The sequence below is a fragment of the Microbispora sp. CSR-4 genome (assembly GCF_008033685.1).
Taxonomy (GTDB): domain Bacteria; phylum Actinomycetota; class Actinomycetes; order Streptosporangiales; family Streptosporangiaceae; genus Microbispora.
This window is the reverse complement of sequence record NZ_VJVX01000003.1, coordinates 172,199-229,869: the sequence shown is the minus strand read 5'-3', so window position 1 is coordinate 229,869 and position 57,671 is coordinate 172,199. Positions and strand designations below refer to the sequence as shown.

49 protein-coding genes are annotated in these 57,671 nt (G+C 71.5%); 18 read left to right on the top strand and 31 right to left on the bottom strand.

All coding sequences use genetic code 11. The features are described from left to right. The first annotated feature begins 144 nt into the window (after positions 1-144). Positions 145-672, top strand: coding sequence for a CGNR zinc finger domain-containing protein (locus FLV34_RS05670; protein ID WP_142647337.1), 528 nt, complete (start codon positions 145-147; stop codon positions 670-672). A gap of 199 nt (positions 673-871) precedes the next feature. Continuing rightward, on the top strand, positions 872-2,311 hold the full coding sequence (locus FLV34_RS05665) for an RNB domain-containing ribonuclease (RefSeq protein ID WP_187280547.1): 1,440 nt from the start codon (positions 872-874) through the stop codon (positions 2,309-2,311). A gap of 23 nt (positions 2,312-2,334) precedes the next feature. On the opposite strand, the gene FLV34_RS05660 is transcribed toward FLV34_RS05665, so the two are convergent. The 7 genes from FLV34_RS05660 to FLV34_RS05635 form a co-directional block, all read right to left on the bottom strand. Then, the gene (locus FLV34_RS05660; RefSeq protein ID WP_147942526.1) at positions 2,335-5,052 is read right to left on the bottom strand and encodes an RNA helicase; all 2,718 of its coding nucleotides are present in this window, start codon (positions 5,050-5,052) and stop codon (positions 2,335-2,337) included. A 79-nt stretch (positions 5,053-5,131) separates the two neighbouring features. After that, positions 5,132-6,016, bottom strand: a complete 885-nt coding sequence (locus FLV34_RS05655; RefSeq protein WP_142647340.1) for a diacylglycerol kinase family protein — start codon at positions 6,014-6,016, stop codon at positions 5,132-5,134. 48 nt (positions 6,017-6,064) lie between these two features. After that, positions 6,065-6,931: a twin-arginine translocase subunit TatC gene (tatC, locus tag FLV34_RS05650; RefSeq protein ID WP_142647341.1), complete on the bottom strand. Its 867-nt coding sequence runs from the start codon at positions 6,929-6,931 to the stop codon at positions 6,065-6,067. A gap of 34 nt (positions 6,932-6,965) precedes the next feature. Then, positions 6,966-7,289: a Sec-independent protein translocase subunit TatA gene (tatA, locus tag FLV34_RS05645; protein ID WP_142647342.1), complete on the bottom strand. Its 324-nt coding sequence runs from the start codon at positions 7,287-7,289 to the stop codon at positions 6,966-6,968. A gap of 112 nt (positions 7,290-7,401) precedes the next feature. After that, a complete protein-coding gene (locus FLV34_RS40220) occupies positions 7,402-7,563 on the bottom strand; it encodes a hypothetical protein (RefSeq protein WP_168065872.1) in 162 nt (53 codons plus the stop codon). Continuing rightward, on the bottom strand, positions 7,560-8,510 hold the full coding sequence (locus FLV34_RS05640) for a YafY family protein (RefSeq protein WP_260617222.1): 951 nt from the start codon (positions 8,508-8,510) through the stop codon (positions 7,560-7,562). Before FLV34_RS05640 ends, FLV34_RS40220 begins: the two co-directional genes overlap by 4 nt. Continuing rightward, complete coding sequence (locus FLV34_RS05635; RefSeq protein ID WP_147942525.1) at positions 8,507-9,448, bottom strand: YafY family protein; 942 nt, start codon at positions 9,446-9,448, stop codon at positions 8,507-8,509. The genes FLV34_RS05640 and FLV34_RS05635 overlap by 4 nt, the downstream gene beginning before the upstream one ends. 39 nt (positions 9,449-9,487) lie before the next feature. Between FLV34_RS05635 and FLV34_RS05630 the strand changes: the two genes are divergently transcribed. After that, entirely contained in the window at positions 9,488-10,555 is a 1,068-nt protein-coding gene (locus FLV34_RS05630; protein ID WP_147942524.1) for a DUF3866 family protein, read from the top strand. Here the strand turns inward: FLV34_RS05630 and FLV34_RS05625 are convergent. Continuing rightward, positions 10,501-10,977 (bottom strand): DUF3291 domain-containing protein, encoded by a 477-nt coding sequence (locus FLV34_RS05625; RefSeq protein ID WP_142618730.1) that lies wholly within the window; start codon positions 10,975-10,977, stop codon positions 10,501-10,503. The genes FLV34_RS05630 and FLV34_RS05625 overlap by 55 nt on opposite strands. A gap of 14 nt (positions 10,978-10,991) precedes the next feature. Beyond that, the gene (locus FLV34_RS05620; RefSeq protein WP_260617223.1) at positions 10,992-11,645 is read right to left on the bottom strand and encodes a metalloregulator ArsR/SmtB family transcription factor; all 654 of its coding nucleotides are present in this window, start codon (positions 11,643-11,645) and stop codon (positions 10,992-10,994) included. Positions 11,646-11,798: 153 nt separating this feature from the next. On the opposite strand from FLV34_RS05620, the gene FLV34_RS05615 reads away from it, so the two are divergent. Beyond that, positions 11,799-12,677 (top strand): chitosanase, encoded by an 879-nt coding sequence (locus tag FLV34_RS05615; RefSeq protein ID WP_312845734.1) that lies wholly within the window; start codon positions 11,799-11,801, stop codon positions 12,675-12,677. Between the two features lie 65 nt (positions 12,678-12,742). Here FLV34_RS05615 and FLV34_RS05610 read toward each other — a convergent pair whose 3' ends face one another. The 5 genes from FLV34_RS05610 to prcB all read right to left on the bottom strand — a co-directional run bounded on the left by FLV34_RS05610 (position 12,743) and on the right by prcB (position 17,899). After that, positions 12,743-13,705, bottom strand: a complete 963-nt coding sequence (locus tag FLV34_RS05610; RefSeq protein ID WP_142647346.1) for an FKBP-type peptidyl-prolyl cis-trans isomerase — start codon at positions 13,703-13,705, stop codon at positions 12,743-12,745. Positions 13,706-13,776: 71 nt separating this feature from the next. After that, a complete protein-coding gene (gene pafA / locus FLV34_RS05605; protein ID WP_030507137.1) occupies positions 13,777-15,135 on the bottom strand; it encodes a Pup--protein ligase in 1,359 nt (452 codons plus the stop codon). A gap of 69 nt (positions 15,136-15,204) precedes the next feature. After that, positions 15,205-15,891, bottom strand: coding sequence for a hypothetical protein (locus tag FLV34_RS05600; RefSeq protein WP_147942523.1), 687 nt, complete (start codon positions 15,889-15,891; stop codon positions 15,205-15,207). Between the two features lie 337 nt (positions 15,892-16,228). Beyond that, positions 16,229-17,062 carry a proteasome subunit alpha gene (gene prcA, locus FLV34_RS05595; protein ID WP_185948964.1) on the bottom strand — a complete coding sequence of 278 codons (834 nt, stop codon included), beginning with the start codon at positions 17,060-17,062 and terminating at the stop codon, positions 16,229-16,231. Positions 17,063-17,083: 21 nt separating this feature from the next. Next, positions 17,084-17,899 (bottom strand): proteasome subunit beta, encoded by an 816-nt coding sequence (prcB, locus tag FLV34_RS05590; protein WP_142647491.1) that lies wholly within the window; start codon positions 17,897-17,899, stop codon positions 17,084-17,086. Between the two features lie 233 nt (positions 17,900-18,132). On the opposite strand from prcB, the gene FLV34_RS05585 reads away from it, so the two are divergent. The 7 genes from FLV34_RS05585 to FLV34_RS05555 all read left to right on the top strand — a co-directional run bounded on the left by FLV34_RS05585 (position 18,133) and on the right by FLV34_RS05555 (position 28,166). Then, positions 18,133-19,512, top strand: coding sequence for an extracellular solute-binding protein (locus tag FLV34_RS05585; protein WP_147942522.1), 1,380 nt, complete (start codon positions 18,133-18,135; stop codon positions 19,510-19,512). 78 nt (positions 19,513-19,590) lie between these two features. Next, positions 19,591-20,502: a carbohydrate ABC transporter permease gene (locus FLV34_RS05580; protein WP_147942521.1), complete on the top strand. Its 912-nt coding sequence runs from the start codon at positions 19,591-19,593 to the stop codon at positions 20,500-20,502. Next, positions 20,499-21,323 (top strand): carbohydrate ABC transporter permease, encoded by an 825-nt coding sequence (locus FLV34_RS05575; protein ID WP_147942520.1) that lies wholly within the window; start codon positions 20,499-20,501, stop codon positions 21,321-21,323. The genes FLV34_RS05580 and FLV34_RS05575 overlap by 4 nt, the downstream gene beginning before the upstream one ends. Beyond that, entirely contained in the window at positions 21,320-22,378 is a 1,059-nt protein-coding gene (locus FLV34_RS05570; RefSeq protein WP_147942519.1) for an ABC transporter ATP-binding protein, read from the top strand. The genes FLV34_RS05575 and FLV34_RS05570 overlap by 4 nt, the downstream gene beginning before the upstream one ends. Next, complete coding sequence (locus tag FLV34_RS05565; protein ID WP_147942518.1) at positions 22,375-23,646, top strand: CehA/McbA family metallohydrolase; 1,272 nt, start codon at positions 22,375-22,377, stop codon at positions 23,644-23,646. Before FLV34_RS05570 ends, FLV34_RS05565 begins: the two co-directional genes overlap by 4 nt. A 67-nt stretch (positions 23,647-23,713) precedes the next feature. Then, a complete protein-coding gene (locus FLV34_RS05560; RefSeq protein WP_261985667.1) occupies positions 23,714-24,925 on the top strand; it encodes a Gfo/Idh/MocA family protein in 1,212 nt (403 codons plus the stop codon). Positions 24,926-24,935: 10 nt separating this feature from the next. After that, on the top strand, positions 24,936-28,166 hold the full coding sequence (locus FLV34_RS05555; RefSeq protein WP_261985666.1) for an alpha-mannosidase: 3,231 nt from the start codon (positions 24,936-24,938) through the stop codon (positions 28,164-28,166). 380 nt (positions 28,167-28,546) lie between these two features. Here FLV34_RS05555 and FLV34_RS05550 read toward each other — a convergent pair whose 3' ends face one another. After that, on the bottom strand, positions 28,547-28,756 hold the full coding sequence (locus FLV34_RS05550; protein ID WP_142647352.1) for a ubiquitin-like protein Pup: 210 nt from the start codon (positions 28,754-28,756) through the stop codon (positions 28,547-28,549). A 305-nt stretch (positions 28,757-29,061) separates the two neighbouring features. On the opposite strand from FLV34_RS05550, the gene FLV34_RS05545 reads away from it, so the two are divergent. Beyond that, on the top strand, positions 29,062-30,285 hold the full coding sequence (locus tag FLV34_RS05545) for a serine/threonine-protein kinase (protein ID WP_187280546.1): 1,224 nt from the start codon (positions 29,062-29,064) through the stop codon (positions 30,283-30,285). A gap of 287 nt (positions 30,286-30,572) precedes the next feature. On the opposite strand, the gene FLV34_RS05540 is transcribed toward FLV34_RS05545, so the two are convergent. From FLV34_RS05540 to FLV34_RS05530, 3 genes are all read right to left on the bottom strand, one after another. Next, positions 30,573-30,947 (bottom strand): PepSY domain-containing protein, encoded by a 375-nt coding sequence (locus FLV34_RS05540; RefSeq protein ID WP_142647354.1) that lies wholly within the window; start codon positions 30,945-30,947, stop codon positions 30,573-30,575. A 90-nt stretch (positions 30,948-31,037) separates the two neighbouring features. Further along, complete coding sequence (locus tag FLV34_RS05535; RefSeq protein WP_147942516.1) at positions 31,038-32,327, bottom strand: HAMP domain-containing sensor histidine kinase; 1,290 nt, start codon at positions 32,325-32,327, stop codon at positions 31,038-31,040. 4 nt (positions 32,328-32,331) lie between these two features. Further along, positions 32,332-33,024 carry a response regulator transcription factor gene (locus FLV34_RS05530; protein WP_147942515.1) on the bottom strand — a complete coding sequence of 231 codons (693 nt, stop codon included), beginning with the start codon at positions 33,022-33,024 and terminating at the stop codon, positions 32,332-32,334. Positions 33,025-33,117: 93 nt separating this feature from the next. On the opposite strand from FLV34_RS05530, the gene FLV34_RS05525 reads away from it, so the two are divergent. Further along, complete coding sequence (locus FLV34_RS05525) at positions 33,118-33,744, top strand: hypothetical protein (RefSeq protein WP_147942514.1); 627 nt, start codon at positions 33,118-33,120, stop codon at positions 33,742-33,744. A gap of 78 nt (positions 33,745-33,822) precedes the next feature. Here the strand turns inward: FLV34_RS05525 and dop are convergent, their stop codons facing one another. The 4 genes from dop to FLV34_RS05505 all read right to left on the bottom strand — a co-directional run bounded on the left by dop (position 33,823) and on the right by FLV34_RS05505 (position 39,801). Continuing rightward, positions 33,823-35,340, bottom strand: a complete 1,518-nt coding sequence (gene dop, locus FLV34_RS05520; RefSeq protein WP_147942513.1) for a depupylase/deamidase Dop — start codon at positions 35,338-35,340, stop codon at positions 33,823-33,825. Positions 35,341-35,415: 75 nt separating this feature from the next. Beyond that, a complete protein-coding gene (locus FLV34_RS05515; protein ID WP_205830158.1) occupies positions 35,416-36,606 on the bottom strand; it encodes an acyltransferase in 1,191 nt (396 codons plus the stop codon). A gap of 362 nt (positions 36,607-36,968) precedes the next feature. Next, on the bottom strand, positions 36,969-38,732 hold the full coding sequence (arc, locus tag FLV34_RS05510; protein ID WP_147942512.1) for a proteasome ATPase: 1,764 nt from the start codon (positions 38,730-38,732) through the stop codon (positions 36,969-36,971). A 205-nt stretch (positions 38,733-38,937) separates the two neighbouring features. Beyond that, positions 38,938-39,801, bottom strand: a complete 864-nt coding sequence (locus FLV34_RS05505) for a tRNA (adenine-N1)-methyltransferase (protein ID WP_142647360.1) — start codon at positions 39,799-39,801, stop codon at positions 38,938-38,940. Positions 39,802-40,207: 406 nt separating this feature from the next. Here FLV34_RS05505 and FLV34_RS05500 point away from each other — a divergent pair, with 406 nt between their 5' ends. Further along, positions 40,208-41,320, top strand: coding sequence for a GNAT family N-acetyltransferase (locus FLV34_RS05500; RefSeq protein WP_142647361.1), 1,113 nt, complete (start codon positions 40,208-40,210; stop codon positions 41,318-41,320). Positions 41,321-41,435: 115 nt separating this feature from the next. Here the strand turns inward: FLV34_RS05500 and FLV34_RS05495 are convergent, their stop codons facing one another. Then, positions 41,436-42,659, bottom strand: coding sequence for an aminotransferase class III-fold pyridoxal phosphate-dependent enzyme (locus tag FLV34_RS05495; RefSeq protein WP_142647362.1), 1,224 nt, complete (start codon positions 42,657-42,659; stop codon positions 41,436-41,438). Positions 42,660-42,716: 57 nt separating this feature from the next. Beyond that, positions 42,717-43,637, bottom strand: a complete 921-nt coding sequence (locus FLV34_RS05490; RefSeq protein ID WP_142647363.1) for a carbohydrate kinase family protein — start codon at positions 43,635-43,637, stop codon at positions 42,717-42,719. Positions 43,638-43,689: 52 nt separating this feature from the next. Here FLV34_RS05490 and FLV34_RS05485 point away from each other — a divergent pair, with 52 nt between their 5' ends. Beyond that, positions 43,690-44,280 (top strand): TetR/AcrR family transcriptional regulator, encoded by a 591-nt coding sequence (locus tag FLV34_RS05485; protein WP_142647364.1) that lies wholly within the window; start codon positions 43,690-43,692, stop codon positions 44,278-44,280. A 372-nt stretch (positions 44,281-44,652) separates the two neighbouring features. Here FLV34_RS05485 and FLV34_RS05480 read toward each other — a convergent pair whose 3' ends face one another. Together FLV34_RS05480 and FLV34_RS05475 are read right to left on the bottom strand one after the other, a co-directional pair. Next, positions 44,653-46,110: an FHA domain-containing protein gene (locus FLV34_RS05480; protein ID WP_147942511.1), complete on the bottom strand. Its 1,458-nt coding sequence runs from the start codon at positions 46,108-46,110 to the stop codon at positions 44,653-44,655. Positions 46,111-46,545: 435 nt separating this feature from the next. Next, positions 46,546-47,715 (bottom strand): site-2 protease family protein, encoded by a 1,170-nt coding sequence (locus FLV34_RS05475; protein ID WP_142647366.1) that lies wholly within the window; start codon positions 47,713-47,715, stop codon positions 46,546-46,548. 160 nt (positions 47,716-47,875) lie between these two features. Here FLV34_RS05475 and FLV34_RS05470 point away from each other — a divergent pair, with 160 nt between their 5' ends. The 3 genes from FLV34_RS05470 to FLV34_RS05460 all read left to right on the top strand — a co-directional run bounded on the left by FLV34_RS05470 (position 47,876) and on the right by FLV34_RS05460 (position 51,077). Continuing rightward, positions 47,876-48,736 (top strand): PD-(D/E)XK nuclease family protein, encoded by an 861-nt coding sequence (locus FLV34_RS05470; RefSeq protein WP_142647367.1) that lies wholly within the window; start codon positions 47,876-47,878, stop codon positions 48,734-48,736. A 360-nt stretch (positions 48,737-49,096) separates the two neighbouring features. After that, positions 49,097-50,296 (top strand): sensor histidine kinase, encoded by a 1,200-nt coding sequence (locus FLV34_RS05465; RefSeq protein ID WP_260617226.1) that lies wholly within the window; start codon positions 49,097-49,099, stop codon positions 50,294-50,296. A 97-nt stretch (positions 50,297-50,393) separates the two neighbouring features. Next, positions 50,394-51,077 (top strand): response regulator transcription factor, encoded by a 684-nt coding sequence (locus FLV34_RS05460; RefSeq protein ID WP_142647368.1) that lies wholly within the window; start codon positions 50,394-50,396, stop codon positions 51,075-51,077. Between the two features lie 315 nt (positions 51,078-51,392). Here the strand turns inward: FLV34_RS05460 and FLV34_RS05455 are convergent, their stop codons facing one another. The 5 genes from FLV34_RS05455 to FLV34_RS05435 form a co-directional block, all read right to left on the bottom strand. Next, the gene (locus tag FLV34_RS05455; RefSeq protein WP_142647369.1) at positions 51,393-52,430 is read right to left on the bottom strand and encodes an ABC transporter ATP-binding protein; all 1,038 of its coding nucleotides are present in this window, start codon (positions 52,428-52,430) and stop codon (positions 51,393-51,395) included. Then, on the bottom strand, positions 52,427-53,452 hold the full coding sequence (locus FLV34_RS05450; RefSeq protein WP_142647370.1) for an ABC transporter ATP-binding protein: 1,026 nt from the start codon (positions 53,450-53,452) through the stop codon (positions 52,427-52,429). Before FLV34_RS05450 ends, FLV34_RS05455 begins: the two co-directional genes overlap by 4 nt. Beyond that, positions 53,449-54,468 (bottom strand): ABC transporter permease, encoded by a 1,020-nt coding sequence (locus FLV34_RS05445; protein WP_142647371.1) that lies wholly within the window; start codon positions 54,466-54,468, stop codon positions 53,449-53,451. The genes FLV34_RS05450 and FLV34_RS05445 overlap by 4 nt, the downstream gene beginning before the upstream one ends. A gap of 90 nt (positions 54,469-54,558) precedes the next feature. After that, entirely contained in the window at positions 54,559-56,319 is a 1,761-nt protein-coding gene (locus FLV34_RS05440) for an ABC transporter substrate-binding protein (protein WP_260617227.1), read from the bottom strand. 71 nt (positions 56,320-56,390) lie between these two features. After that, positions 56,391-57,383, bottom strand: a complete 993-nt coding sequence (locus FLV34_RS05435) for an ABC transporter permease (RefSeq protein ID WP_142647373.1) — start codon at positions 57,381-57,383, stop codon at positions 56,391-56,393. Positions 57,384-57,671: the final 288 nt, after the last annotated feature.

The following is a 57,671-nucleotide window of genomic DNA, read 5'->3' as shown; positions in this document are numbered from 1 at the left end:
GAACCGGGTTCGACGACGACCTGCCACAGACTGCAGACGCAGCGTCTGTAGACGACCCATCCCTGGGACGTGCGATGGCGGGATGCCTCGGTCCAGTCATGCGCCTGCTGTCCGACCATGGGACAAGTATGTTGTAATGCCATTGTGCATTTGAACCCTTACGGCAGCCAGGCGGTCGCCCTCGCCGTGGACCTGGCCAACAGGAAGCCCGTCACCGTCGGGGAACTGGTACGCAGGTGCACCGAGGCCGGACTGATCATCGACCAGGCGGTCGAAGTGGAGGATCTCGGCCGGGTGATCGCGCTGCTGCGCGACTGGGAGCGGATCGTGGACGCCGCCGACGAGTGGGCACGCGCCGATCTGGTCAATCGCCGGCTGGCTGCGGCGGCCGCCTACCCCCGGCTCACCGATCACGCGGGCGACGGGTGGCACCTGCACTACCGCGCCGACGAGACGTCCTTCATCGAGATGCTCGACTCACTCATCTTCGTCGGAACGGCGCTGCATCTGGTCGGCCGCGGAATGCACCGGCTGGGCAGGTGCAGGCTGGCCGAGTGTAACCTCATCTACGCCGATACCTCCCGTAGCGGAAGGCAGCGTTACTGTTCACCACGCTGCGCGAACCGTGACGCGGTCCGCAGACACCGCACCATGCTTCGGTCCGGCGCGTGACCTGCTCCTCCGCTGTCCCGCGCCGTTCAGCCGGAACCCCTGCCGGATGCCGACCAGCCCAGGACGGTCCACGCGGCCTGGTGCCCGCCTGCGGCAGGGCAGGACCAGCTCCTGTACAGCCCGGCCCGCCGGTATCTGCGGCGCGACCTCCGCAGGTCGTTTACATCCTGGTATGTCCGCACTCGGGTAGGTTGATCGCGTGCCGTACACGACGATCCGCCTCCCGGACACCGCGGACGGGCTCCGCCGCGCAGTGGAAGCAGGGTTCACCCGCATCCGCGGCGAGTTCCACCTGCCGGACGGCTTCCCCGCCTCCGTACGGGAGGAGGCCGAGCGGGCCGCGGCGGCCGCCGCCGCACCGCGGGAGGACCACACCGGCCTGCCGCTGATCACCATCGACCCGCCCGGCTCGATGGACCTCGACCAGGCGCTGTGCATCGAGCGGCGCGGGACGGGCTACCGCGTGTGGTACGCGATCGCCGACGTCGCGGCGTTCGTCCGGCCCGGCGGGGCGATCGACGCCGAGGCGCGGGTCCGCGCCGAGACCGTCTACATGGCCGACGGACGCGTGCCGCTGCACCCGCCGGTCCTGTCGGAGGGCGCGGCCAGCCTGCTGCCCGGACAGACCCGCCCCGCGGCCCTGTGGCGGCTCGACCTCGGGCCCGACGGGGAGATCGAGGCGGTGGACCTGCGCCGCGCGCTGGTGCGCAGCCGGGAACGGCTCGACTACGAGACGGTCCAGGCCGCCGTGGACACCGGCCGGGCGGAGGGGACGCTCGCGCTGCTGGCCGAGGTGGGGCCGCTGCGGCTGGAACGGGAGCGGGCCAGGGGCGGGCTGTCCCTGCCGACCCCCGAGCAACAGGTGATCCCCGACAGCGACGGCGGCTATCGGGTGGAGTTTCGCACCAATCTCCCCTGCGAGGCGTGGAACGCCCAGATCTCGCTGCTCACCGGCATGGCGGCGGCCCGGATGATGCTGGACGCGGGCGTCGGCGTGCTGCGGGTGCTCCCCGAGGCGGGCCCGCAGGACGTCGGCAAGGTCCGCAGGGTCGCCGCCGCGCTCGGCGTGCCCTGGCCCGACGGCACGTCGTACGCCGAGGTCGTGCACGGGCTCGACCCGAAGATCCCCGGCCATGCCGCCTTCCTGCACGAGTCGACGGTGCTGCTGCGCGGCGCGGCCTACGTCGCGTTCGACGGCACGCCGCCCGGCCACGCGCTGCACGCCGCCATGGGCGCGCCGTACGCGCACGTCACCGCGCCGCTGCGGCGGCTCGTCGACCGGTTCGCCACCGAGGTCTGCCTGGCCGTGGCCGCGGGCCGCCCGGTTCCCGAGCAGGTCGCGGCAGCGCTGCCCGAGCTGCCGGAGCAGATGGCGATGGGCGGCAGGCGGGCCGACGCGGTGGAGCGGGCCTGCGTGGACCTGGTCGAGGCGGCCGTGCTGCGCCCCAGGATCGGCGAGGTCTTCGAGGCGGTCGTCGTCGACGTCACCGACGGGAAGCCGGGCGGGCAGGTGCAGGTCCCCGAGCCCGCCGTCATCGCCCGCTGCGACGGCGACCACCTGCCGCTCGGCGAGCGCGTCCCCGTACGGCTCACGCGCGCGGACCCCGCCACCCGCGAGGTCCGCTTCACAGCGGTGTGAACCGGGCCCGTTTTCGAACCGCGTCAGCTCACCGACGAGTAGGCGACGACACCCCGGCGCATGGCGTCGATGGCCTTGACGGCGTTCTCGGCGACCTTGCTCCCCTTCGGCGCGGCGTCCCTGAGCTGGCCGAGCAGGTCGAGCAACTGCTTGATCCAGCGGACGAAGTCGCCCGCCGCGAGCTCGCAGTCGGTCAGCACGGCGTCGAGGCTGTGGCCCTTGGCCCAGCGGAAGGCCGCCCAGGCGAAGCCCACGTCGGGCTCGCGGACGAACGACAGGCCGTGGTCCTCCTCGATGCCCTCCAGCTCGCCCCACAGCCGCACCATCTCGGTGAGCGCGTCGCGCGCGGCCCCGGCCGGGATCTTGGGGCTGCGGACGTCGTCGGCCTGCCGCGACTCGTACACCAGCGACGACACGCACGCGGCCAGCTCGGCGGGGTCGAGGCGGTTCCACACGCCCGCCCGCAGGCACTCGGCCGTGAGCAGGTCGAGCTCGGTGTAGAGCGAGGCGAGCCTGCGGCCCTGCTCGGTGACGGTCTCGCCCTCCAGGTAGCCGAGCTGGTCGAGCACGCCGCACACCCGGTCGAAGGTGCGGGCGATGACGTGCGAACGCCCCTCGACCCGGCGGCGCAGCCCCTCGGTCTCCCTGAGCAGCTTGTAGTAGCGCTCGGCCCAGCGGGCGTGGTCCTCACGCTCGTCGCAGCCGTGGCAGGGGTGCTGGCGCAGCTCCCGCCGCAGGCGCGTGACCTCCTCGTCCTCCTGGGCGTGGTCGCGCGCCCGCGGCGGCTTGCCGAGGTCGCGGTCGCCCAGCTTCGCGTGCACGGTCGAGACGAGGTTGGCCCGCTCCTTCGGCGAGCGGGGATTGAAGCCCTTCGGGATCCTGATCTTGTCGACCGGCTCGACCGGCACCGGGAAGTCCGCCGCCGACAGGCGCTTGACCTGCTTGCCGATCGTCAGCACGAGCGGCGAGGGGCCGTCGTGTCCCCGGCCGTTGACGCCGGGGTCGAGCACGACCGCGATGCCGGCGCGGCGCCCGCCCGGCACCCGGATGACGTCGCCGGGCCTGAGCACCTCCAGGGACTGCACGGCCTGGGCCCGGCGGGCCGCGCCCCGCTGGCGCGACAGCTCGGCCTCGCGGTCCGACAGCCGCCTGCGCATCGCGGCGTACTCCTCGAAGTCGCCCAGATGACACGTCATGGCCTCGGCGTAGCCCTCGAGGGCCTGCTCCGCCTTGCGGAGCTGGCGGGCCAGCCCGACCACGGCCCGGTCGGCCTGGAACTGGGCGAAGGAGTCCTCCAGCAGGGTCCGCGCCCGCTCCCGGCCGACCTGCCCGACGAGGTTGACCGCCATGTTGTACGACGGCTTGAAGCTGGAGCGCAGCGGATAGGTGCGGGTGCCGGCGAGACCGGCGACCGCGAGCGGGTCCATTCCCGGCTGCCAGACCACGACCGCGTGGCCCTCGATGTCGATGCCGCGCCGCCCGGCCCGGCCGGTGAGCTGGGTGTACTCCCCCGGGGTCAGGTCGGCGTGGGTCTCGCCGTTCCACTTGTCGAGCTTCTCGATCACCACGGACCTGGCCGGCATGTTGATGCCGAGCGCCAGCGTCTCGGTCGCGAAGACCGCCTTCACCAGTCCCTTGGTGAACAGCTCCTCCACGACCTCCTTGAACGCCGGGAGCATGCCCGCGTGGTGGGCGGCCAGCCCGCGCTCCAGGCAGTCGCGCCACTCCAGGTAGCCGAGCACCGCGAGGTCCTCGTCCGGCAGGTGCGCGGTGCGGTCGTCCACGATCTGGCGGATCTCGTGGCTCTCGGCCTCCGTGGTGAGGCGCAGCCCCGAGTAGAGGCACTGCATGACGGCGGCGTCGCAGCCGTTCCTGGAGAAGATGAAGGTGATCGCCGGCAGCAGGCCCTCGGCGTCGAGCTTCTCGATCACGTCCGACCGGCTCGGGGTCGTGCCCCGGCCGGGCCGCGAGTAGCCCCGCCTGCCCCTGGCCTGGGCCAGCCGCATCTCGTCGCGGGAGATCCGCATGAGCGACGGGTTGACCCGCAGCGTGCCGTCGCCTTCGTCGACGAACAGGTCGAACATCTTGTTGCCGACGAGCATGTGCTGCCACAGCGGGACGGGCCGGTGCTCGTCCACGATGACCGTGGTGTCGCCCCGCACCTCGCCCAGCCACTCGCCGAACTCCTCGGCGTTGCTCACCGTGGCCGACAGGGCCACCACCCGCACCGACTCCGGCAGGTGGATGATGACCTCTTCCCAGACCGCCCCGCGGAACCGGTCGGCCAGGTAGTGGACCTCGTCCATGACCACATAGCCGAGGCCGGTGAGGGTGTTCGACCCCGCGTACAGCATGTTGCGCAGGACCTCGGTGGTCATGACCACGATCGGGGCCTCGCCGTTGACGCTGTTGTCGCCGGTCAGCAGGCCGACCTTGCCCGGGCCGTACCGCCTGACCAGGTCGTTGTACTTCTGGTTGGACAACGCCTTGATCGGCGTCGTGTAGAAGCACTTGCGGCCCTGCTCCAGCGCCAGGTGGACGGCGAACTCCCCCACCACCGTCTTGCCCGACCCGGTCGGCGCCGCCACCAGCACGCCGTCCCCCGCCTCCAGCGCCTGGCAGGCGTCGATCTGGAACTCGTCGAGCTCGAAGTCGTAAAGTGCGCGGAACGAGGCGAGAGCGGGTCCGGATCCGGACTGCCTCTCACGGAAGGCGGCATAGCGTTCCGCTGGCGTACTCATACCGTCAACCCTACCGATAACGGGATTCCGGGCGTCCGTGATCAGTGTTCCTTCTCAGCGAACGCGTTCACGCCGAAGCTCACGGAACGAGCACGCGCAGCGCTCCCGGCTCGATCGTGCAGGTCAGCGGGACCGGCCCGGCCCGCTCGCCGTCGGCGTACGCCACGACGTCCCCGTGCGGGGCCTCGATCTCGACCCGCCGGGCGCGTCGCAGGGTCACGGCGGGGTGGGCCGTATGGCCGCCCCGATAGACGCGGGGAAAGGTGCGCAGGAACTCGCCCTTCGGCATCGCCCCGAGCACGAGCACGTCGAGCAGGCCGTCGTCGGGCCGGGCGTCCGGGCACACCCGCATCCCGGCGCCGTACGACCGGGTGTTGGCCACCGCCACGAGCATCGCCTCGCGCTCGACGACCTGCCCGTCGAGGGTGATCCGGAACGGGATCGGGGTGAACGAGCGCAGCTCGCGCGCGAGCGCGACCAGATATTTCGCCATGCCGGGCGGCCACGTCATGGCGTTGGCCCGCTCGTTGACACGGGAGTCGAACCCGCAGGCGAGGACCCCCGCGAACCACTCGCCGGTGCCCAGCCTGGCCGCGTCGATCGTCCGGAGGCCGCCCGCGGTCACGACGTCGGCGGCGGCGAGCGGGTCCTTGCGCGGGATGCCGAGGGCGCCGGCGATGTCGTTGCCGGTCCCGGCGGGCACGATTCCGAGCGGCACTGCCGTCCCGGCGACGGCCTGCACGGCGAGGTGGACCAGTCCGTCGCCGCCGAAGGCGACGAGCGCGGCCGGTGCGGCGGCGACGGCCTCGCGGGCCCGCTCCAGGGCATCCGCCGCCGAGGTCCCGACGATAACCGAGACCGGGCGGCCACCCGCCCGCAACCGCTGTAAAACGGGGTCGAGCAGGCGCAGGGTACGGCCGCCGCGGGCGGCGGGGTTCACCAGGACGGTGATCTCATCGGCCACATGGGGAACCTACCGCCGCCCACCGGACGGCACCAGAGGGATATTCGGTCAGTCCCTCAGATCGACCGAGTCCGCCGTGCCCTCGGAGGCGGACGGCCCGTCGAGCTCCTCCTCGATGGCCCGTGCGTGCGCCGCGTCGGCGGCGTCGCGCTTCTTGTCGTGGAAGTACATGAACGCCTCCGCGATGAAGAACAGCGCGACCATGGGGAGCGCCAGGGCCAGCATGGTGACGGGATCCTGGCTCGGCGTCGCGACGGCCGCGAAGACGAACATCAGGAAGACGACCATGCGGGTGTGCTTGGACACCGTCTTGAACCGGAGCACCCCGATGACGTTGAGGAACACGAGCAGCAACGGCAACAGGAAGGAGGCGCCGAAGATGATCAGCATCGCGAGCGCGAAGCTGAGGTACTCGTTGATGCTCACCAGCGTCAGCGTGCCCTCGGGGGCGAAGCTCAGCAGCAGCGACAGGCCCTTGTCCATCGTGACGTAGGCCAGGGCCGAGCCGGCGGTGAACAGCGGGACGGACAGCCCGAGGAACGCCATGGTGTAGCGGCGCTCGTTCTGGTAGAGGCCGGGGGTCACGAACGCCCAGATCTGGTAGATCCAGAACACCGCCGAGACCACCACACCGAAGATGATGGCGACCTTGAGGTTGACGAAGAACGAGTCGAAGACCCCGTTGACCACCAGCGTGCACTTGTCGCCGTTGAGCTGGTGGGCCTGCGGCAGCCGGCAGTAGGGCTGCTTGAGGAAGTTCCAGATGGGCTCGAAGTAGATGAACCCGACGGCGGTCCCGACGGCCACCGCCAGAATGGCCTTGATCAGCCGGTTGCGCAGCTCGCGGATGTGCTCCATGAGCGTCATCCGCCCGTCGTCCGCCGTGGCGGGAGTCGAGCGTTTCAACAGGGCCATCTAGCTCGTCCTGAGATCGGTGGGGATGCGGCGCCTAGTTGGAGCGCTGCTCGTTCTGCGAGCTCACGGGCTGCTGACTCTCACGCAGCCTCCGGTTCTCCTCCTCCAGGAGGCGCAGCCGCTCCTCGATGGACGGGGTGCCGGGCGGGATCTGCGCCGCCTGCGGAGCGACCGGCTCGGCCTGCGCCTGCACCGTCTGCCGCGCCTCGTCCTCGTCGCTCATCTTGCTGGTTTCCTTCTTGAACATGCGCAGCGACTGCCCCAGGGCCTTCGCGGTGTCCGGGAGCTTCTTGGCGCCGAAGAGAAGGATCAGAACCAGGAGGATCAGGATCCATTCCATGGGTCCGAGGTTGGGCATGTCGTGTCCTTACCGCGAGGGCCGTGTACTACCTCCCGATCGTACGCGCCCCGCACGCCAAAGTTCACCTGTCCACGAGCCTCAAAATCACATCAATCGCGGGCAAAGCCCGCTATTCGGGCATTCCAAGTCGGCCCCTGGCCCGGCGGACCTCGGTCTGCAGGTCCCGCGCCGCGGCGAGCACCCGGACGGCCGGCCACGCGAGGACGGCGAGCCCCGCCACGGTCACCGCCGCCAGGGCGAAGAGCACGGCCATGTCACCCGCCCCGGTCACACGGTCTCGTAGTTGGCCAGCGCCTGCTTGGCGGTGGCCGTGACCCGCTCGGCGAGGGACGCCGGCGACAGCACCCGGCCGCTGTCGCCCAGCCGGAGCGCGAGCCGTACGAGCCAGGACTGGTCGCGGGCCCGCAGGGAGACGCGCAGGCGGCCCTCCCCGAGCTCGGCGACCTCCTCGCAGGGGTAGTACTCCGCCACCCAGCGGCCCGCCGGGGTCAGCTCCAGCTCCACCAGCTCGTCGCCGTCCGACGGCCGGAACACGCCCTGGGTGACGTCCATCGGCTCGGCCTCGGCCGGCGGATCGGCCGGCACGTCGAGGACCTCGACCTCGACGATCCGGTCGAGGCGGAACATGCGCATCGCCTCGGCGCGGTAGCACCAGCCCTCCAGGTAGTGCCGCCCGTCCACGAGCACGACCCGCAGCGGGTCGACCTCCCTGGGGGTGATCTCGTCGCGCCCCGGCACGTAGTAGCGCAGCGACAGCCTGCGGCCCCGGCGCGCGGCGTCGGTGATGACGGCGTGGGCGTCCGGCGCCGCGCCGATCTCCACCTGGACCTGGCTGCTCACCGTGGCCGCGCCCTCGCCCGCCGCCTGCTCCAGCTTGGCGATGACCCGGCCGAGCACGTCGCGACCCTGGAACTCGGGCAGCTCGTCGAGCATGCGCAGCGCGACGAGCAGCGCGCTCGCCTCGTCGAGGCCGAGCTTGAGCGGCCGGGCGATCGCCTCGGCGTTGTCGATGAGGATCTCGCCGCCGTCCCACGAGACGTCGATCAGGTCGCCGGGCGTGTGGCCGGGCAGGCCGCACATCCAGACGAGCTGGAGGTCGTCGATGAGCTGCTTTTCCGACAGGCCGAACAGCCGCGCCACCTCGGGCACCTGCGCGCCCGGGTGCGACATGAGGTACGGCACGAGCGCGAGCAGCCGCGGCAGCCGGTCAGAGCTCACTGCAACGCCCCCTTCAGACGGCGGATCACGGCGTCGCGCGCGTCCGGCGGGTCGAGCACGACGGCGTCCGGGCCGAGGCTGGCCAGCCACCCGGCGAGCCGTTCCGCGTCGGCGAAGGTCACCTCGGCCTCGTCCCACTCGTCCGGCCCGGGACGCACCGCCTGGGCGGCGTGCCGCAGGCCGAGGCAGGTGCCCTTGCGCACGCGCACCAGGGCGACCCGCTCGTTCGGCAGCTCCTGGAAGCCCACCATGGCCCGCAGGTCCAGCCCCTCGGGCACGGTGAACGCCCCCGGCCGCCCGAGCGTGGACACGGCCCCGGCGATCCGGCTGAGCCGGAAGACCCGGGCGGCGCCGCGGTCGCGGTCGTGCCCGACCAGATACCACCGGCCGCGCCTGCTGACGACCCCCCACGGCTCGACCGTGCGCCGCAGCACCGACTCGCTGCCGGCCGACCGGTAGTCGAAGGCGACCGCGCGCCGGTCGCGTACGGCCTCCCACAGCGCGGGGAACGTGGGGTCGCGGGTGTCCACCCGCAGCTCCAGCGGGCTCTCCGCGAGGTCGGCGTGCACGCCGCCCGCGGTCAGCTTCAGCAGCGCCCCGCTGGCCGCCTCGGCGAGGCTGGCCCGCTGCCACACCTGCGCGGCCAGGCCGATGACGGCGGCCTCGTCGGGCTCCAGCGTGATCTCGGGCAGCTCGTACGCCTCGCGCACGATCCGGTAGCCGGGGTCGTCCTCCCAGGGGTCCTTGTGGACCTCGATGGGGATGCCGATCTCGCGCAGCTCGTTCTTGTCGCGCTCGAACATGCGCTGGAAGGCCTCGTCGTTGTCCGGGTCATAACCGGGGACGGCCTGCCGGATCTGCTCCGCGCTCAGCGGCCGCCGCGTCGCGAGCAGGCAGATAACCAGATTGAGCAGCCGCTCGGTCTTCCGCCGCGACATCGGGCCTCCCTTCCGATGGAGAACGCTACCCTTTTCGGCGTGATCAGATGGCGCAAGGGCGAAGTGGTGCGGGTCCGGCGCGAGTGGCCGGGGGCGGTGGAGCTCGACGTCGCCGTCGCCGAGGGCGAGTGCCGGGCGCTCGCCTATCCCCCGCTGGTGGGACGCCCTGAGGTGGGCGACACCGTGCTGCTCAACACGACCGCCCTCGCCATGGGTCTCGGTACGGGAGGGTACGCCATGGTGGTGGCCGTCCCGGACCGTTTGCCGCAAGATCCTTCGGGCCCGGGCCACCTGGTGAAGGCACGCTACACGCCGTTGCAGGCCACGGTGCTCGGCGCGGACGAGCAGGGGTCCCCGCACCACGAGGCGCTGCGGGAGGCCGACTCGGTCGACGGCATGCCCGTGGTCGTCGCCGACCTGCACTCCGCCCTGCCCGCGATCCTGTGCGGCCTCTACGCGGACGCCCCCGGGATCAGGGTGGCGTACGTGATGCAGGACGGCGGGGCGCTGCCTGCCTGGTTCTCGATGTCGTGCGCGACGCTGCGCGAGCGTGACTGGCTGTGCGGGGTGGTGACGACCGGCCAGTCCTTCGGCGGCGACGTGGAGGCGGTCACCCTGCACACCGGCCTGCTGGCCGCCCGCCACGTGCTCGGGGCCGACGTCGCCGTAGTCGCCCAGGGGCCGGGCAACCTCGGCACCGGCACCCGCTGGGGATTTTCCGGCGTCGCCGCGGGCGAGGCGGTCAACGCCGCCGCCGTGCTGGCCGGGCGGCCCGTGGCCGCGCTGCGGGTCAGCGAGGGAGACCGCCGCGAGCGGCACGTCGGGGTGTCGCACCACTCCCTCACGGCGTACGGCCGGGTCGCGCTGGCCCCGGCCCAGGTGGTCGTGCCGGATCTGCCCGGCGAGTTCGGGGCGGCGGTGCGCGAGCAGGCCGCGGCCCTGGCCCCCCGCCACGAGATCGTGACCGTGCCGGTGGACGGCCTGCGCGAGGCGCTCAAGGCGTCCCCGGTGCGGCTGTCCACCATGGGCCGCGGCCTGGAGGAGGACCTGGCCTACTTCGTGACCTCCGCCGCCGCCGGGAGGCACGCGGCGTCGCTGCTGTCGTAGAAGTCCTTGAACGTGAACGCCTCCGGGCCCGGCCCCTGAGCCCGGAGCAGCTCCAGGCGCGCGATGGCCTCGTCGAGCGGCGGCCGGTGGCCCTCGGGCACCCACCACATCACCGTGTATGGCTCGGCCATCCGGAGGAACCACTGCCGGCGGCGCCGCATCACCTCCAGGTGGGCACTGCGATAGACGAAGTTCCACAACGTCTCGCGGGACTCCCAGACCGAGACGTTCACGACCAGCATCGGCCCGTAGTCGTGCTGGATCAGGTCGGTGGGCTCGTCGCCCTCCTTCATGCGCCAGACGAAGCCGGGCGCGTCGTCCGACACCTCGTAGATCGGCGCCAGGGCGGCGAGGAAGCTCGCCAGTGCGGGTGAGTCGAGGGGTTCCCTGAGATGGGCGACGTTGAGCTGGGCGAGATGCATGCCGCGATTCTATGTCAATCTACGTTGTTTTTAGAAGGCCCGAAGACCACGCAGCACTCCTCCGGTCTCGGGTCGAGCGCCGCGACGACCCCGGTCTCGCCCAGACCGGCCAGCATCCCCTCGCAGAGCGCGAGGTTCATCGAGCACACGAGCAGCGGATGAGTGTCGGCCAGCACATGGAAGGGGCAGTTGCGCAGCCGCACCCGCCCGTCCTCCTCGTACGGCTCGTAGCCGCGCGCACGCAGCATCTCGACGAGGTCGCCGCCCGCCTCACCGGCGGCCAGCCGCTCCCCGGTCCGGCGGGCGGCCTCCTCGGCCTTCTCCTCGCCGCCCAGCAGGTCGACGGTCTCCGCCAGCACGAGCGCGAGCGTGCGATAGTCGCGGGGCGGCAGGCTCACGGTCCGCTCCTCGCGCACCCGCCGGTAGACCTTCGCGGGGCGTCCGCCGCCGGGGCCGGCCTTGCCGCTGAGCCGCCGGAAGCCCGCCTCGAGCAACCCCGCGTCGACCAGTTTGTCCAGATGGTGGGCCGCCAGCGTGCGCTGGACTCCGGTCGCCTCGGCCGCCTCGTTTCGGCCCACGTCACGCCCCTGCTCGGCCACGAACCGATACAGCGCCCGCCGTACGGGATCGCCGAGCACGCTCATCGACTCCAGGTCGTCGCTCGTCACAGGCGGAGTCTACGGCGAGCCGTTGACGCGGCCGTACGGCGCTGCTTTCATTAGGAAACCTTCCTAACTAGACCCCCTCACGGAGGGCTCACCCCCGCCCGCGCCCCTTCCCGCCACGTCGCACGGCCGCGGGCGGAGAACGGAGCGACGCACGTGAAAGACCCGCTGATCAGGCGCACTCCCCGGCTCACTCCCCGGCGCGCGGCTGTGCTGCTCGCGGCCGCAGCGGCCGTGCTCCCCGCGAACGCGGCGGCGGCCGCGACCGGCGGCGGTCCGGCCGCCGCCCGGGAGAACGTGAAGGTGGCGGTCAAGGCGGCGCCGGTCGACCTCACCGACCCGAAGAAGAAGGAGATCGCGATGGAGCTCGTCTCCAGCGCGGAGAACTCCACCCTCGACTGGAAGGCCCAGTACAAGTACATCGAGGACATCGACGACGGGCGTGGCTACACCGCCGGCATCATCGGCTTCTGCTCGGGCACCGGCGACATGCTCGACCTGGTCGAGCTCTACACCGCGCGCAAGCCCGGTAACGTGCTGGCGAAGTATCTGCCCGCACTGCGGAAGGTGAACGGCACCGACTCGCACCGGGGGCTGGACCCGGACTTCCCCAGGGACTGGCGCGCCGCCGCCGCCGACCCCGCGTTCCAGCAGGCGCAGAACGACGAGCGCGACCGGGTCTACTTCAACCCCGCCGTAACCCAGGCCAAGGCCGACGGCCTGCGCGCGCTCGGGCAGTTCGCCTACTACGACGCCATGGTGATGCACGGCCCCGGCTCCGATCCGGTCAGCTTCGGCGGCATCCGCAAGACGGCCATGAAGAAGGCCAGGACCCCGGCGCAGGGCGGCGACGAGGTCGCCTACCTCAACGCGTTCCTCGACGCCCGCAAGGCCGCGATGAAGACCGAGGAGGCGCACAGCGACACCAGCCGGGTCGACACCGCCCAGCGGGTGTTCCTCAAGAACGGCAACCTCGACCTCGACCCGCCGCTGCGCTGGAAGGTCTACGGCGACGGCTACCAGATCCTGAGCTGACCCCCGTACGCCGAGGGCCCCTCCCACCGCCCGGGTGGAAGGGGCCCCTGCCGTACGGGTGACCGTCAGGCCGCGCCGAGAACGTCCACGACGAAGACGAGCGTGTCGGTGCCCTTGATGCCGCCCTGCGCGTTGCCCTCCTTGCCGTAGCCGAGGTCCGGCGGGATCGTCAGCAGGACGCGGCTGCCGACCGGGACGCCGGTCAGGCCCTGCGCCCAGCCCTTGACGACCTGGTTGAGGGCGAACGTCGCGGGCTGGCCCCGCTCCCAGCTGGAGTCGAACTGCTTGTCGGTGCCCCAGATCTTGCCGACGTAGTGGGCGAGGACCGTCTGATCGGCCTTCACCTCCGGGCCGCCGCCCTTGATGACGGTCTTGACGACCAGCTTCTTGGGCGCCTTCTCGGTGGTCTTGGTGGTCAGCGTCGGCGCCTTGTCGCCACCGGGGTTCTCCAGCTTCACCCCGTCGACGCCGGGGTCGACGGCGGCGCCCTGGACCGACTTCAGCGCGGCCGACACCACGTCGATGACGAGCACCTGCGACGTCGTGTCGAAGTCCTGGCCCTGCTGCTTGGCCTGCTCGACCTGCTCCGGGCTCAGGTTGTCCTTGGCGACGACGGCCATGACCCGGCCGCCCGGCTTGGCGCCGACCAGCGCCTCGTGCAGCGCCTTGGGCAGCTGCGGGCTGACCGACACGAACTCCGCCCTGCCCTGGTCGTAGTCGGACCCGGCCGCCTTGTTCTCCTTGCCGTCCCAGTTGTAGACGGTGACGTTGGCGGTGAGGACGTCGCCGTCCTTGGCCGGGGTGCCCTGGCCCTCGATGACCTTGACGGAGGCGGAGGTGAGCGAGGGCTTGCCCGCCGGGAAGGTCAGGGTGGGCTTCTTGCCGGCCTCTCCCGTCACCTTGATGGCCGAGGCGGCGGCCTGGCCACTGGAGGTGGGGCTCGCACTGGACGCGCTCTTCTGCGCGGTGCCGCAGGCGGCGGCGAGCAAAAGGGGCAGGGCGGCGACGAGTGCCGTACGACGGCGCATATGGGATTCCTCAAACAGACAGCGGGTCCGGGCCAGGCTACCCGAACCCGCCGTCAGAGCGGTGTAAGAGATCACATGCCAGCGATGAGCTTCTCGACTCGCTCGTCCACGCTGCGGAACGGATCCTTGCACAGCACCGTCCGCTGGGCCTGGTCGTTGAGCTTCAGGTGGACCCAGTCGACGGTGAAGTCGCGCCGCTTCTCCTGGGCCTTGCGGATGAACTCTCCGCGCAGCTTGGCCCGTGTGGTCTGCGGCGGAACCGACTTGGCCTCGAAGATGCGGACGTCGTCGGCCACCCTCTCGACCGCCCCGCGCTTCTGCAGGAGATAGAACAGCCCGCGCTTGCGGTGGACGTCGTGATAGGCGAGATCCAGTTGCGCGACACGCGGCGACGACAGCGGAAGGTCGTACTTCTGTCTGTAACGTTCAATCATCTGATATTTGGTGACCCAGTCGATCTCGCGCGAGACGAGGTCGAGGTCGCCCGTGTCGACCGCCCGGAGCGTGCGCTCCCACAGCTCCAGCACCCGCTTGGCGATGGCGTCCCCACCACGCCTGTCGACGAAGTCCTGCGCCTTGGTCAGGTATTCCTGCTGGATCTCCAGCGACGACGCCTCACGGCCGTTGGCCAGGCGCACCCTGCGCCTGCCCGTCATGTCGTGGGACACCTCCCGGATCGCCCTGATCGGGTTCTCCAGGGACAGGTCGCGCATCACCACACCGGCCTCGATCATGCGCAGCACCAGGTCGGTGGCGCCGACCTTGAGCAGCATCGTGGTCTCGCTCATGTTCGAGTCGCCCACGATGACGTGCAGCCGGCGGAACCGCTCGGCGTCCGCGTGCGGCTCGTCACGGGTGTTGATGATCGGCCGGGACCGGGTGGTCGCCGAGGAGACGCCCTCCCAGATGTGCTCGGCCCGCTGGGACACGCAGTAGACGGCTCCGCGCGGCGTCTGCAGCACCTTGCCCGCACCGCAGATGATCTGCCGCGTCACCAGATAAGGGATCAGGACGTCGGCCAGCCGCCCGAACTCCCCGTGCCGGCCCACGAGGTAGTTCTCGTGGCAGCCGTATGAGTTGCCGGCCGAGTCGGTGTTGTTCTTGAACAGGTAGATGTCGCCCGCGATGCCTTCCTCGCGGAGCCGCTTCTCGGCGTCCACGAGGAGGCCCTCCAGGATCCGCTCCCCCGCCTTGTCGTGCGTGACCAGCTCCACGACGTTGTCGCATTCAGGGGTGGCGTACTCGGGATGGCTGCCCACGTCCAGGTAGAGACGTGCGCCGTTGCGCAGGAATACGTTGCTCGATCGGCCCCAGGACACCACTCGCCGGAACAGGTACCGCGCCACCTCGTCCGGCGACAGCCTCCGCTGCCCGCGGAACGTGCAGGTGACGCCGTACTCGTTCTCCAGCCCGAATATGCGTCGATCCATCACCTCACACTATTCCCATAAACCGGCGGCCGAACAGTGATCAGGCGGGGGAATGCCGAGAAGAAGGACTCAGGCGGCGTAGATCTCCGTCACCTTGACGATCTGCCCGCCCTTGACGGTGATGAGCGCCCGCAGGTCGCCCTTGTCGGCCCGCAGCACCAGCTTGTCCCGGGAGCAGCGCTCGGTGCCCAGGTAGTCGCCGTCGATGGTCTGGTCCTTGCCGTCGCAGCCGACAGCGCTGAGGAAGACGACGCCGGCGGCGATCGGCGCGGCGAAGGCCGTCACGTCGCCCTCCGGCGGTCCCTCGAAGTGGCCGGTCGTGCTGCCGCCGTACTCCTTCACGAACTTGATGGGGCGATACTCCGCCACGTTCTCGTCGTGCATGGCCACGAGCTGACCGCGTACGACACCGTCGCTGCTGGGGCTGAGCCCCTTGGTGAAGTCGTGATCGGGATCCGACTGGATGGTCCCGCCGAAGGGGGCCGGCGTCTTGTCCGTGATCGGCGGCCCGGCCTTGACCGGCTTGCGCGTCGGCGCGGTCGTCGCCGGGTCGGTGGGCGTGTCGTCCGCCGGGGCCTCGGAGGCGGCCGGGTCGGCGGACGGTTCCGCGGGCGACGCCGGGGCCGTCACCGTCACGGTGGCGGTCACGGTGGGCGAGGCCGAGGTGCCGGAGGCCGAGGAGCACGCGGTCAGCGACAGGAGGGTGACGGCGACGGCCGGAACGGCTCCTCGCCGAAAGAGATCAAAAGTCGTCATAACGGCACGAGACTAGCGAAGTCAAGGTTCGGCCGAGCCGAAACGCCCGACCCGGCGCACCCGGGACACCCGCCCTCGGGTGCCCGGCCCAGAGCGACCGAGCCTCCTCGGCGAGCCGGAGGCCGGGACCGGCGTGCCCAGGCCGAACTGTCCGGCCCGAGCACCCGAACCGGCACGCCTGAGCTGAAGTGCCCGGCCCCCACCGCCCGACCCGAAGTGGCTGAACCGGGGTGCCCGAACTGGAGTGCCCGAACTGGAGTGCCCGAGTGGTCCCATGACACGGCGGCGCCGCGCCCCCAGGGCGCGGCGCCGCGGCCGTACGGACGGAAGGTGGGGACTACTCGCCGGAGCCCGTGTCGATGTCGCCCTCGGGGGCGATCGGCGGGGCGGTGTCGGGAGCCTGCTCGCCCTGTGCCTGCTCGCCGCCGCCCTGCTCCGCCTGGTCCTCGGCGGCGGGCTGCGCGCTCTCCTGGCTCTCCTTGGCGGCCTCCAGGAGCTTCTCCAGGCGGGGCCCGGTCAGGCGCAGGAACTTGCGGTGCTCCCTGCTCCGGTCGAGGACGGCGACCTCGATCTGGGTCGCAGGGGGACGTTCGCCGCCCGGCTCGGTCAGGGCGGCCAGCGCGGCGTCGAGGGCCTGCGGCAGCGGCAGCCCCTCGCTGTAGCGCTCCTTCAGGCGGCCTCCGACGGAGTCGGCCTGGCCGCCGATCACGGCCATGCCCTGCTCGTCGAAGACGGAGCCGTCGAAGGTGATCCGGTAGATCTGGTCGTCTTCGGGCGCCTCGCCGACCTCCGCGACGACGATCTCCACCTCGAACGACTTGATCGACTCGGTGAAGATCATGCCGAGCTGCTGGGCGTACAGGTTCGCGAGGCCGCGGCCGGTGACGTCGGTGCGGTTGAACGTGTAGCCGTTGATGTCCGCGTAGCGGATGCCCGCCAGGCGGAGCGACTCGAACTCGTTGTAGCGCCCCACCGCGGCGAAGCCGATGCGGTCGTAGATCTCACTGATCTTGTGCAGGGCCTTGGACGGGTTGGGCGCCACGAACAGGATGCCGTCGGCGTACTGCATCACGACCACGCTGCGACCGCGAGCGATGCCCTTGCGGGCATACTCCGCCCTGTCCCGCATGATCTGCTCGGGCGAGGCATATCCTCCGAAGGGGATGGACACCGGGGGTGATCCTCTCTTGGGTTAGCGCAGCGGCGCGATCGGGCCTTCGGGGGCGGTCATCCGCCTCTCCAGCATGGACTCCACGAACTCGGCGACCTCGTCGTCCGGGAGACGGCGGAAGCCGTCCGCGGTGATGACGGCCACGACCGGCCAGATCTTCCGCATCACGTCGGGGCCGCCGGTCGCCGAGTCGTCGTCGGCGGCGTCATACAGGGCGTGCAGGCAGGCCAGGACCGTGTCCTGCGGGCTGGCGTTCTCCCGGTAGAGCTTCTTGAGCGACCCCCGGGCGAAGATCGAACCCGAGCCGATCGAGTGGAACTCCTTCTGCTCGTACGGCCCGCCGCCCACGTCGTAGCTGAAGATCCGCCCGGCGTCGCGGGCGGGGTCGTACGCCGCGAAGAGCGGCACGACCACGAGGCCCTGCATGGCCATGGGCAGGTTCCCGCGGATCATGGTGGCCAGGCGGTGCGCCTTGCCCTCGGTCGACAACGAGCGGCCTTCGGTCTTCTCGTAGTGCTCCAGCTCGACGCGGTAGAGCCTGGCCAGCTCCAGGCCGGTGCTGGCGGTGCCCGCGATGCCCATGCAGGAGTAGTCGTCTGTGCGGAACACCTTCTCGATGTCCCGCTGCGAGATGATGTTCCCGGAGGTCGCACGCCTGTCGCCCGCCATCACCACGCCGCCGGCGCAGGTCGCCGCGACGATGGTGGTCGCGTGCGGGATCTCGTCGCCCACCGGCGCCGCCAGCGACTCGTTGCGGGCGGGCAGCAGGTTCGGCGCGTGCACGCCTAGGAACTCCGAGAACGACGACGATCCCGTATATGTGAAGAGGCTGTTCATCCAGGCTGGCTGAGATGCCACGCGACTCCCTCCAAGCGTGCGTTGTTACGCCCGACCATACTCAGGTCTCAGCATTGGTTGCACTCTTCCCGATCAGCTCAGCGCGAACCAGACATCCCACAAGAGGCCGGGCGCGCGTCCCTTACTCGTTCACCAAACCGTTTCTTTACGTGTTGGTAATCGCGTGCGAGGGTCGATTTGTCCGTACATCAGGACTTACGGGGAGGTCGATCATGAGACCTGCACTCGCGGTGGCGGCGGTGGCCCTGCTGACCCTGGGCGCCTGCGGCACCGGCTCCGGCGATGACGGCGGCTCCGCGGGCGAGGGCGTCACCCTGACCATCACCTCCAACTCGATCTCCGGCGGCAAGAACGCCGAGACCGCCGACTGGACGGCCGAGTGGGTCATCCCCCGGTTCGAGGCCGCGCAGAAGGCCAAGGGCCGCGACGTCCGTGTGGTGTTCCAGCCGAGCGGCGTGGACGACGAGCAGTACAAGACCAAGATCGCCCTCGACCTCAAGTCGCGGGCGGGCGCCGACGTCATCGACCTCGACGGCATCTGGGTGGGCGAGTTCGCCCAGGCCGGGTACATCAAGCCGCTCGCCGAGGTCGCCGGTCCCGAGGCGGACTCCTGGGAGGGCTGGAGCCGCATCCCGCAGGCCGTGCAGGGCCTCGGCACGTTCGAGGGCAAGAGGTACGGCCTGCCGCAGGGCACCGACGGGCGGGTGCTGTTCTACAACAAGGCCCTGTTCCGGAAGGCCGGCCTGCCCGACCCCTGGCGGCCGCGGAGCTGGCAGGAGATCCTCGACGCCGGCGCGGCGCTCAAGAAGGCAGGCGTCCCCGTCCCGATCCAGATCAACGCGGGCACCGCCATGGGCGAGGCGACGACCATGCAGGGCGCGCTGCCGCTGCTGGCGGGCGCGGGGGCGGAGATCTACGCCGACGGCAAGTGGACCGGCGCCTCCCGGGCGCTCAAGGACGTGCTCGGCTTCTACCGGCGGGTCTACTCCGGCGGCCTCGGCGACCCCAGGCTGCAGCAGGAGGCGCGCGGGCGGGACAAGTCGTTCGCCCAGTTCGCCGAGGGCAGGATCGCGATCCTGGCGGAGGGCGACTACTTCTGGCGGTCGGTCATCGAGCCCAAGGCCGGGGTCGCCCCGATGAAGGACCGCGACTCGGTCGTCGGCTACGCCCTGATCCCCGCCCAGCGTCCCGGCGCCGGCATCCGGGGCCAGGACTTCGTCAGCATGTCGGGCGGCGCCGTACGGGTGCTCAACCCCAACGCGAAGAACCCGAAGCTGGCCTGGGAACTGCTGTCGTTCATGCACTCGGCCGAGGCCACCACGTCGCAGCTCGCCGGGGCCGCCCGGATCACGTCGCGCACGGACGTGAACGACGCGGTGCTGGGGGCCGACCCGATGCTGAAGTTCGTCTCCGACGAGGTGCTGCCCCTCACGGCGTACCGGCCGCCGCTGGCCGTCTACCCGCAGGTGTCGGTCGCCCTGCAGGAGGCCACGGCCGCGGTCGTGTCGGGCACGAGCGTGGACGAGGCGGCCGCCGCCTACCAGCGCAAGGTCGAGTCCCTCGTCGGCGGCCCCGCCAATGTCGCGAGCTGAGCCCGGCACGCCGGGCCGCCGGCCCGGACCGGGGAGACGCGCGGGAACGAGGCGGCCAAGCGGCGGCGAGGGGGTGACATGGCGCGCCTCCGGCACGACCTGGCGGAAGTGAGCGCCCCGATGGTGAGCGGGAAGCACAGCCTGGGGTTCGTGGTGCCGGCGCTGGTGCTGATCGGGGTGTTCCTGGTCTTCCCCGCGCTGTGGACCGTCTATCTGGGCCTCACCGACTATCGGCTCACGGGCCTGGCGGCGGCCGATCCGCAGGTGGTGGGGGCGGCCAACTACGCCGAGGCGCTGGGCGACGAGCGGTTCCGCACGTCGCTGTGGCTCACCGTGCAGTTCGTGCTCGGCTCGGCCGTGCTCGGGCAGGCGGTGCTCGGGTTCGCGATCGCGTGGGTGCTGCGCGACCGGCGCGGGCCGCTGAAGAGCGTCACCGAGGGGCTGGTGCTGCTGGCGTGGATCCTGCCGTCGTCGGTCGTCGCGTTCCTGTGGATCGCGCTGCTCGACCGCGACGGCGGCACGCTGAACGCGATCCTGCGCACGCCCGGCTTCGCCTGGCTGCTCGACCACCCCATGATGTCGATCATCGTGTTCAACGTCTGGCGCGGCACGGCGTTCTCGATGATGCTGTACGGCGCCGCCCTGGAGAACGTGCCGCCGTCGCGCCTGGAGACCGCCAGGCTCGCGGGGGCCTCGACGCTCCAGCAGCTCAGGGACGTGGTCTTCCCGCACATCAAGGGCCATGTGCTGACGAACCTGCTGCTGATCACACTGTGGACGTTCAACGACTTCACGGCCTTCCAGCTCACCGCCGGAGGCCCCGAGGGGCGGTCGGAGATCCTGCCCGTCTACATCTACAACGTCGCGATGAGCGGCGGCAGGCTCGGCTTCGGCGCGGCGGTGTCCTTCCTGGTCCTCGTGGTCAACCTGGTGCTGGCGTTCGCCTACCTGCGCCTGCTGCGGTCCCGGGGGGAGGTGCGGCCGTCGTGACGCCGGTGCGCCACGCGCTGGGGACCATCGGGCGGGCCGTGTTCCTCGCCCTGGTGCTGGGCTTCTTCGCGCTGCCGCTGCTGTGGCTCGCATCGGCGCCGTTCGACGCACACCCGACGATCACGACATCGGTGCCGGAGTTCACGCTGGCGAACTTCCGGGCACTGCTGGACAACCCGTACGCGCTGGGCTCGCTGCGCAACTCGCTGATCCAGGCGTGCGGCAGCGCGGCCCTGGTCGTGACGCTGGCCGCGCTGGCGGCGTACGCGCTGTCGCGGGCGCGGGTGCCCGGCCGCGACGCGCTGCTCTACGTGCTGCTGCTCCTGTCGTCGGTGGTGACCGGGACGGCGGCGATGGTGCCGCTGTTCGAGCTGGCGACCCGGCTGAACCTGATCGACACCCACCTCGGCGTCGTGCTCACGCTGTCGGGCGGCCTGCTGCCCGCCGCGATCTTCATCCTGAAGGACTTCATGGACGCCACGCCCACGTCGTACGAGGAGTCGGCGCGGGTGTTCGGCGCGTCGGCGGGGCAGGTGCTGCGGCACGTCGTGATCCCGCTGGTGCGGCCCGGCCTCGCGACGATCACGGTCTGGACGGTCGCCAACGTCTGGGGCAGCTTCCTGCAGCCGTTCATCCTGCTGCGCGACCCGGACAAGGCCCCCGGCGCGGTCATCCTCTACACGCTCTACACCGAGGGCGGAGCGCCGCGCCTCGACGTGATCTCGGCGTTCTCGCTGCTCTACTCGCTGCCGGTGGTGGTGATGTACGTGTTCGTCAGCCGGAGGTACGGCTTCCGCTTCCACGGAGGGATCAAGCGTTGATCGCGTTGCGCGGCCTGACCAAGGAGTTTCCCGGCGGGGTGCGGGCGATCGACGCGCTCGACCTGGAGATCGGCGACGGCGAGTTCTTCGCGCTGCTCGGCCCGTCGGGCTGCGGCAAGACGACGCTGCTGCGGACGATCGCCGGCCTCGAGACCCCCACCTCGGGGCGGATCGAGATCGGCGGCGTCGACGTGACGGGGTCGCCGCCCGGACGGCGGGACGTCGCGATGGTCTTCCAGGACTACGCGCTGTTCCCGCACATGGACGTGACCGCCAACATCGCCTATCCGCTGCGGATCAACAAGGTCCCGCGAGCCGAGCGCGTGGCGAAGGCGGCCGAGACGGCGTCCCGGCTCAGCCTGTCGGAACTGCTGGACCGCAGGCCCGCCCAGTTGTCCGGCGGCCAGCAGCAGCGGGTGGCGCTCGCCCGCGCGGTCGCCTGCCGTCCGAAGGCGTTCCTGTTCGACGAGCCGCTGTCGAACCTGGACGCGCGGCTGCGCCTGGAGGCCCGCACGTTCCTCAAGCGCCTGCAACGCGAGCTGGGGGTGACCACGGTCTTCGTCACGCACGACCAGAGCGAGGCGCTCGCGCTGGCCGACCGCATCGCCGTCATGTCGGCCGGGCGGATCAGCCAGCTCGGCACGCCGTCCGAGGTGTTCCGGCGGCCGGCCACCACGTTCGTGGCCTCCTTCATCGGGTCCACGCCGATGAACCTGCTGCCCGGCGTCGCGGAGGACGGCGTGCTGCGGGTGGGCGAGGCCGAGCTCCCCCTGCCGGACGGTGTCCCCGACGGCGAGATCCTGTACGGCCTGCGGCCCGAATACGCCGAACTGACCACCCGGGAGCCCGGGGAGAAGGGGGCGTTCCGGGGGAAGGTGGCGGTGGTGGAGAACCTCGGCACGGCCCATCTCGTCACGCTGGAGTGCACCGGCCATCTGCTGCAGGTGGTGGTCCCCGAGGGCGCCGAACCCCCGCCGGGGGCGGCCGCCTGGGCGGTGCCCCGCCCCGGCCGGGCGCTGCTCTACCGCGACGACGCCCTGGTGGGTGACGCGTGACGACCAGGGCCGCGATCAACGGGACGTGGACGCTGGACGACCGGCTGGCCGGGCCGGTGGCTGAGGTGCCGGTCGAGGTGCGGCCCGGCACGGCCGCCCTCACGGTGCGCCTGTCCTACGACCGGTCGGCCGGCGTGCTCGACCTCGGCTGCGCCGGGCCCGCCGGGTTTCGCGGCTGGTCGGGCGGCGCGCGTTCCGAATACACCATCACCCCCTCCTGGGCCACCCCCGGCTATCTGCCCGGCGAGATCGAGCCGGGGGTGTGGCGGGTGCTCGTCGGGCTGCACCGGGTGCCCCTCGGCGGCCTGCCGTACGAGATCCGGGTGATCAGGCACGTGCGGCCACCCGCGCGGCCGCGCCGGCGCCGCGCCCGCTTCTCCCGCGTGCCGGGGCCCGTCCCGCCCGAGCCCGCCGCCGTACGGCGCCGCCTGCCGTCGCCGCCCGGATACCGCTGGCTCGCCGGGGACCTGCACGCGCACACAGACCACTCGGACGGCGCGCTGAGCGTCTTCGAGCTGGCCTGCGTGGCGTCCGCGGCCGGGCTGGACTTCCTCGCGGTGACCGACCACAACACCGTCAGTCACCACATGGAGCTGGCCGCGGCCGCGGCGCCGGCCGGTGTCGTGCTCGTGCCGGGGCAGGAGGTGACCACCGATCTCGGGCACGCGAACGCGCTCGGGGACGTCGGCTGGATCGACTTCCGGCAGCCACCTGACGAGTGGGCGAAGGCCGTGCGCGACCGGGGCGGGGTGCTGTCGGTCAACCACCCGGTGGCGGCCGACTGCGCCTGGCGGCACCCGATGACCGACCGGCCACGGGTCGTCGAGCTGTGGCACTGGAGCTGGTGGGACCGCACCTGGGGCGCGCCGCTGGCCTGGGCGCAGGCGTGGGCGGGCGATCCGGGCGGAGACCCGGCCGGCGACCTCGTGGTGGTCGGCGGCGGCGACTACCACCGGCCCGAGGAGGGTCACCCTCCCGGCGCGCCGACCACCTGGGTGCTCGCCGAGGGCGACGGGCGCGGCCCGGAGGCGGCCGGAGCGATCGTGCGGGCCGTGGCGGAGGGCCGGACGGCGGTGTCGGTCTCCCCCGGCGCGCCGCTGCTGCTGCGGCTGGAGGACGAGTTCCTCGCCGTGGACGCCGACGGCCTGGTGCTGTGGGGGCCGCGGACCCGGCGGATGGTGCGGGGGGACCTCGTCCTCCTGCCCGCCGACCCCGGGGTGCACCGGCTGGAGACGCCCGCCAACGAGGTGGTCGCCGTCTGCACATGACGGGGGTTGCGCCCCGCCGCCGATGGGGAGGTGCAGGTCAGGTCGCCGAGCGGAGGAGGGTGAGGACGTGGAGACGGTGAAGGTGGGAATCGCCGGTCTGGGCGTCGCCGCGCAGGTCGTCTACCTGCCCCTGCTGGCACGGCGGCGCGACCTGTTCCGGGTCGCGGCCGTGTGCGACCTCGACCGCGGGCACGCGGAGACGATCGGCAGGGAGGCGGGCGTCCCGGCGTACGACGACCCGCTGGCGATGCTCGACAGGGGCGGGTTCGACGCGCTGATCGTGCTCACCCCCGGCTCCCACGGGCTGCTGGTGCGGGCCGCCCTCGAACGCGGCCTGTGGGTGCTGTGCGAGAAGCCCCTCGCCTACAGCCGGGCCGAGCTGAGCGGCTTTTCCGGCGAACGGCTGATGGCCGGTTACATGAAGCAGTACGACCCCGCCTCCCAGCGGCTGCTCGAAGCGCTGCACGAGGCCGGCGGGCCGCAGGTCGTCCGCCACCTGGACGCCACCGTGCTGCACCCGTCGGAGGAGTCGCAGCTGCTGTTCGCCCGGGTGCGGCCCGGCCATCCCGCGCCCGAACGGCTGGCCCCCTACGCGGAGGCCGACGAGCGGGCGCTGACCGCCGCGCTCGGCACCTCGTCGGAGCGGCTGCGGCGGCTGTACGCCGAGGTGCTGCTCAGCAGCGTGTGCCATGAACTGTCGCTCATGCGGCTGTTCACCGGCTCACCCGACGCGGTGGACCACGTGGCCGTGTGGCCGGTGGAGGCGTTCCCGCCGTCCCTGGAGGTGAGCGGCACGCTCGGCGGCGAATGCTCCGGCAGGTACGGCATCCGGTGGCACTACCTGCCGAGCTACCCCGCCTACCACGAGACCATGGCGCTGCACCACGAGCACGGGTCGATGGAGCTGCGCTTCCCTTCTCCGTACCTGCTGAACACGCCCACCCGGCTGACCATCACCTGCCGGGTCGGCACCACCGAGCGGACGGTCGTCAACGAGGACGTCGCCGAGGCCTTCGAACGCCAGCTGCGCGCCTTCTACCGCTTCGTCACCCTGGAGGAACCGCCGCTCACCGGACTCGACGGCGCTTTGGAAGATATCGTCACGGCGCAGCGGATCGTGCACCGGTACGCGCGGTGGGCGGGCATCCCCATCGGCGGGGAGTGCGCCCAGGAGGTCACCGGCGCCCCGCGGGAGGCGACCGCCGGGGCCGTCAGCAGCGACGCCGAGGAGGGCGGGAGTGGAGCCAGCGGTCACGCCAAGGCGAGCCTCAGCAGATAGCGACAGGATCGTGGTGGTCCCGCACACCCACTGGGACCGGGAGTGGTATCTGCCCTTCCAGCGGTTCCGGGTCGGGCTGGTGCGGGTGCTCGACGAGGTCCTCGACGCCATGGCCGCCGACCCCGCCTACCGGTTCACGATGGACGGCCAGCTCGCGGCGATCGAGGACTACCTGGAGATCCGGCCCGCCCGGCGCGGCGACGTCGCCCGCTTCGTCGCCGAGGGACGGCTGGCCGTGGGGCCCTGGCTGATCCTCGCCGACGAGTTCCTGTGCTCCGGCGAGACGCTGCTGCGCAACCTGGAGTACGGCATGCGGGGCGCCGCCGCGCTCGGCGGCGCCATGCCCGTGGGTTATCTGCCCGACCAGTTCGGCCACTGCGCCCAGATGCCGCAGATGCTGGCGCTGGCGGGGCTGCGCCGGGCGTGCCTGTGGCGCGGCGTGCCCGCGCACGTGGACCGCGACGTGTTCGACTGGACCGGCGCGGACGGCACCACGGTGAGGACCACGTATCTGCCCGGCGGCTATGGCAACGCCTTCGGCCTGTTCACCGGCCCGGCCGAGGAGATGCCCGACCGCGTGGCGGCCTTCGTCTCGACGGCGGAGGGCTGGTCGTCCGGCGGCACCCTGGTCGCGATGTACGGCGCGGACCACTCGGCCCCGGCCCGCGAGGTCACCGCGTCCGGGCTCCGCGTCGCCACCCTCGCCGAGGCCCTGGCCGGAGATTCGGCCGGCGTTCCTGACGGCGTTCCAGCAGGTGGGGAGGTGCCGCGGGTCGTGGGCGAGTTGCGCTCGCACGCGCGGGCCAACATCCTGCCCGGCGTGATCTCGGCCCGGGTGCCGATCAAGCAGGCCATGGCGCGGGCCGAGCGGGTGCTCACCCGCTACGCGGAACCGCTGTCGGCGCTGTGGCTCCCCGGCGACTCCGCCTGCGGACGCCTCATCGACATGGCCTGGCGGTCGGTGATCGCCTGCAGCGGGCACGACTCCGTCACGGGGTGCGGCTCGGACGAGACCGCCCAGCAGGTCGCCGCGCGGATCGCCGAGGCCGGGCAGACCGCCCAGGCGGTCGTGGACCTGGTCGCGGCGTCCCTCGCCGAGGCCGCGCCCAAGGGCGCGCTCGTGGTCGTCAACCCGTCCCCGTTCGAACGGACCGGCCTGGTGCTCGCCGACCTGCCGGAGGACCGCGCGTCCCTGGTGGACGCCTCGGGCCTGCCCGTCCCCGCGCAGCGGCTCGAACACGCCGCCACGCTGCTCGACGAGACCGTCATGGACGACCTCTCCCGGCTCCTCGGGCGCGTCCACGAGCGGGAGCTGTACGGCCACGAGATCGTCTCCTGGCACGCCGGGGACGGCGTGTTCACCGTCACCGTGAGCCGGCACGCCTCCGGCGCGTACGCCTACGAGGACCTGCGCGGGGCCGTCGTGTCGGCCGGTCCGGGGCCGTGGATCGTCCGCACGGTGGCCGAGCCCGTGGTCACCGTGGCGGCGCTGGTCACCGTGCCGCCGCTCGGCCGTGCCGTCCTCACCGCCCGTCCGCCCGAGCCCCGGCCGCCCGCCCCGGTCCCGTACGCCCTGCGTACGGACGCGTACGGGTTCGAGCCGGTGCTGGACAACGGGCTGCTGCGGGTGCGCGTGGCCGACGACGGGACGCTCTCGCTGCGCGGCGCGGACGGCACCGAGGTCCACGGCGTCGGGCGGATCGTCCACGGCGGGGACGCCGGGGACACCTACAACCACGCGCCCCCGCCGCACGACCGGCTCACCGACCGGCCCTCCCGCGTCGACGTCGAGGAGATCTGCTCGGGCCCGCTGACCGGCGCGTACGAGATCACTCGGGTGTACGACTGGCCGACCGGCCTCGGCGGCGACACCGACGGCTCCGAGACCGTGCCCACGGCCGTCACGACCCGGGTGGAGCTCAGGGCGGGCGAGCCGTTCGCACGGTGCGAGATCACCATGGACGTGCGCTGCCGCGACCACCGCGTCCGCTGGCACGCACCGCTGCCCCGCGCGGCGGACGGGTCGTACGCCGAGGGACAGTTCGCCGTGGTGCGGCGCGGCCTGACGGCCGAAGGCGGGGGCGGCGAGCGGCCGATCCCGACCTTCCCCGCCGAGTCGTTCGCCGCCGCCGGGGGCCTGGCCGTGCTCCTCGACCACGTCACCGAGTATGAGATCGTCACGGACGAGAAAAGCGGGGGCGAGATCGGCAGGCATGAAGCCGGCGGGGACGGGGCCGAGCTGGCGCTGACGCTCGTGCGGTCCGTCGGCTACCTTTCCAGGAACCGCAACCCCTACCGCGACGAGCCCGCCGGGCCCGAGGTGCCCACCCCGGCCGCCCAGTGCCAGGGGCCGCTGACCGTGCGCTTCGCCGTCCTGCCGTACGCGGGAGAGTGGCACGAGGCCGGGCTGCCGAGGCTCGCCGAGGAGTTCCGCCACGACCTGCTCGCCGTACCAGGCGCCGCCCCCGCCGAGCAGACAGACGCGGCCGGAAGGGAGAGCGCCGCCGAGGCCGCGGACGCGAGCGGGGCGGCAGACGCAGCCGAGGCGGCGGACAGCGGCACGGCGTGGGACGCGGATGAGGACGGCCCGCCCGAAGGCGGACGCGTCGCGATCAGCGGCGACGGCCTGGACCGAGGCGGTCATGCCGCGATCAGCGGCGACGGCCTGGACCAAGGCGGTCATGCCGCCATCAGCGTGGAGGGCCGGCGAGGAGGTGGCCGCGTCGCGATCAGCGGGGACGGTGTCGTGATGGCCGCTCTGCGCGAGCGGGGCGGACGTCTGGAGGTCCGCCTGGTGGCCGAGCATCCCACGGCCACCGAGGCGGTCGTCCGGGGAGATTTCACCGCGGCCTGGACGGCCGACGTGCTGGGCTCTCCCCTGAGCCCTCTGGAGGTGTCTCGCGACGAGGTGGTTCCGAACGGAGCGGTGCCGGAATGGCTGGTCTCCGGCGGCGTAGGTCTGGATGGAGTGGTCAGGGACGGGGTGGTTTCCGGCGACGTGATTCTGGATGGAGTGGTTGCGGACGGGGTGGTTCCGCGCGGGGTGCTACCCGGTGAGCTGTCAGACGACGGTGGGGCGGACGCACCGGGACTCTCGGGACGGGCGGGATCTCTGGGTTCGTCGGGGTCCCCGGACTCCTCGGGGTCCTGGCGGACGGTGCGCGTCCCGCTGAGGCCCTTCGAGATCGCGACCGTTCATCTTGGTCATCTCGATCATTTCGGTCATCTCGACGGAGCCTGACGCCCGGCCGCCCGGGTTCCCGCACGAGACCTGTACTGAGACCTGGACAGAGAACTCGCACAGGCCCATCGCGCAGGGCCCACTCGCACGGCCTCCACACGGAGCAACCCGGCAGAGGAGCCAGACAGGGCACCCGGACAAGGCACCCGGACAGGGCACCCGGACAAGGCCGCCGCGCAGAGCCGCCGTACAGGCCCCGCACAGAGCCCGCGGCCCGCGCGTCGTCGTCCGCGCGTCTTGCGTGCGCTCGCCCGTGCCTGATCGGCTGCCGTCTGGTCGCCGAGGGCGCGTCCGGCGGGAGTCTCCGGGTCCGACGGCGGCCCTGCCGGGAGACGGTCTCCCGGCAGTGGCCGCCACCGGCCCGGACGCTGCCCGACGGGTTACTGCCCGCCCTTCTGCACGTAGGAACGGACGAACTCCTCCGCGTTCTCCTCGAGCACCTCGTCGATCTCGTCCAGGATCGCGTCGACGTCGTCGGTGAGCTTCTCGTGGCGCTCCTGGACGTCCGGGGACGCCTGCGCCTCGACTTCTTCGACTTCGTTCTCCTGCCGTCCGGTCTGCTTCTGGCCGCCGGTCTCCTTGGTCGCCATCCCTGACACCTCCGCTGCTCGGGGGGACGCCTCTCCCCATATCTTCCCCGAACCGACCGACAATGCGCGCGAAAGAGCGTGCGATCTTCGGCCCGGCCGCTCTGGCCAGACAACCCGCTGAGCGCCGGGAAGGCAAACGCCCGGGGATCCGGCCCCGCCGCGGACGCACAGGGCATCGGACAGCGCCTTCGTTAGACCGGATCGTTATCGACCTCACACTCTTCGTGGCCGCCTTTCGGCGCAGCGCTACCGTGTGCGGGACGACAATTGATGGATCACGGCACGACCTAGCGTACGGGTGGTCGATGGCATCGCACGCACGGCAACTGCTGGCGGATCGGTACAAGCTGCTGACGCCCTTCCGGCGCGACGGCGGCGGGATCATGTGGCAAGCGCACGATCTCCGTCTCAAGCGTGATGTCGCGATCAAGGAAGTGCAGCCGCCTTACCGGGTGGACGTGGCCGATCTGCAGGCCGCCCGCCGGCAGGCGCTGCGGGAGGCCCGCTCGGCGGCCCGGCTCAGCCATCCGGCCGTCATCACCGTGCACGACCTGCTCGAAGACAAGGGCCGGCTCTGGATCGTGACGGAGCTCCTGCAGGGCGTCACCCTGAGCGACACCGTCCGCCACCTCGGCCGGCTGCCGGTCCACTGGGCCGCCTGGGTGGGCTTCCAGCTCCTGTCGGGCGTACGGCACGCGCATTCGATGGGCGTCGTCCACGGGGACATCCGGCCCGCCAACGTCGTGCTGACCGAGGACCGGGTGGTGCTGACCGACTTCGGCATCGCCGCGTTCGACCGGGACGCGGGCGGGTCGACGACCGTGCCCGTGGGGCGGTCCGGCGCCTATCTGGCCCCCGAGCGGCTGCGCGGGAAGGGCCTGGCCCCCGCCGCCGACCTGTGGTCGTTCGGCGCCACGTTGTACTGCGGAGTGGAGGGGCGGCCGCCGTATCCGGCCGCGCAGCCGTTGCCGGCCGCGGCGCTGCTGGGCCGCCAGCCGGAGCCGCCGCACCGGGCGGGCCCGCTGCGACCGCTGATCGAGGGGTTGCTGCGGCACGACCCGGAAGAACGGCTCACCATCGACGAGGCGATGCGCGTGCTGGTGGACGTGTTGCGGCGGCAGGGCATCCCGGCGGCGGCGCCCGGCCGGACGGCCGGAGAGCTGCCGAGCCTCGGCGCGGCCGGCGCCGTGCCTTACGCGGCCCCGTACGCGGCGTCCGGCACGGCGCCCAGACCGGGCGGGGCGCACCAGCACGGCCGTTCCTCCGGCCACGCGCGGCCGCCGGCACCCCGTGAACTGACAGCGCCCCGCGAACTCGCGGTGCCCCGAGAGTTCGCCGTGTCCCGGGAACTCCCCGTGCCTCGGGAGTTCCCAATGCCCCGGGAAGTCCCGACGCCACGGGAGCGGATGGTGCCGGGAGAGCTCACGACCGGGCGCTTCTACGACGTGGAGGCGCGTCGCCGGGACCATTCCCACTGGCCCCTTCCCACGACCGGGCCCAGCCTGCCCTGGCCTCCGCGTCTCCCGTAGCCACCGAAGGCCTCTGGCCAGCCTCCGTAGCTCCCGGTAGCCCTCGCGGGCTCCGGTAGTCCCGGCTGGCCTCCGTAGCTCCGGTAGCCCCGAATAACCCGTGGTAGCTACTGGCCCCATAGCCCCGGCCGCCCCCGCATCACAGCCTCAGAAGCCCCCGGTAGCCCCTGGCCCATAGCTCCCGGAGCCACTCGTGGCCCCCGGAAGGCCCCCGGCCGCAAGGCCCGACGAGGCCGGGCGGCTCCCCGTGTGGGTGGCCAGGGGAGCCGCGTGTTCCCGGCCCGAGATCAGTCGTCGTGGTCGACGCGGAACTTGATGATCCGTCCGGTCGCGATCGCGACGTAGACGTCATACTCCGTGTGGCCCTTGCGCAGCTCGACCTTCCAGGTGCGGTAGCCGTGCTCCCACTCGCGTTCGACCTCGGTGACCCGAGCGCCGGGCACCCGCTTCTTCGCGATCGCGACCGCCTGGCGCCAGGTGATCGCGGCCGTGGAGGCGGAAGCCTTGGCGACGGAGGCCCGGGAGAGGGCGGCGGAGGAGAGGGAGGCCGAGGCGGCCGAGGAGAGCGGTGCGGGCGCGGCGACGGCGACGGCGGTGCCCCCGGCGGCCAGGGCGGTGACGGTGACGGCGGCGGCGAGAGCGATCTTCGTTGTGTGTCTCATGCGTCGAGGCTCGCAGCGATCATGTTAGGGCCGCGCTAAGCGATCCCTAAAGCATCGCTGCCTCATCCTCGCTCCGCCGGAATCCCTGTGTCAGCGCCGATCCGAGTCGCCGCGCGCCGAGCCCAGGAGCAGGCGCACCTCGGCGCCGCCGAGGTCCGACCGGCCGACGGTCAAGGAGCCGCCCGACTCATCGGCCGCGCGGCGGGCGATGTCGAGCCCGAGCCCGGTCGAGCCCGCGCCGCTCTCCCCGCGTCGCGGCGGCCCGCCGGGGCCGAAGCCGGGGCCGGCGTCCGAGACCGTCAGGGCCGCGGCGTCGTCCGGCCCGGGGGTCAGGAGCACGCGGAAGGACGTCCCGTCGGGGGTGTGCGCGAAGACGTTGCCGAGGAGGGCGTCGACGCAGTCGGCCAGGTCCTCGGCCGCGACCGCCACCGGCAGCGGGCCGGGCGCGAGGTCGAGCGTGACGGTTCTCGACTGGTCCTCCGCCAGCACCGACCAGAACTCCACCCGGTCGCGCACCACGGCGACGGCGTCGCAGGAGGCCCGTTCCCGCGACCGCCGCCGCACGTCGTTGATGACGGCGGTGACCGCGCGCTCCAGCGCGTCCACGCGGGCCTCCATCCTGGCCGCCTCGCCGGGATCGGCCAGCGACTCCGCTTCGAGCCGCAGGCCGGTCAGCGGGGTGCGCAGCCGGTGGGAGAGGTCCGCCACCATCTCGCGCTCCTCGGCGAGCAGGTCGGAGATGCGTCCCGCGAGGTGGTTGAGTGCCAGCCCCGCCGTACGGACCTCGGGTGGGCCCTGCGGGGTCGCCCTGGCGGTCAGGTCGCCCTTCGCGAGGCGGTGGGAGACCTGGGCGAGAGCCGTGGTGGGCCGGACGACCGCGCGTGCGAGCCGGTCGGCGACCACGATGCCGAGCCCGACCAGGGCGACCCCGAGGACCAGCAGAGCGAGCCAGGTCCGGTGGACGCCTCGGTCGAGGTCGTCGTCGGAGAGGAACGCGCGGACGACGGCGGTGCCGCCCGGCGCCCCCTGCACCGCCATGAGGATCTCCCTGCCGCCCGGCACGGCCGCGGTCAGGCTCCGGCCGCGTGCGGCGAGGTCGACGGCGCGGGTGCGGGCCGCCTGTGCCCCGAGCACGCGGCCGTCCGCGAGGAAGACCGTGACGGGGTGTCCGCTCGACGCGCCCGCCTGCTCGGCGGTCAGCCGCAGCGTCTCCTCGTCCACCGCGCCCACGGCCACGGCGACGGACTCGGCGGCCCGCGTGGCGGAGTCGACGGCCTCGCTGTGCGCCACCGACCGCACGAGCAACGCCAGCGGCACCAACAGCGACACCAGGACCAGCGACGTGGTCGCCGCGACGAGGGCCGCGAGCCAGCGCCTCATCGGCTCATTCCGCGGGCGAGGGCGGCGCGGTCAGGCGCACGCCCACCCCGCGGACGGTCTGGAGATAACGCGGCTGCTGCGCGGTCTCGCCGAGCTTGCGGCGCAGCCACGACAGGTGGACGTCGACCGTCTTGTCGGTGCCCCCATAGGGGATGCGCCAGACCTCGGTGAGCAGCTCGCGCTTGGTGACGACCTGCCCGGCCCGTGCCGCCAGATAGTGCAGCAGGTCGAACTCCCGCGGCGTCAGGTCCAGCACCGCCCCGTCGAGCGTCGCCTCCCTGGCGCCCGGGTCGACGCGCAGCGTCCCCACCATCAGGGAGGTGTCCGTACGCCCGGTGTCGATCCGGCGCAGCACGGCGCGGATGCGCGCGTCGAGCTGCGCGGCGCTGTAGGGCTTGATCACGTAATCGTCGGCGCCGGCGTCGAGCAGACGGACCATGTCGGCCTCCCCGTCCCTGGCGGTGGCGACGATGACCGGCACGCGGCTCACCGCGCGGAGCATGCGCAGCAGGTCGGCGCCGTCCATGTCGGGCAGGCCGAGGTCGAGCACGATGAGGTCGGGACGGTCCTCGACGGCCGAGCGCAGGCCGTCGAGGGCGGTGGAGGCGGAGGAGACGGCGTGCCCGCGGTCGCGCAGGCTCCGGGTGAGGGAGGTGCGGATGGGGGCGTCGTCTTCGATGAGCAGCACGCTTGGCATTTGACCGTTACGGTAGCCGCCCGATGGAAGCGGCATAAGTCCGTTATCCGGGCCTTAGCATTCCCTTAGCGTTCGGAGTGGGAGAGTGACGGCGTGAACAGCCGTCTCGCACTCGCCGTCGCCGGGTGGCTGCTGGCCGCGGCCCTCGCCACCGGTACGGGCGTCGCCGTGCTCGGCCTGCTCGGCCGGCCGCTCACCGGCCCGGCGGAGCGGCTGATGACGGACGAGGACATCAGCCTCGCGCTCGCCCGGGAGACGCCGCTCGCCCAGGACACCCCGCTCACCCAGGACGCCCGGCCTGCCCAGGACACCCCGCTCACCCAGGACGCCCGGCCTGCCCTGGAGACGCCGCTCGCCCTGGAGACGCCGCTCGCCGAGGACGCCCCGGGCGATACACCGAGCGGCACCCCGGGCGCGCTCTCCCCCACCGTCCCCTCCGATGAAGCCTCGGCGGGCCCTTCGGGCGCACGGACGCCGGGCGTCGCGCCCGGGCGCAGGCTCGTCTCCACGGACGCGGGCAGCGTGATCGCCCGATGCGACGGCGAGCTGGTCCGGCTCCAGTCGTGGACGCCGGCCCAGGGCTTCGAGGTGGACGACGTCGACCCGGGGCCGGACGACCGCGCGCGGGTGAGGTTCGAGTCGGACGAGGCCCGGCTTGAGGTGGAGGTGCGCTGCTCCGGCGGTGTCCCGGTCCCCCGGATCACCCGGCACGACGACTGACGGGAGACACCGGCCGCCGCCGATCGCGGCGCCCTGCCGTACGGCCCGCACCGGCCGCCGCCGGCCCCGGCGCCCCGGTCAGCTCTCGCCGGTGAGGGCGGCGACGAGGTCGGCGGCCGTACGGCACCGGTCGAGCAGGTCGCCCACGTGCGCCTTGGTGCCGCGCAGCGGCTCCAGGGTCGGCACGCGCTGGAGCGACTCGCGGCCCGGGATGTCGAAGATGACCGAGTCCCAGGACGCGGCGGCGACCGACTCGCTGTACTGCCGCAGGCACCGGCCGCGGAAGTAGGCCCGGGTGTCGGTGGGCGGCAGCTCGACCGCCCGCTCGATGTCCTCGTCGGTCACCAGGCGCTGCATGCGGCCCCTGGCGACCAGCCGGTTGTACAGGCCGCGGTCGGGGCGGATGTCGGAATACTGCAGGTCGACCAGCTGCAGCCGCGGATGCGACCACGGCAGGTTGTCGCGGGTGCGGTAGCCCTCCAGGATCTCCAGCTTGGCGACCCAGTCGAGCTCCCGGGACAACTGCATCGGGTCCTCCGCGAGCCGGGTGAGCACCGACTCCCAGCGGTTGAGCACGTCCTTGGTGAGGTCGTCTACTCCCGAGCCGAAGCGGTCCTCGACGTACTTGCGGGCCTGCTCCAGGTATTCCATCTGCAGCTGCACGGCGGTCATCTTCCGCCCGTTGCGCAGCGCGATCTCGTACTTGCAGGTGGGGTCGTGGGAGACCGCGCGCAGCGCCGCGACCGGCGACTCGGGGGTCAGGTCGATGGTGAGGAACCCCTCCTCGATCATCGCCAGGACCAGCGCCGTCGTGCCCAGCTTCAAATAAGTCGAAATTTCCGACATGTTGGCGTCGCCGATGATCACGTGCAGGCGGCGGTACTTCTCCGGGTCGGCGTGCGGCTCGTCCCGGGTGTTGATGATCGGCCGCTTGAGCGTGGTCTCCAGCCCGACCTCGACCTCGAAGAAGTCGGCCCGCTGGCTGATCTGGAAGCCCTCGCCGCGCGAGTCCTGGCCGATGCCGACCTTGCCCGCGCCGCAGACGACCTGCCGCGACACGAAGAACGGCGTGAGGTGCCTGACGATGTCGGCGAACGGCGTCGCGCGGCGCATGAGGTAGTTCTCGTGGCAGCCGTACGACGCGCCCTTGGCGTCGGTGTTGTTCTTGTAGAGCTGGATGGGGGAGTTGCCGGGCATGGAGGACGCCCGCACGGCGGCGTCGTACATGACCCGCTCGCCCGCCTTGTCCCAGATCACCGCGGCCCGGGGGTTGGTGCACTCGGGCGTGGAGTATTCCGGGTGCGCGTGGTCGACGTAGAGGCGCGCGCCGTTGGTCAGGATCACGTTGGCGAGCCCGAGGTCCTCGTCGGTGAGCTGACTCTGATCGGCCACCTCACGGGCCAGGTCGAACCCTCGGGCATCGCGGAGCGGGTTCTCCTCCTCGAAGTCCCACCGGGCCCGGCGAGCCCGGGCGGCCGACGCCGCCAGGTACGCGTTGACGACCTGTGAGGAGGTCACCATCGCGTTCGCTCCCGGTTGACCAGGCACGGCGATGCCGTACTCGGTCTCGATGCCCACCCCCCGCCGACCCGTCATTCGCACCCCGCCTGTATCAGGCCGTCGTAGTCATATCCGAGCCTAGCCCTTTCTCTATGCCCTGCTACCGAACAGTTACGGCACAGATGCCTCGGGACTTTGCGCCGGAATGGCCGTCGTAGTCCGGGAGATACCCCCGCCGCCCCGGGGACGGGACCGCCGCGAGCGGTCGAGCAGTGCCCCCAGCCTGGCACGAAGCCAGCGCTGACCGGGTTTGTCGACCAAACGGTAGATCAGATAGGCGATCCCGATCGAGACCGCCATCGTGATCGCGGCCAGCGGCCACGGGTCCACCACATCTCGATATGCGGGGATCACGACGGCCGAGATCGTCTGGTGCACGAGATAGAGGGGATACGTGAGGGCCCCCAGGGTCACGAGGCGTCGCCAGCGCACCCACCGCAGCCAGCCGAGGGCGACCGCGGCCATCAGGAGGTAGACGACCGTGATCGCGACGACGACGGCCTCCGGCGGCGCCGGGTAGTGCTTGATGCCGACCAGGCGCACCCGCTCCCCCACGCGCTCCATGGCGGCGTACAGGGACATCCCGTAGCCGGCGGCGACCAGCAGCCACGGGACGAACGCGCCGGAACGCGCGCCGAAGCGGTGGATCAGGAAGAAGGCCATGCCCGCGATGAAGTACGGCGCCTGCCGCGGCATGAAGACGAAGACGAGCGTCTCGTTCTGAGTGAGCTCGGCCAGCAGCGCCAGGCCGCACCAGGCCACCAGGAACACCAGGCAGCGCCGCATCGTGATCCCCACGAGGGAGAACAGCGCCATGAGCACGTAGAACCGCAGCTCCACCCAGAGGGACCAGAAGACGCCGCCGGCGTGGCCCACGCCGAACGCCCCCTGGAACATGGTCAGGTTGAGCAGATACTCGCCGTCGCTGAGCTTGGGGTCGAACCCCGCGACCCCGCTGAAGCGGTACATGATGAAGATCATCAGTACGGCGAACCAGTACGCCGGATACAGCCGCGACACCCGGGAGACGGCGAACTCACCGACCGTGTGCCCCCAGACGCTCATCAGGATGACGAACCCGCTGATGAGGAAGAACAGCTCCACCCCGAGGATGCCCAGCGTGGTCAGGCGGGCGACCGGCTCGAACAGCTTGGTGGGGTATTCGTCCCACAGCGACTTGCTGGCCGCCATGAAATGGAAGGACATGACGGCGAACGCGGCCACGAACCGCAGGACGTCGAGCTCGACCAGGCGGCGGCCCTTGGCGGCCGCGGCGGCGCCCCGCGGCCGGGCCCTATCCAAGGCACTGCCCGAGGCACTGCCCAGGGCTCTGTCCGGCCCCATTTCCGGCCCCATTTCCGGCCCCCTGTCCGGCGCGGCCGAGACCGGATCGGACTGTCGCACGGGCCGTCTTACCGGCTGTCTCACAGGCTGCCCCACAGCGGACATCCGCGCGAGCCAAGAAAGATCATGCCTTCTTTGACGTGATCAGCCCGGGTTTCGGTTCCCTCTGATCACGATCGTTATCAAGGGTCACTTCTGCCCCGCCCGCCGCCGCCCTGCCCGCGTTCCCGCGCCGGGAAGGGCCTGAAATGCCGGAGGAGCGGCGCGACCCGCAGGTCGCGCCGCTCCTCGATGGCGACGGTCCGGCCGGAGCCGGGGTGTTACAGGTACTGACCGGTGTTGGCGACCGTGTCGATCGACCGCCCGGCCTCGGTGCCCTGCTTGCCCTGCACGAGGGTGCGGATGTAGACGATCCGCTCGCCCTTCTTGCCGGAGATGCGGGCCCAGTCGTCGGGGTTGGTGGTGTTGGGCAGGTCCTCGTTCTCGGAGAACTCGTCCACGCAGGCGGCCAGCAGGTGCGAGATCCGCAGACCCTTCTGCCCGGTCTCCAGGAACTCCTTGATGGCCATCTTCTTGCCCCGGTCCACGATGTTCTGGATCATGGCGCCGGAGTTGAAGTCCTTGAAGTAGAGGACTTCCTTGTCACCGTTGGCGTATGTCACCTCGAGGAAGCGGTTCTCCTCGCTCTCGGCGTACATCCGCTCGACGACCCGCTGGATCATCGCGGCGATCGTGCCCTCGCGGCTGCTGCCGTGCTCGGCCAGATCGTCCGGGTGCAGCGGCAGGTCGCTGACGAGGTACTTCGAGAAGATGTCCTTCGCCGCCTCGGCATCGGGCCGCTCGATCTTGATCTTGACGTCCAGGCGGCCGGGCCGCAGGATCGCCGGGTCGATCATGTCCTCGCGGTTGGAGGCGCCGATGACGATGACGTTCTCCAGGCCCTCGACACCGTCGATCTCCGAAAGGAGCTGGGGAACGATGGTGTTCTCGACGTCGGAGGACACACCGGAGCCGCGGGTGCGGAAGATCGAGTCCATCTCGTCGAAGAACACGATCACCGGGGTGCCCTCGGAGGCCTTCTCACGCGCCCGCTGGAAGACCAGGCGGATGTGCCGCTCGGTCTCGCCGACGTACTTGTTGAGAAGCTCGGGGCCCTTGATGTTGAGGAAGAAGCTCTTGCCGGACTGGCCCGTCTTCTCCGCGACCTGCTTGGCCAGGGAGTTGGCCACCGCCTTGGCGATGAGCGTCTTGCCGCAGCCGGGCGGGCCGTACAGCAGCACACCCTTCGGCGGGCGGAGCTTGTGCTCGCGGAACAGATCGGCGTGCAGGGAGGGCAGCTCGATGGCGTCCCTGATCTGCTCGATCTGCCGGCCGAGGCCGCCGATCTCCTCGTAGGAGATGTCGGGGACCTCTTCGAGGACGAGCTCCTCCACCTCCGACTTGGGGATGCGCTCGTAGACGTAGTTGGAACGGGGTTCGAGCAGAAGGGAGTCACCGGCCCGCAGCGGCTGGTCGAGCAGCGAGTGGGCGAGCTTGACGACCCGCTCCTCGTCGGCGTGCGAGATGACGAGCGCGCGGTCGCCGCTCTCCAGCAACTCCTTGAGCATCACGATCTCGCCGACGTCCTCGTAGCCGAGGGCCTCGACGACGTTGAGCGCCTCGTTCAGCATGACCTCCTGGCCACGCTTGAGCGAGTCGACGTCGACCGCCGGACTGACGTTCACGCGGAGCTTGCGCCCGCCCGTGAACACCTCGATCGTGCCGTCATCCCTGGCTTCGAGGAAGACGCCGAATCCGGACGGCGGCTGTGCCAGCCGGTCGACCTCCTCCTTGAGGGCGACGATCTGGTCCCTGGCCTCCTTGAGGGTGGAGACCAAACGCTCGTTCTGGCTAGTAAGGGCGGCCACCTGAGCCTGCGCCTCGTGGAGGCGCTCCTCGATGACCCTGGCCTGCCGGGGAGACTCGGCCAGCTTCCGGCGCAACGCGGTGATCTCCTCTTGCAGGAAGGAGACCTGTGTTGTGAGATCCGCGACCTCCCGTTCGCGCTGCGCGGCTCGAGCCTCAGCGTCGTCGCGAGCTGCCACGCCCCGTCACCTCCTTCCCCGTCGAGAACGACTACTCAAGACCCTACCTATCTTGGCGCTGTACGTAACCTGGCCGGGCAGTGTTCGTGTAGTTACGTTGGGTGTTCGGCGTTTGATACCTTATGGACCGATTGTTCGGTTCACCATTAGGAACACACCCATATGTTCCCGTGTCACGCGGCTTTGCCGGGTTGTGGCTGAATCGTCACACTTGTTCGATCCCCTCTCCGTACGCCCCCTTGGCGGGACGCCTGCGCCGCGGCGGGGGCGTGACGCCGTCCGCCATGCGACGGGCCGTCACGAGAAACCCCGTGTGGCCGACCATCCGGTGGTCGGGCCGTACGGCGAGACCTTCGACATGCCAGTCGCGAACCAGGGTCTCCCACGCGTGAGGCTCGGTGAAACTCCCGTGCTCCCGCAGGGTTTCCACCGTTCTGGACATCTGGGTCGTCGTTGCTACATAGCAGCAGATAACTCCCCCAGGAGTAAGGGACTTCGCCGCCGCGTCAACGCACTCCCAAGGGGCGAGCATGTCGAGGATGACGCGATCCACGTCCGTCTCGTCCAGAGCGTCGACGAAGTCACCGACCACAAGACGCCACTGCCCCATCGGGCCGCCGAAGAACTTCTCCACGTTCTTGGTGGCCACCTCGGCGAAGTCGGCGCGCCGCTCGTACGAGGTGACCTTCCCCTCCGAGCCGACGGCGCGCAGCAGGAAGCAGGTGAGCGCGCCGGAGCCCACGCCGGCCTCGACCACCCGGGCGCCCGGGAAGATGTCGGCCATGGCGACGATCTGGGCCGCGTCCTTCGGGTAGACCACCGCGGCGCCGCGCGGCATCGAGACCGCGTAGTCGGCCAGCAGGTGCCGGAACGCCAGGTAGGCCGTGCCTCCGGAGGACCGCACCACGGACCCCTCGGGCTGTCCGATCAGGTCGTCATGCGGGATCGACCCCTTGTGCGTGTGGAAGACGCCGCCCTCTTTCAGCGTCACCGTGTGCCGCTTGTTCTTGGGGTCGGTGAGCTGGACCTGATCTCCGGCCTGGAACGGGCCGTGCCTGCGAAAACCCATGCGGAAAAGGCTAGTGCCCGCGACCGACGAGATTCGCCGGGACGGAGCGGTGGCCGGAGTCGTGCATCGCAAGGCGGAGGAGGAGACCATAGCCGGGCTGTGGGCGACGACGACAACGCGGCGAGGCGCCGCTCCGGGCGACACGATGGGGCGAAGATCGGAGGAAGGGGCACGGGGTGCCCGCGACCGACGAGATTCGCCCGCGCGGAGCGGGGGTGCTACGTGGCGTGCAGCAACCCAGCGGGGCGCGTGACAACCCGGCAGAGCGCGTGACACCCCAACGGGGCTTACAGCAACCCAGCGGGGCGCGTGACAACCCGGCAGGGCGCACGGCAACCCGGCGGGGCGCGGCGGTGGCCGGGAAAACGCCTGGCCGGTGCGGAGTCGCTGCTGGTAACAATGGGACATGTTGCCCCAAGAGGCGATCCCCGCCGGACCGGCCGTGCTGCGCCTGCCCGTCGAGGGGGATGCCGACCAGATCGCCCGAGCCTGCGCCGACCCCGAGATCGCGAGGTTCATCCCCTTTGTCCCTTCCCCGTACACGCGGGACGACGCGCTGACGTGGATCACCAAGACCGTGCCCGCCACCTGGGAGAACGGCGGAGCCGACTTCGTCGTCGCCGACGCCGCCACGGACGAGGTGCTCGGCGCCGCCGGGCTCAAGCCGCAGGACCGGTTCGGCGGGACGGAGGTGGGCTACTGGCTCGCGCCGTGGGCACGCGGGCGCGGCGTCGTCACGGCCGCCGTGCGGGCGCTCGCCGAGCATGCCTTCGCCCGGGGCGTCCCGCGGATCGAGTTGTACGCCGACGTGGAGAACGTCGCGAGCCAGCGGGTCGCCCTGCGGTGCGGCTTCGCCCATGAGGGGGTGCTGCGCGGGGCCGGCGGTCCCCGGGGCGGCACCCTCGCCGACCTCGCGGTGTTCGGGCGGCTGAGCACCGACCCCGGCGACCCGATCGCGCCCTTCCTGCCGTTCTTCCCCGGAGGGTTCCCCGGTGGCTCGCTCACCGACGGCGTCGTCCGGCTCACGCCGCTGACCACGGCCGACGCCGCCGACTATTTCGCGCTGGCGTCCGTGCCCGACGTGATGGACTCGCACGTGCCGCCCGGGCAGCCGGAGTACGCGGACTGCGAGGTGCTCTGCCGGTACGCCGGGCACCGGTGGCTGACCGGCCAGCGCGCGGACATCGCCATCAGGGACGCAACCACCGGCCAGTTCGCCGGGGAGATCCAGCTCACCGGCGTCGTCCCGCCGCTGGGCCAGGCGATGCTCGGTTACAGCCTCCACCCGGACTTCCGCGGCAGGGGCCTGGTGACGCGTGCGGCGAACCTGCTGGTGGAGTGGGCCTTCACGCACACGCCGCTGCGCCGGATCATCGCCGGGACCGCGCCGGGCAACGCCGCGTCCCACCGCGTGCTGGAACGGGCGGGCTTCACCCGGGAGCACCTGGTGAAGGGACTGCTGCCCGGCCCGGACGGCACCCGGCTCGACGACATCCAGTGGGCGCGGACACGCCCCTGAGCGCAACGGACCTCCCGCGCCCGGATGCCGCCCGGAACCCGGCACCCGAGCGCGGGCCGTCCGCGGCGCGGAACGCCCTCCGGACGCCCCGCCCACGCCTTCGGAGACCGGTGGCTCAGTCGGCTCCGTACGCGGCCCGCAGCTTGGCGAAGGCGGCGTCGGTGCCCTGGAGGGCCCGGTCGATCTCCTCGTCGGTGTGCGCGGCCGACAGGAACCAGTTGTGCCAGGGGTGGAGATAGACACCCTCCTCCAGGCAGTGCCCGGCCCAGGCGATGCCCTTCTCCAGGGTCTCGTCGCCTTCGAAGGACAGCCACGGCACCTGCACCGGGCCGGTCTGACGGACCACGAAGCCGTGCGCCGCCGCCTGAGCGGCGAGGCCCTCGCGCAGCCGGGTCCCGGCGCGGTGCATGAGCGCGGGGCCGTCGGTCTCGCGCAGGATCTCGATCGTCGCCTTGGCGGCGGCCATGGCCGTGGCGGAGAACCAGAAGGAGCCGGTCGAATACAGCGTCTGGGCCGCCCCGCGCAGCGCGTCGGTCCCGGTGACCGCCGCGATGGGGAAGCCGTTGGCCATCGCCTTGCTCCAGGCCGCCAGGTCGGGGCGCACTCCGAGCGGCTCCCACGAGCCGCGCAGGTCGAGCCGCCACCCGGCGCGTACGTCGTCGATGACCAGCGCCGCCCCGATCCGGTCGGCCAGCGCCCGCAGGCCCCGGGCGAACTCCGCGTCGGCGTCCTCCTGGTCCTCGAACGAGTCGTGCTTGAACGGGGTGACGAGGATGGCGGCGACGTCGCCGTCCGCCTGTGCGGCGGCGGCCTCGGCGCTCGCGAGGTCGTTGTAGGTGAACTCGATCGTGTCCGCCCGCTGGTTGGGGGTGACGCCCGAAAGGCCGGGCGTGCACCAGGGGTCGGCGCCATGGTAGGCCCCGTGGGCGACCAGCACCTTGGTCCTGCCCGTCGCCGCCCTGGCCACCATCAGGGCCTGGGTCGTGGCGTCGGTGCCGTTCTTGGAGAACATCGCCCAGTCGGCGGAGGGGATGAGGTCCACCAGCAGCTCGGCGAGCTCCACCATGACCGGGCCGGGGCCGTTCAGGCAGTCGCCCTCCGCCTGCTGCGCGGCGGCGGCTGCCTCCACGCGCGGGTTGCGATGGCCGACGATCATCGGCCCCCAGCTGCACATCAGGTCGACGTACGCACGGCCGTCGGCGTCCCACTGCCGGGCGCCCTCGGCGCGTACGAAGAACTGGGGGTAGCGGTCGCCGTGCAGGGCCGCGTTGAGGTGGCCGTACATGCCACCGGGGATGACCTTCGCGGCACGGGCCCGCAGGGAGGCGTCGAGGGACATGGGCGGCACTCCTGGGATCGGAATATCGGAGATGTGGGGGCCGGGCGGGGAGCCGGGTCAGGCGTCCGGGCCGGGGTCGGCGGCGGAGAAGCCGTCCAGCCCGGCGTCGGAGCCGAGCCCGCCCGCGACCCGTGCGGCGACGGCGGTGCCGAGGCGCGCGGCGCCGAGGACGTCGCGGCCGTGCAGCAGTCCCGCCGCGAATCCGGCGCAGTACGCGTCGCCGCAGCCGGTGGTGTCGACCACCGGCACGTCGAGGGCGGGCACCCGGGTGACTCCGTCGGCGGTGGCCACGAGGCTGCCGGCCGCCCCCAGGGTGACGATCACGCCCTTCGGTCCCTCGGCGAGCAGCGCCGCCGCGGCCTCCTCGGGGGTCGCCGCCCCGCTGAGCATGAGCGCCTGCTCCTCGTTCGGCAGGAGGTAGTCGACGTGGGGCAGGAACGCCCGGACGCCGGGCATGAGGTCGGGCATGTTCGACAGCAGGTCGAGCGTGACGGTCGTGCCGCCCTCGCGGGCCTTGTCGAGCAGGGCGAAGAAGGCGGGGTCGTGCAGGCCCCAGGTGACGTCCATGCCGCCGAGGTGCACCACCTTCGCGCCGGTGAGACGATCCGCGTCGAGGTCGGCGGTCGCCAGGCCGAGGTTGGCCCCCGGCACGTGGAACGACGGCCGTCCGCCGTCGGGGCGGATGGGCAGGATGGAGGCGGCGGTCTGCTCCCCCTGCCTGCGCACCACGCCGCTCACGTCGACGCCGTGCCTCGCCATGATCATCAGGAGGAAGTCGCCGAGCTCGTCGTCGCCGACGGCGCCCATCGAGGCGACCGGTACGCCGATCTTCGCCAGGGTCACGGCCGTGCCCGCGGCGGCGCCGGCCGCGGTGATGCGGATCTGCTCCAGCAGGTGGGTGTCCTGACCGGCCGGGATCGACTCGACCGGGCGGGCCAGGACGTCGACGATATGCACGCCGACCGTCACTACCGTCATGAGCGGATAATAGACGGGCGCCCGACTAAAATGTCAACCGAGGTGGTGCACCATGCCGAAGATCGTCAATCATGAGGAGCGCCGGGGCGAGGTCGTCGCGGCGGCGCGCCGGATCATCCTGCGCGAGGGCATCGAGGCCGCGACGACGCGGGCCATCGCCAAGGAGGCCGGCTACTCCAACGGGGTGCTCACGCACTACTTCGCCGACAAGGACGAGATCCTGCTGTCGGCCCTGGAGGCGTCCCATCGCCGGATCACCGACCGGCTGCGGGAGAAGCTGTCGGGCCGCACCGGCCTTGAGGCGCTGCGCGAACTGCTGCTCGACAACGTGCCGCTCGACGACGAGCGGGCCGGGGAGACCGGGCTGGAGGTGGGCTTCTGGGGGCGCAGCCTGACCAGCCCCGCGCTGCTGGAGGTCCAGCGGCGGGAGGCCGCCGAGCTCCGCTATCTGGTGACGAGCCTGCTCAGGTGCGCCGCCGAGGCCGGTGAGATCCGTACGGACGACGACCTGGAGGACGTGGCGGAGCGGCTGCTGGCGCTCGTGGACGGGCTGAGCGTGCACCGGCTGCTGTATCCCGCGCACGTCACCGCCGAGCGGCTGGAACGGCTGATCCTCGGCGAGATCGACCGGCTGCGCGACTGACCGGAGCGCACGGGATCGTCACCTCCCGGTTGGAAGCCCTGCGCCACCTGCGCGACGGCCCCGGAGCTCACCGGGCCGGTCTTGCTGTGCCCGATCTCGTTAGGCGGACGCCGTGCCCGGTGCTTATTGGGCGAACGCCGTGCCCGGTTGCCGCCCGCGCGTGAGCACTTCCCGCGCCCGGGCCGCTGAGCTGCGCCTCCGGCTCTGGGCCCCCGGAAGTCTGGGCCCCCGAAGTCTGCGCCCCTCGATCTGGGCCCCTGGATCTGCGCCCCTCGATCTGGGCCCCTGGATCTGCGCCCCTGGATCTGGGCCCCTGGATCTGGGCCGCTGATCCGGCCGCCGGGAGCCGGTGGTCCCGGCGGCCTCGGATCGTCAGGCGGTGCGATGGGGCTCGTACCGCATCGTGCGCGAGACGCCGACACGCACGGTCGTGCCGGGCAGGATCGGCACCGGCTCGTTCGGCGGGATGTCGTAGAAGTTGGGGTCGCCGGGCGGCTGGATCTGGGTGCCGTTCACCGAGCCAAGATCGAGCAGGTTGACGTCCCAGTTGTCCAGGAAGACCCGCAGGTGGCGGCGCGACACCGAACCGTCCGGGCTGGTCACCCTGGCCGGCCTGGCCTCGCCCGACTGCACCTCGGGCGCGCGCTCGGGGTCGCGGCCCAGCAGGTAGTCGGCCTCCAGCGGCAGCGCCATGCCGTCGTCGAGCAGCAGCACGCCGAGCAGCGGCCGAGGACCCTTGTAGGGCACCACGGCCCGCTGGTCGATCGGGATGCCGCAGACCGCGCAGTAGGGCGCGCGCGGGTCGTTGAAGTGGTCGTTCTTGCAGTCGACGCCGTAGACCATCGGCCGCTGCTCCGGCTCGGGCGTCGCGTCCAGCTGGGTCGCCTCGCCCGGATCCTCGTCCGCGAGCGCGTGCGGCACCGGCTCGAACGGCCCGCTCGGCGGGCCGTCAGGACCGCCCGGGTCAAGCGGCGGGTTCAGGTCGTGCGGCGGGTTGGGGTCGTGCGGGGCGCCCCGATCCTCGGCGGGCTCGGGCAGCGGGGGCAGCGGCTGCGGTCCCGAATGGTGTGCCGGACCCGGATCGGGGAGCGGAGGCAGCGGCTGGACGGGCGGCGGCGACAGGGGCTGGGACGGTCCCGGAGACGGCGCTCCCTGCTCCCCAGACGGCACGCCGGACAGCGGACCCGAGTACGGCGACACGGGCGGCGGAGGCACGGTCGACGGCACCACGGGCCCACGCGGGGCGATCGGCTCCGGAGCGCCGATAGGCGGGGGCTGCACGCCCTGCTGCTGCGGCTGGGGCGGGCGCGGGGGCAGCGGCGGGAAGGCGAGGTCGCCGTGCCGCGTGAAGTCGCACTCCACCCCGGCCCCGGTGACCACACCGCCGTCCAGCCGGGCGTACGGGCTCGACGGGCCCGCTCCCGGCAGGCGCAGCTCGACCCGGGACACCGGGCCGTTGACGAGGCGATCGGTCCAGGTCAGCGCGTCGTGCCCGGCGAGACGGACCTCGCCGTCGGGACCGCCCGACACGGTCGCGTACGCGGCGCCGCTGACCAGCACGGCCACGCCGCCCCCGGCGGGCCCGGCGACCGCGCAGGCCGTCGGCTCGCCGCCGATCGACCTGTCCATGGCGCGCGCGAGGACCTGGGCCACCCGCCGGGCCAGCGCCCGGCCGTCCCCGCCCGTCGTGGCGGTCTCGTGCAGCGCCGCCAGCAGGTCCTCGACCGGGTGGTCGCCACCGGTGGCGCACACGAGCAGCAACCCGTTCAGATGGGCGACCACGCCCTCCCCCGGCAGCGGGCGGACCACCCCCACGCCCTGTTCCGTCACAGAAGTTCTCCCTCCGGAAACGCCACCGGATGACCGGCACCATCGCCGGCACGCCGTGTGCCGGATCGATCACCCCAGAAAGTAGCAAAAAAGAATGATGAAGCGGCCTGCGGGAGTGCGCCACGGGTGCCCGGACGGCGGCCGGCCCCCGTTCTGATCTGCGGAAGCACGCGAGGGATGCCCGGGCGACGACCGGCCCAGGTTTCGGTCTGCGGGAGCACGCGGCGGGTGCCCGGACAGCGGCCGGCCCCGGTCTCGAACTGTATGAGCGCGCGACGGGCGCCCAGGCGACGACCGGCCGAGTTTGCGATCGGCACCCCGGTCTCCGGGGACCCGCCGTACAGACGCGCTGGCCGCCCCGGCGGGCCGGGCCGCTGCCCGCGCCGTTTCACGGACCGCTCCCCGCGCCGTTCCCCGGGCCGTTTCACGGGCCGCTCACACACCGCTGAACATGCGGTTGACGTCGGCCGTGGCGAGCACGCCGTAGATCTCACCGCCCCGCTCGACGAGCAGGTATTCGGGCGCGGGGGCCTCCCGCATGGCGTCGAGCAGGGACTCCCCCTCCAGGTCGGCGCCGAGCACGAGCGAGGGCTCCAGGGAGCGGGACAGCGCGCCGACGTTCACCCACGGCCTGCGCTGCTCGGGAGTGGCGTTGACCGCCGCCTCGTTGACGATGCCGACCGGCCGCCCGTCGTGGTCGACCACCACCATGGCCCCCGCCCCGGCCTCCCGCGCCCGGCGCAGGCCCTCGGAGAGCGGCACCTCGGGAGTGACCGGGATCGCCCTGCGGGCCAGCACCCGGGCCCGCAACTGCGGCAGCCGGGCCCGCACGCGGGCCACCCGCAGCGCCTGGGAGGCCCCGAGCCAGATGAACGACGCCAGCACCACCGTCCAGAGCATGCTCCCGATCCCCGGCTCCTGGCCGGACATCAGGTTCATCAGGAGGGGCACGACGACTATCGCGACCGCGACGCCGCGGCCGACCCACGCGGCGGCCAGCGTGCCGATGCCGGCGTCGCGCTTGGCCTTCCACACGGCGGCCCGCAGCATCCGGCCGCCGTCGAGCGGCAGGCCGGGGAGGAGATTGAAGATCCCCACGATCAGGTTGGACGACCAGAGCTGCCAGATCAGCACCGGCACGAGACCGTCGGGCGGGCGGAGGAACATGGACAGCGGGTCGACGGGACCGGTCACGAACGCGACCGCGGACACCAGGTAACCGATCGCCGCGAGGCCGAGCGAAAGCAGGGGCCCCGCGAGCGCGACGTTGAACTCCCGGCCCGCCGTCTCGGGTTCGCGTTCGATCTCCGAGACGCCGCCCAGCATGTAGAGGGTGATCCTGCGCACCGGAAGGCCGTAGTGCTTGGCGACCACGCAGTGCGCCAGCTCGTGGAGCAGGACCGAGCCGTAGAGCAGGACGGCGAAGACCAGCGCCACCACGGAACTGCCGAGGAGCCCGTATCCGGGGAGACTGGCGGCGAAGACCGGCTGGAAGCTGTACGTGATGAACGCCGCCACGATGAGCCAGGTGGGCGAGACGTAAACGGGGATGCCGAAGGGCCGCCCCATCCGCAGTCCGGTGGACTCCTTGACAGGTGTGCTCATGTGCCGCCTTCCCCTCCCGCGCTCCTCGATGCTACGTGCCGGAGCGTGAGATCAGCCTAAGAGCTCGCCCGCCCGTTGCGCACCGTGTGATCGTCGCCGCGACGTCCCGGGAAGGGCGGGGCGGAAGCGTTCTGTCGGCCCGGTGTCCTACAGTTCCGGCATGACCCTCGCCGAAGAGCGCGCCGTGATCGGGGCGCTATCCCCCTCCCGGGCCGGTGACTTCATGACCTGCCCCCTGCTCTACCGGTTCAGGGTGATCGACCAGCTCCCCGAGCGGCCCTCGGCCGCCGCGGTCCGGGGCACGCTCGTTCACGCCGTGCTGGAGCGGCTCTACGACCTGCCCGCGGAGGCGCGGACGGTCGCCGCCGCCCAGGACCTGCTGGAGCCCCAGTGGCAGCGGCTACTCGCCGAGGAGCCCGACTACGCGGGGTTGTTCGAGAACGACGCGGAGCGGGACGCCTGGCTGACCCAGGCCCGCGGCATGGTCGAGCGTTACTTCACGCTGGAGGACCCCCAGCGGCTGGAGCCCGCCGAGCGGGAGATGTACGTCGAGGTCGTGCTCGAAAGCGGGCTGCTGCTGCGCGGCTACATCGACAGGCTCGACGTGGCCCCGACCGGCGAGGTGCGGGTCGTGGACTACAAGACGGGCACGGCGCCGGGGCGCGAGTGGGAGGCCAAGGCGCTGTTCCAGATGAAGTTCTACGCGCTGGCGCTGTGGCGGCGCAGCGGCCAGGTCCCCAGGATGCTCCAGCTGATGTACCTGGGCAACGGTGAGATCATCCGCTACGTCCCCGACGAGGCCGACCTGCGGGCGACCGAGCGCAAGGTCGAGGCGCTGTGGGCGGCCATCGAGCGTGCCGTACGCACCCGTGAGTGGCGCGCCCGCCGCTCCCGGCTGTGCGACTGGTGCGACCACCAGGCGCTGTGCCCGGAGTTCGGCGGCACCCCGCCGCCCGTGCCCGACCGCGAGCCCGGGCTGTCGGCCCGCGTGAGCAGGAGGTCGGCCAGCGACGAGCTGTGACCGCGTCTCCCGGATCTCCCCACGCCTCCCGGATCTCCCAGACCTCCGGGTCCCCCGGCGCTCCCGTGTCCGCGTCTCCCGGATCTCCCCTTGCCCCAGATCTCCCCACGCCTCCCGGATCTCCCAGACCTCCGGGTCCCCCGGCGCTCGCGGGGCCGCGTCTCCCGCGCCCCGGGCGCGTCCGGGGCTGCCGCCTCGCTGCCCGACGCGATCACGTCCGCCCGGCCGAGCCGGAGGCACGCGCACGTCACGTCCCTCGTCGTGCCCGGCCAGTTGGCCTCCGCCGCTCCTCCGCGAGGAGGAGGGGGATATCCCTCCGGGGCAGGGTGGCCTCGGGCGGCGAACGCCTAGATTTGGTACGTGCGCACCACCCCCGGCAATATGCGGTCCTGGCTCAGGGCTCGTCCCCTGGTCTACGACTCGATCCTCGCGGTGGTGCTGACGACCGCGTCCCTGGTGTGGATCGCCTCGGCGGGCCGCGGTGAGGGGGCCGGCTGGCTGCGGCCGGGGACGCCGCGCCCGGCTGACGTGCTCAACCTGGTCCTGGCGGCGGCCTGCACGCTGCCCGTGGCCCTGCGGCGCAGCCGTCCCTTCGTGCTGCTGGTGGCCACCTGCGTCCCCCAGGCGATGCTCGACACGCTCGACTACGACCCCGGTCTGAGCGGGTTCGGCGCGCTCGTCCTGCTCTATTCGGTGGCCGCCTACCGGGGGCTGGCGCTGAGCCTGGTCGCCCTCGTCGTCTCCTTCGCCTCCTACCTGGCCGGCACGGTCGCCGGGGTCATCACCCCGTCGTGGACCGACCATGTCGTCGTCACCGCCGTCCTGCTGCTGTGCTGGGTGTGCGGCCGGGCGCTGCGGCTGCGCCGCGCATACCTCGCCGAGCTGGTGCAGCGGGCCGACCGGCTGGAGCGGGCGCGCGAGGCCGACACCAGGGCCGCCAGGGCCGAGGAGCGCTCCCGCATCGCCCGGGAGCTGCACGACGTCGTGGCCCACCACGTCAGCGTGATGACGGTCCAGGCCGCCGCCGCCCGCAAGATGCTCGACACCAAGCCCGACGTGGCCCGGGACGCCCTGTCCGCGATCGAGGAGATGGGCCGTACGGCGATGGCGGAGATGCGCAGCATCGTCGGCGTGCTGCGCACCGACGGCCCGGCAGAGCGCGGGCCACAGCCGGGCATGCACGACCTGCCCGCGCTGGTGGAGCAGATGCGCGAGGCGGGGCTGCGGACCCAGCTCTCGATCGAGGGCGAGCGGCGCGGCCTGCCGCCCGGGGTGGACCTGGCCGCCTACCGGCTCGTGCAGGAGGCGCTGACCAACAGCCTGCGGCACGCGGGGCCCGCCGCCCGCGCCTGGGTGACCGTACGGCACGAGCCGAACGAGCTGAGCATCCACGTGGAGGACGACGGGCGCGGCGCGGCGGACGAGTCGGTGCGGATCGGAGGCAGGGGCCACGGTCTCGTCGGCATCCGCGAGCGCGTGGCGCTTTATGGTGGAGTTCTGCGGATCGGTCCCCGCACCGGGGGCGGGTTCGAGGTCCGCGCCCGGTTCCCGTTGAAGTGAAGCCCCCACACGTAGAGCCCCTCCGAGGACAGACCATGACGATCAGGGTGTCCCCCTCCACCCGGCGGCCCACCGCCCATTCCCAGACAGACGCATCATGACGATCAGGGTGTTGCTGGTCGACGACCAGCCGCTGCTGCGCACCGGGTTCCGGTTCATCCTGGAGGCCGAGCCTGACGTCACCGTCGTGGGCGAGGCCGGCGACGGCGCGGTGGCCATGGAGCAGTCGCGGGCCCTGCTGCCCGACGTGGTGCTCATGGACATCCGCATGCCCGGCACCGACGGCATCGAGGCGACCCGCCGCATCGTGCGGGAGGCCGCGCCGAGCGCCCACGTGCCGAAGGTGCTCGTGCTGACGACGTTCGACCTGGACGAGTACATCGTTGAGGCGCTGCGCGCGGGCGCGAGCGGGTTCCTCCTCAAGGACGTGCCGCCCGACGAGCTGGTCCAGGCGATCCGCGTGGTGGCGGCCGGCGACGCGATCGTGGCGCCGAGCGTCACCCGGCGGCTGCTGGACAAGTTCGCCACCCGGCTGCCCTCCGCCCACCCGCAGGCCACCCCCGCGCGGGTCGACCGGCTGACCGAGCGCGAGCTGGAGGTGCTGCGCCTGATCGCGAAGGGCATGTCGAACGCCGAGATCGCCGCCGAGCTCGTGGTCAGCGAGACGACGGTGAAGACCCATGTGGGCAACGTGCTGACCAAGCTGGGGCTGCGCGACCGGGTGCAGGCGGTCGTGCTCGCGTACGAGACCGGGCTGATCGTCCCCGGCGCCTTCTCCTGACCACCGCCCTACGACCACGGGAGGAGTGCGGCGGGCCGGGTCATCCCCTGGTAGCGGGCGAGATCAGTACGGAGGGCCGATGCCGGGCGGGGGCGCGCGCCGATAGCGTCATGACAGGGGCGTGGCCGAGGTGGCGGAAACACGCCCCGCCGGTACGGCTCCCGCGGACCGTCTGGGGGAAGACGGCGGGGGCCGTACCGGCGGAAAGACCGGGCGAACAGGCGCGGTGCCAAGGAACCGTGCTAAAGAACCCTGCTGAAGAACCGTGCCGAACAACCCTGCCGAATGACCCTGCTGAACAACCCGGTGGGCGGCTCAGTCGGCGGGCGCGGCGGCCGGCTGCGCGGGTGCCGCGGCCGCGTCGCCGGAGGGGGCGTTCTCGGGGAAGTGGCAGGCCACCTCGTGCCCGGGAGCGAGCGCCACCAGCGGCGGCTCGACCTGCTTGCAGATCTCCTGCGCCTTCCAGCAGCGGGTGTGGAACCGGCAGGCGGGCGGCGGGTTGAGCGGGGACGGAACGTCGCCCTGCAGCCGGATGCGCTCCCGCTCCGTGCGCCGCTTCGGGTCCGGGATCGGGACCGCCGACAGCAGCGCGTTGGTGTACGGGTGCATCGGCGACTCGTAGAGGCCCTTGCGGTCGGCGATCTCGACGATCTTGCCGAGGTACATCACCGCGACGCGGTCGCTGATGTGCCGCACCACCGACAGGTCGTGCGCGATCACCACGTAGGTGAGGTCGAGCTCCTTCTGCAGGTCCTCAAGCAGGTTGACGACCTGGGCCTGGATCGACACGTCGAGCGCGGAGACCGGCTCGTCCGCGATGATCAGCTTGGGCTTGAGCGCGAGCGTCCTGGCGATGCCGATGCGCTGCCGCTGACCGCCGGAGAACTCGTGCGGGTAGCGGTTGTAGTGCTCGGGGTTGAGGCCGACCAGTTCGAGGATCTCCTGGACCGCCTTCTTGGTGCCCTGCTCGGTCTTGATGCCCTGGATCCGGAACGGCGCGCCGACGATGGCGCCGACCGTGTGCCGGGGGTTGAGCGAGCTGTAGGGGTCCTGGAAAATCATCTGCACGTCCCGGCGCAGCGGCCGCAGCCGCCCCTGGGACATGTGGGTGATGTCGGCGCCCTCGAAGACGATCTTTCCGGCGGTCGGCTCGATCAGACGCGTGATGAGGCGTCCGCTGGTGCTCTTGCCGCATCCCGACTCGCCGACCAGGCCGAGGGTCTCGCCCTTCTTCACGTCGAAGCTGATGCCGTCGACCGCCCTGACCGCGCCGACCTGCCGCTTGAGCAGGCCCTTCGTGACCGGGAAGTGCTTCTCCAGCCCCTGTACGGACAGCAAGGGCTCCTCGTTCACGAAGCCTCCAGGTTCGGCTTGATCTCGTTCTCCCAGATGGCGCGCCGCCGCTCGCGCGGCAGGTGGCAGCGCACGAGGTGGCCGCCCTCGGTCTCCAGCAACTCGGGGACCTCCGCCTTGGCCCTTCCGCCCGTACGCTCCTCGAACACGCAGCGCGGGTGGAAGGCGCAGCCGGACGGCACGTTGATCAGCGAGGGCGGCGAGCCCTTGATCGGCATCAGCCGCTCGGTCGGCTCGCGGTCCAGGCGCGGCATAGAGCCGAGCAGGCCCCACGTGTAGGGGTGCTCGGGCCGTTCGAAGATGTCGTCGGAGGTGCCGTATTCGACGCACTTGCCGCCGTACATCACGAGGATGTCGTCGGACAGCTCGGCGACGACGCCGAGGTCGTGCGTGATGATGATCAGCGCGGCGTTGAAGTCGCGCTGCAGGTCGCGCATCAGGTCGAGGATCTGCGCCTGCACGGTCACGTCGAGCGCGGTCGTCGGCTCGTCGGCGATCAGCAGCTCGGGGTCGCAGCTCAGCGCCATCGCGATCATGGCGCGCTGCCGCATGCCGCCGGAGAACTCGTGGGGATAGCTGTCCACGCGGCGCTCCGGCTGCGGGATGCCCACCCGGCCGAGCATGTCGATCGCGTGCTTGCGCGCGACCTTCTTGCTGACGTCGTTGTGGATGCGGTAGGCCTCGATGATCTGGTCGCCGACCGTGTAGAACGGGTGCATCGCCGACAGCGGATCCTGGAAGATCATCGCCATCTTCTTGCCGCGCAGCGCCCGCACGTGCTCCTGGCTGGCGCCGACGAGCTCCTCGCCGTCCAGCCAGATCTCACCGGAGATGCGGGCGCGCCCGCCCTTGTGCAGGCCGAGGATGCCGAGGCTGGTCACGCTCTTGCCGGAGCCGGACTCGCCGACGATGCCGAGCGTCTTGCCCCGCTCCAGGCTGAACGACAGCCCGTCGACCGACTTGACCAGACCGTCGTCGGTCGGGAAGTGGATCCGCAGGTCCTTCAGTTCCAGGAAGCTCATCCCAGCCTCACCCTCGGATCCACGACGGCGTACAGGAGGTCGACGATCAGGTTCGCACAGACCACGAAGAACGCGGCGACCAGCGTCACGCCCATGACCTTGGGCAGGTCCTGGTTGGTGATCGCGTCGATCGCGTACTTGCCCATGCCGGGCAGCGAGTAGGTGCTCTCGGTGAGCACGGCGCCGCCGAGCAGCAGGCCGAGGTCGAGGCCGAAGATCGTGAGGATCGGGGTGAGCGCTCCGCGCAGGCCGTGTTTGATCACGACCCTCCGCTCGTTCAGGCCCTTGGCCCGTGCGGTGCGGATGTAGTCCTCGTTCATCGTCTCGAGCATGCCCGCCCGGGTGAGCCGCGCGTATCCGGCGGCGTACAGGAAGGCCAGCGTGATCCACGGCAGGATCAGGTTGTAGGCCCACATCGCCGGGTTCTCGTCGAACGGCGTGAAGCTGCCGCCCGGGGCGGTGATGCGGAACGGATGACCGTAGCTGAAGATGACCAGCGAGACGATGCCGGTGAAGAAGATCGGCAGTGACACGCCGGCCAGGGCGACGCCCATCGCGGCGCGGTCGAAGAAGCTGCCGCGTCTCAGCGCGGACAGCACGCCGGTCGCCACACCGGCTAACACCCAGATGACGGCGGCCCCGATGGCCAGCGAGATCGTCACGGGCAGCCGGTCGAGCAGGTCGGGCCAGACAGGGAGCCGGGTGAGGAAGGAGTAGCCGAAGCAGGGCGCCGGGCAGTGCTCCACACCGGGGCCGTAGTCGTAGTCGGCGCCGGCGACGATGCCCTTGGCGAACCGCCCGTACTGCACGATCAGCGGATCGTTGAAGCCGAGCTTGTCGGCCGCGAGCTTGACCTCCTGCGCCGAGGCGGTGCGCCCCACGTAGCGCGCGGCCAGGCTCTCCGAGGTGGCGCCCGCCAGGCGGGGCACCAGGAAGAAGATGGCGAACGTGATGATGCTCACGATGGTGAGCATCACCACCGCCCAGATCAGCCGCCGGATGATGTATGTGACCACAGTCCCCCCGGCTCCGGGGGCCGGCCCTGCCGGACCGGCCCCCTTGCCGCGTTCACGCGTCTATCGGATCTGTCTGGTCTCGGCGGACGCTTACTTGACGCCCATGCCGAGGTAGTCGTACATGCCGTACGCGTCGTTGACGAAGACGTTCGTGGCGTTCTTGCTGCGCACGAGCAGGGTCTTCGTCCACACGTTCGGCAGGATGAAGGCGTCTTCCATGACCTTCTTGTCGATCTGGGTCCAGATCGCGTTGCGGGCGTTGGTGTCGGTCTCCAGCATCGCCTTGTCGATCAGCTTGTCGACCTCGGGGTCGCGGACGCTGATGTTGGAGGAGCCGCCGGTGTCACGGATGACGCGGCTGTCGACGATCTGCTGCAGGAAGCCGAAGCCGTCGGGCCAGTCGGACTGCCAGCCGTTCATGGCCAGGCCGATCTTGTTGTCCTTGGCGTAGCCCGGCTTGCCGGCGTACAGGGCGAAGTAGTCGGCCTGCGGGAACGGCTTGAGCGTGAGCTTGATGCCGACTCGGCCGAGGGACTGCTGCAGCGCCTCGGCGGCCGCCTTCTCCTTGGGCCGCTCGGCGCGGTAGGCGATGTTGGTCTCGAAGCCGTCAGGCTGGCCGCAGGCGGTCAGCGCCTCCTTGGCCTTGGTCAGGTCGCCCGTGTTGTCGGCGCCCGGCGGGTAGAGGTTGAAGTCCTCGTGGCCGGGGATGGCCGGCGGCAGCAGGCTGGTCGCGATCTGACCACCGGAGAACTCGCCGCCCCACGCGGTCTGCAGGGACACCTTGTCGGTGGCGTACTCGACGGCCTTGCGGCAGTCGATGTTGTCCAGCGGCGGGACGTTGCCGTTGATCGAGGTGTACCAGAGGCGGGTGCTCGTCGGGTTGTCCGAGTTCGCCTTCAGGGCGGGGTCGGACAGGACCCGGCCGAGGGCCGCCGACTGGATGCCGATGCCCGCGACGTCGACGTCGAGGTCGCCGGCGAGGATCCGGTTGTCGATGTCGTCGGCGTTGACGTTGGTGGAGACCTCGTAGCCGTCAGGCAGAGCCTTGCGGTTCGGGTCGGTCGCCGGGTCCCACTGGTCGTTGCGGACGAGCGTGAAGCCCTTGCCGATCTCGTTCTTCTCGAACTTGTACGGCCCGGTGGCGATCACGTGCTCCTTGTACTTCGCACCGGTGTCCTTGTCCTTGGGGACCGGGATCGTGGCCGGAAGCTGGGCGAAGTAGTCGAAGTTGCTCAGCGGCTGCTTCAGGTGGAAGACGATCGTGTAGTCGTCGGGCGTCTCGATCGCGCTGTCGGTGTTGACGTCCTTCGACTTGTACGCGCCCTTGTAGTCCTTGGGCCAGTTGAGGAAGTCGTTGAAGTAGGTGTACCCGTCGGGGAACACCTCCTTGTCGAACGACCGCTCCACGGCGTACTTCACGTCCTTGGACGTCACCGGGGTGCCGTCCTCGAACTTGATGCCCTTCTTGAGCTTGTACGTCCAGGTCTTGGCGTCGTCACTCGGCGTGCCCAGGCTCTCGGCGAGGTCGGGGACGAGCTCGTTGCCCTCCTTGCCCACGGCGGACTTGAACATCAGCAGCGAGCGGCCGTACAGGCGGATGAAGTTCCAGGAGTAGCCGTAGTAGGTGTCGCCCGGGTCGAGGGAGTCCCAGTCACCGCCGTTGGCGAACTTGAGGATGCCGCCCTTCTTGTCCGACGGGTTCACGATGCCCGTGAGGGCCGCGTTGAACTCGCCGGTCGCGGTGGCGCCGCCCGCGGCGTCGCCACCGGAGGACGACGACGACGTGCCGCTGCCCGAACCGCCGCCACAGGCGGCCACGGCAAGGGCGAGCACGGCGCCGATGGCAGCCACACCCAGTCTTCTTCTTAGCATTGCAAACCCCTTGGTGATAGGAGCCGGGGACTTTACGAGAAGGGAAGGGCTCAGCGGGCCTTCGGGTCGAGAGCGTCCCGCAGGCCGTCGCCGAACAGGTTGAACGCCAGGACCGTGATGAAGATCGCCATGCCGGGGAAGAACATGAAGTGCGGGATCGTGTAGAACCGCACCGCGTCCGACAGCATGCCGCCCCAGGTGGGGGTGGGCGGGCGCACGCCGACGCCGAGGAACGACAGCGCCGCCTCGAACAACACGTTCGTGGGGATCAGCAGAGTCGCGTAGACGAGGATCGGCGCGACCAGGTTCGGCAGCAGCTCGCGGAAGATGATGTACGGCCCGCGCGCCCCGAGGCTGCGCGCCGCGTCCACGAACTCCCGCTCGCGCAGCGACAGCGTCTGCCCCCGGATGATGCGCCCGATGTACGGCCAGTTGAAGAAGCCGATGATGAACACCAGCAGCGAGACGCGCAGCGTGTCGCCGGTCAGGCCGAACGCCGTGTCGGGCACGATGCCGGCCAGCGCGATCGCGAAGACCAGCAGCGGGAAGGCCAGGAAGACGTCCATGGTCTTGCTGATGATCGAGTCGACCAGGCCGCCGAAGTAACCGGCGGTGACCCCGAGCAGGGTGCCGATGACCACCGAGAGCAGCGTGGCCAGGAAGGCGATGAGCAGCGAGATCCGCGCGCCGTACACGACGCGGCTGAAGATGTCGCGGCCGTTCACCGGCTCGATGCCGAACAGGTGGTCGAGGCTGATGCCGGTGCCCGTCTTGGGCGCCATCGTGGAGGAGTCGATGAGGTTGGAGTTGAACTGCGTCGGGTCCTGCCCGAACACCCCGACGATCACCGGCGCGAAGACCGCGACCAGGATCAGGAAGATGACGATCAGACCACCGGCGAGGGCGACCTTGTCGCGCTTGAGCCGCATCCAGGCGATCTGACCGAGAGACCTGCCCTGGATCGCCTTGCCGCCCGAGGCGTCGACGACGGCCTCCGGCGCGGCCTCTGTGTCCCCACCGGTGACGTCCATCGGCGCGGTCATCGATCCTCCTTCGCCCTGCCCGAGCGCACCGCAACAGCGGTGACGGGCTCGGGATAGCCCGGGATCGATCCGGCGACGAAGTAGCTGCGGCCGCTTACGACCTTGCCTCGCACGGCCATGTGGTGCAGGCCCCCTGGATCCCAGACGACATTGTCCGAAGGGGTCGCGTGGTGTGCGACCCCCGGAGGCAGAATCTATGGTCTGAGCTGGGCTGACCAGTCCCCAGGGGGCCGCTGTGGCTCAACTGTGATTCACGCGAAACTCATTCGTGTTGATCTTGAAGGGAAT

Coding starts and splice junctions, on each gene's coding strand:
- FLV34_RS05610 (WP_142647346.1), bottom strand. CDS start 13,705: ATGCGCCGTCGTACGGCACTCGTCGCCGCCCTGCCCCTTTTGCTCGCC.
- FLV34_RS05470 (WP_142647367.1), top strand. CDS start 47,876: ATGACCCTCGCCGAAGAGCGCGCCGTGATCGGGGCGCTATCCCCCTCC.
- FLV34_RS05475 (WP_142647366.1), bottom strand. CDS start 47,715: ATGAGCACACCTGTCAAGGAGTCCACCGGACTGCGGATGGGGCGGCCC.
- FLV34_RS05540 (WP_142647354.1), bottom strand. CDS start 30,947: ATGAGACACACAACGAAGATCGCTCTCGCCGCCGCCGTCACCGTCACC.
- FLV34_RS05600 (WP_147942523.1), bottom strand. CDS start 15,891: ATGACGACTTTTGATCTCTTTCGGCGAGGAGCCGTTCCGGCCGTCGCC.
- FLV34_RS05460 (WP_142647368.1), top strand. CDS start 50,394: ATGACGATCAGGGTGTTGCTGGTCGACGACCAGCCGCTGCTGCGCACC.
- FLV34_RS05635 (WP_147942525.1), bottom strand. CDS start 9,448: ATGTCGCGGCGGAAGACCGAGCGGCTGCTCAATCTGGTTATCTGCCTG.
- pafA (WP_030507137.1), bottom strand. CDS start 15,135: ATGGATCGACGCATATTCGGGCTGGAGAACGAGTACGGCGTCACCTGC.
- FLV34_RS05450 (WP_142647370.1), bottom strand. CDS start 53,452: ATGAGCTTCCTGGAACTGAAGGACCTGCGGATCCACTTCCCGACCGAC.
- tatA (WP_142647342.1), bottom strand. CDS start 7,289: ATGCCCAACCTCGGACCCATGGAATGGATCCTGATCCTCCTGGTTCTG.
- FLV34_RS05530 (WP_147942515.1), bottom strand. CDS start 33,024: ATGCCAAGCGTGCTGCTCATCGAAGACGACGCCCCCATCCGCACCTCC.
- FLV34_RS05535 (WP_147942516.1), bottom strand. CDS start 32,327: ATGAGGCGCTGGCTCGCGGCCCTCGTCGCGGCGACCACGTCGCTGGTC.
- FLV34_RS05435 (WP_142647373.1), bottom strand. CDS start 57,383: ATGACCGCGCCGATGGACGTCACCGGTGGGGACACAGAGGCCGCGCCG.
- FLV34_RS05485 (WP_142647364.1), top strand. CDS start 43,690: ATGCCGAAGATCGTCAATCATGAGGAGCGCCGGGGCGAGGTCGTCGCG.
- FLV34_RS05580 (WP_147942521.1), top strand. CDS start 19,591: ATGGCGCGCCTCCGGCACGACCTGGCGGAAGTGAGCGCCCCGATGGTG.
- FLV34_RS05495 (WP_142647362.1), bottom strand. CDS start 42,659: ATGTCCCTCGACGCCTCCCTGCGGGCCCGTGCCGCGAAGGTCATCCCC.
- FLV34_RS05500 (WP_142647361.1), top strand. CDS start 40,208: ATGTTGCCCCAAGAGGCGATCCCCGCCGGACCGGCCGTGCTGCGCCTG.
- FLV34_RS05660 (WP_147942526.1), bottom strand. CDS start 5,052: ATGAGTACGCCAGCGGAACGCTATGCCGCCTTCCGTGAGAGGCAGTCC.
- FLV34_RS05545 (WP_187280546.1), top strand. CDS start 29,062: ATGGCATCGCACGCACGGCAACTGCTGGCGGATCGGTACAAGCTGCTG.
- tatC (WP_142647341.1), bottom strand. CDS start 6,931: ATGGCCCTGTTGAAACGCTCGACTCCCGCCACGGCGGACGACGGGCGG.
- FLV34_RS05585 (WP_147942522.1), top strand. CDS start 18,133: ATGAGACCTGCACTCGCGGTGGCGGCGGTGGCCCTGCTGACCCTGGGC.
- prcB (WP_142647491.1), bottom strand. CDS start 17,899: ATGAACAGCCTCTTCACATATACGGGATCGTCGTCGTTCTCGGAGTTC.
- FLV34_RS05550 (WP_142647352.1), bottom strand. CDS start 28,756: ATGGCGACCAAGGAGACCGGCGGCCAGAAGCAGACCGGACGGCAGGAG.
- dop (WP_147942513.1), bottom strand. CDS start 35,340: ATGACGGGTCGGCGGGGGGTGGGCATCGAGACCGAGTACGGCATCGCC.
- FLV34_RS05505 (WP_142647360.1), bottom strand. CDS start 39,801: ATGGGTTTTCGCAGGCACGGCCCGTTCCAGGCCGGAGATCAGGTCCAG.
- FLV34_RS05625 (WP_142618730.1), bottom strand. CDS start 10,977: ATGCATCTCGCCCAGCTCAACGTCGCCCATCTCAGGGAACCCCTCGAC.
- FLV34_RS05490 (WP_142647363.1), bottom strand. CDS start 43,637: ATGACGGTAGTGACGGTCGGCGTGCATATCGTCGACGTCCTGGCCCGC.